Genomic DNA, 57,671 nt, shown 5'->3' on the forward strand with positions numbered 1-57,671 from the left:
GCAATTGTAGAAATCGGAGATAAAATAAAGGCAGATATTATAGAAATTTGATTTTGACGTATTGACAAGGATATTTTTATCTGTTATAATCATATAATGTTAGCAGAAAGGGTCACAGTGTGACAGTGAATTGTGTCAGCGAGAAAGGATTTATGAGTCCTTGCGGGTGTAGCTCAATGGTAGAGTACTGGCTTCCCAAGCCAGTTACGAGGGTTCGATTCCCTTCACCCGCTCCAAATGTTAATTTTGCACCTATAGCTCAGGTGGATAGAGCAACGGACTTCTAATCCGTGTGCCGGGGGTTCGAATCCTCCTAGGTGCACCATTTTTTTGTTGTGGTGGGTATAGCCTAGCTGGTTAGGGCGCCAGATTGTGGCTCTGGAGGCCATGGGTTCGAATCCCATTACCCACCCCAAGATAATTATAATAATAAAAATGACTCATTAGCTCAGGTGGTAGAGCACCTGACTTTTAATCAGGGTGTCCGGAGTTCGAGTCTCCGATGGGTCACTACTTTTATGCGGGAATGGCGGAATTGGCAGACGCGCTAGACTTAGGATCTAGTGTCATTGACGTGGGGGTTCAAGTCCTCTTTCCCGCACCAAACAATTGCAGATTATATTGCGGGGGAACTATATGGGCTGCGGTCCACATGAGTTGAGAAGGTTAAAACCTGACCCTTTGAACCTGTCAGTTAATACTGGCGAAGGGAAGCAAATTGTTACATGAAATGATTAAGGTGCTTTTCTTATAGAAGGAGGCACTTTTTTATTATATAAAACCGAATATGTTGCGGGGGGACTAAGCGGGCTGAAGTCCGTATTAAGTTGAGAAGGTTAAAACCTGACCCTTTGAACCTGTTAGTTAATACTGACGTAGGGAAGCGGAATTTGATAAGAAAGATGTTTGCTGAAATCGGTGAACGTCTTTTTTTATGACTCCTACCGCAACGACGGACTAAAGAAAGGAGTCTATTCAGAATGAATTATAAAACACAGATGGAAGCGGCCAGAAAAGGTATTGTCACAAAGGAACTTTCGCGAGTTGCTAAAGATGAAGGTTTTACAGAGCAGGAACTTTTAGCTCTTGTAGCATCGGGTCGGATTGTGATTCCGGCGAACATCCGCCATAAATCGCTACACCCTTACGGGATCGGCGAAGGTCTGCGGACGAAAGTCAACGTTAATCTCGGTATATCAGGTGATTGCGCAGATTATCATGCGGAAATGGAGAAGGTAAGGCTGGCAGAGAAATTCGGTGCGGAATCAATTATGGATTTGAGTAATTATGGAAAGACACGGGAATTCCGTAAAAAATTGATTGAAATTTCTCTGGCGATGATCGGTACCGTCCCTATTTACGATGCCATTGGGTATCTCGAAAAAGATCTGAAGGAAATCACAGCACAGGATTTTCTGAGAGTCATACGTTCCCATGCGGAGGAAGGGGTGGATTTTATGACCATTCATGCGGGTATCAACCGTCGGGTCATGGAAATTTTCCTGCGCGAAAGGCGGCAGATGAATATTGTTTCACGCGGTGGTTCTCTGATTTTTGCGTGGATGAAGATGACGGGGAATGAAAACCCTTTTTATGAGTATTATGACGAACTGCTCGATATCCTGCGGGAACACGACGTAACCGTTAGCCTTGGCGACGCGCTCCGCCCTGGAAGTATTGCGGATTCGACGGATGCTTCTCAGATTGCCGAGCTCACGGAAATAGGAAATTTGACAGAACGTGCCTGGAAGCAGGATGTGCAGGTTTTGGTTGAAGGTCCGGGCCACATGGCTATGGATGAAATTGCGGCCAACATGAAGATTGAAAAACGGATTTGCCACGGCGCACCTTTTTATGTGTTGGGGCCCCTTGTCACCGATATAGCGCCCGGCTATGACCATATTACGTCGGCTATCGGCGGGGCCATCGCGGCGGCAAACGGTGCAGATTTTTTGTGCTACGTGACCCCAGCAGAACATTTGCGCCTTCCAGACCTCAGTGATGTTAAAGAGGGAATTATTGCTTCCAAAATTGCAGCACATGCGGCGGATATTGCCAAGGGCGTGAAGAATGCACGGATGGCGGATTTCCAGATCAGTGAAGCTCGTCGGAAACTGGAATGGGAGGATATTTTTAAACTCTCTCTGGACGGAGAGAAGGCGAAAGAATATTACGAAAGCATTCCGCCGGAAGACCGGCATAGTTGTTCCATGTGCGGCAAAATGTGTGCAGTACGCACCATGAACCGAATACTGGACGGACTGGATACGAAGCTGAGATGATATCATTAGACTTGATTTGGGGAATACCAGTGGAAGGAGGAATATAAAAATGATTAGTAAGGAAGATATTAAAAACCGAATGATTCAAGCAGTTGAAACCGTAAAGCGGACAAATCCTATGGCAGGATCCATCACGAATTCAGTAACTATTAATTTTGTGGCTAATGCTCAGCTCGCTGTCGGAGGGTCCGCCGCTATGGTTTACCTGCCTGATGAGGGAGAATTTTTGGCGGAAGCCGGCGGCGCCACCTATATAAATGTCGGTACTCTCTTGCCGATTTATGAGCAGACTCTGCCATGTACAGTCAAAGCCCTGTATGATGCTGGAAAACCATGGGTTCTGGATCCGGTCGCAATCGGAATCGGATTACTTAGGACTCAACTGTTACGGCAGTTTAAGGAGTATAAACCAAATGTAATCAGAGGGAATGCTTCGGAAATTATTGCGTTGGCCGGTTTATGGGGATTAGAGGGCGGTACAGCTCAATCCAATGTCCGCGGCGTTGATTCTACGGATTCGGTAACCGACGCAGAGATTGCTGCTGTTGCACTGGCGAAGTGGACAGGCGGGGCTGTGGCCGTATCCGGTAAAACGGATTTGATAACGGATGGTTCCATTGCAGCCTTTTCCTATGGAGGATCTTACTTTATGGAGAAAATTACCGGGTCAGGTTGTTCATTGGGTGGCGTCGTCGCAGTATATGCAACATCTGCTTCACCATTTATTGCAGCACTTACTGCCACTGCGGCGTACAATTTGGCGGCGAGCCGTGCTGAAAGTAAAGCGGATGGTCCAGGAAGTTTTCAGATTGCGTTCATCGACGAATTATATAAAGCCACTGCGGCTGATATTGCAAATAACCCATTTGAAATTAAGGAGGTTTAATCGATGAATGTACTGATTGCAGTAGCCATTGCACCATGCGGTGTAGGTAATGAGCTCGCGCCGGAAGTAGCCGAAGTCGTGAAAGTGATTCGTGAATCGGGTTTACCTAATCGCACAACTTCCATGTTTACGGAAATTGAAGGTGAGTGGGATGAAGTGATGAAGGTCATAAAAGATGCGACATTTGTACTCGCAGGCAAAGGTATCCGCACAGAAGTCGTTCTGAAGGCCGATATACGCCCAGGCTGTACAAACATGATAAATACAAAAGTTGATAAAATAAACGGTATTTTGGGAGGTAAAAATGAGCATTAGAGAAAAATTAGACATTTCAGCATATCTGGTAGTGGGACCGGAGAACACAAAAGGTCGAGACGTTGCAGAAATTATTAAAGATGCAGTAGAGGTTGGGTTCTCCTGTGTACAAATTCGTTCAAAGATTGCTTCGGCACGTGAACTGATTGAATTAACCCGTCAGGCTTCTAATGTAATTGCGCAAGCCGGTAAATCGGACAAAGTTGCACTGCTCGTGGACGACCGCCTTGACGTTGTACTGGCAGCGAGAAAGCAGGGGATAAAAGTGGATGGAATCCATGTCGGACAATCGGATATCCCGGTGGAAGTCTGCCGGGAATATTTAGGCGGCAATTCCATCGTTGGTCTATCAGCCAGAACACATGAATTATTTGAGTATATTAAAACTGCAGATGTCAGTCAAATCGACTATTTTGGTGCTGGACCGTTGCATGAAACAAAAACAAAACCGGACTGTGGGCTTGATTTAGATGGGAAAGTAATTACCAGAAGTTTTGACGATATTGCGGAACTTGCCAGACTCAGCCCGATTCCGGTTGTAGTGGGCGGAGGTGTCAAGCTTGCCGATATACCTGAGCTTGCTGGAACCGGAATCGACGGTTTCTTTGTGGTGTCTGCGGTGTGTGGAGCCGATAACCCTAAGTCAGAAGCTGCCAAGCTGGTTGAGACTTGGAATTCCGAAAGGTTTAAATTGAGCAGATAACATATAAAAAAACAAACCTATTTTTATGTTATTAAAAGTAGGTTTGTTTTTTTATGTCTACAAATTTTTATTTTATATGGGATTTTATTGAGGATCGGTTTCGTTGACGTATGATGGTCCTTCCTATATATAGATAAAAAACTAATTGCAAAATACATATCACCGGAGGAGGCTGCTTTGTGTTTCTGTCATTTTGAATGGGCAAAGAGCGGAGATTTATTTTTTTATAGATTTATGATATGCTAATATAGGAAAAACAGGATTATTATGCAGTTTTTGTTCGATAAACATATTTCGATTATTTATATAATGAGGAGATGAAAGAGATGAAAAATTATGTATTTGGATTTTCACTAACAGGCCTTATATTGTATGTATTGCAATTGTTCCCCAACATTATATGGATGCTCATACCGCCGGCTAACAATGTGCTTGTGAAGAATTCTTCACTGTATCCAATATTTAATATTATAGAGCAGGTTTTTGGAATCATGACAGTTGCTCTATTGATTTTGATATTAAATAAAAAGGGTGAGAAAAACAGTGGCATTTATATTGGATTGGCGATTATATTTTTGGCAGGGTATTATATCTCATGGATTTTTTACTATCAGGGGGTAGTATCTCCTTGGCTTCTTATCATAGGGCTTGCCGCCATGCCGCCTTTGTATTTTTTATTTGTTGGACTCTGGATGAAAAATTACATTGTCATACTTCCATGTATTATTTTTGAAATTGCACATATTGCAATCACATGTTCTAATTATTTAAATCTGTACAGATAATAATGGCAATTATATTTATGTTACGGTGGAAAGATACTACGAACAAAAGGGAAAATAAAAATTTTTGTGGTTAATGTTGACAATAATATATTTAAATCATATAATATTTAATATAAATATGATTTAAAAAACATATAAATTTAATGAGGAGGATTATTGTGCTCGAAGAAGAGTTTAAAGATGAAATATGGGATATTCTTCACGTTGTTAAGGTTGGAGCAGAGAAAGTACTGCATCCTATTGTGCAACCTGAAGGACTAACGGTGATCCAGACATATGTCCTTTTTGCTGTCCAAAAATATGAAATTATAACTGTAGGAAATTTATCAAAAATTTTTGAAATCAATCAGGGAAATGTTTCTACCACATGTAAAAAGCTTGAAAGATTAGGATTTATATATCGAGTTCGGCAGAGTGAAGATGAACGTATAGTTTCTTTATCTTTGACAGAGCATGGAAGACAAGCACTGAAAAATATAAGAGAAAGAGCAAAAAAATATGATCCTATTTTACGAACCATACCAAAGGAAAAATTCCAAGTGATTTTAAATGGTTTTTCTGAGCTTAATGAACTTTTTAAACTTTTAGGTACTGTTGAGGTGAAATGATGTTTTTATGTAGTATGAAATATAAATCAAAGATTTGAGGGGGCGAGAAATGAAAAGAAATCTGAAAGCAAAAGTAAAAGAAGCATTGTTATCTGTGCTACCTATAACTATAATTGTTCTTTTTTTAAGTATTACAATTATTCCTATGCCAGTTGGTACCACATTGTTGTTTTTATCCGGTGCTGTATTGCTTATTATTGGAATGGGATTTTTTTCATTGGGTGCAGATATGGCTATGATTCCAATGGGTGATGGCCTTGGAATTGAACTGGGTAAATCTCAAAAAATTTTTCTTATGACAATAGTTAGCTTTATTCTGGGTTTTTTAATTACTGTTGCCGAACCTGATTTACAGGTTTTAGCTCACCAGGTTCCTTCCATTCCTGATAATGTACTGATCTTTACAATAGCCTTTGGCGTGGGAATCTTTTTAGCGATTGCGGTATTACGCACATTTTATAAAATTAGTTTCTCATATATGCTTATCTTTTTTTATTCTCTTGTTTTTATTCTATCGATATTTGTGCCTAAAGATTTTATTGCTATGGCTTTTGATAGCGGTGGAGTTACTACGGGCCCGATTACCGTTCCTTTTATTATGACATTTGGAGTGGGAATGGCTTCAATACGAAGTTATAGAGATTCACAGGACGATAGTTTCGGCATGGTTGCTCTTTGTAGCATCGGACCAATTTTAGCTGTCCTTATCTTAGGTATATGTTATAATCCAACCACTACCGATTATACATCTGCTGTAATTCCTGATGTTTTTACAATGCAAGATGTAGCACGGCAGTTCTTGATTGGTATTCCTATATACTTCAGAGAAGTCTCAATTGCCCTTTTTCCTATCATTTTGTTCTTTGCTGTTTTTCAATTAATTTCCAGAAGATATAAGAAACGTCAGTTGATAAAAATTGGAGTAGGACTGATTTATACCCTTGTTGGTCTGGTTTTATTTTTGACCGGAGTAAATGTAGGATTCTTGCCTGCAGGTCATTACATAGGTTCGGAGATTGCTGCATCTGCATATAAATTGCTGCTGATTCCTTTAGGAATGATAATAGGATATTTTATTGTATCGGCAGAACCGGCTGTACATGTTCTTAATAAACAAGTTGAGATGGTTTCACAGGGAACGATTTCCCAAAAGCTAATGCAACGAAGTCTATCTATAGGAACGTCTATTTCCTTAGCTTTTGCTATGATTAGGGTATTGAGCGGTATATCCATTTTCTGGTTTTTGGTTCCTGGTTATTTCATTGCCATAATATTGACTTTTTGGGTACCAAAAATATTTACGGGAATTGCCTTTGATAGTGGAGGCGTTGCCAGCGGGCCTATGACTGCTACTTTTTTACTTCCTTTTGCCATAGGAGTATGTAAAAGCCTTGGAGGTAACATTATGACAGATGCTTTTGGTATTGTAGCCATGGTTGCTATGACTCCTCTCATTACTATTCAGGTTATGGGCCTTATATATAAAATTAAAATGGAATCATATGATGAGACAAAAAGTGTCGCTATATTAGATACTGAGGATAGCATAATAGACTATGAGGAGGAGTAAAAATATGAATAGAGATGTAAGTAAGGGGATTGTTAAACTTGTCGTGACAATTGTTGATCGTGGTAATGGACAAAAGATTACTGAAATTTGTAATAGAGAACAGCTTCATTTTCATTTTATTTGCTTTGGATGTGGTACAGCGGATTCGGAGATGTTGGATTATTTGGGAATAGGTGAGACTGAAAAAGATGTTGTCATAAGCATGGTACCGGATTCTAAAATACCATTGTTGCTTTCAACTCTTTTAGAAGAGATGCAATTGAAAAGTCCCGGTAAAGGCATATCTTTTACGATGCCGATATCAGGAATTGGTAGCTTGATTTCGAAATTGTTAATGCGGGAAGAACGTATAAAAATAGAAAGTGAAGTGAGAAAAATGGAATGTAATGTAAAATATGCGCTTGTTATAATTGTCGTTAATCGCGGATACAGCGATGTAGTTATGACTGCCGCTAAATCTGTCGGAGTAACTGGAGGGACTATGCTTGATGCGAGAGGGATAGGATATGAGGAAGCAGAAAAGTTTTTAGGAATTTCTATACAATCTGAGAAAAATATTTTAGCTATTCTTTGCAGTCAAAAAGATAAGCATACTATTATGGAAACGATTAATCAAGTTGCCGGTATGAGAACAGAAGCTGGAGGAATTGTGCTTTCTTTGCCTGTAGACAATATAATAGGAATTAATGGCCTTGAGTAATGAATAAACTGAAATCCCATGTAATAGTAAGTTTTAATATCCCCTTTTGTATGTTGATAAGAAATGTGATATAGATGCTCCTTCTATTTGTTGATGATATAAAACTTTTGTGAAAGAAAAAAAGCCGCAATTTACTATCTGTGAGTTGCGGCTTTTTGTTATTGCGTTATTTATTATGACGAGTTTTAACAAAATCTTTAAGAACGAATATATTATAATAGATATACGCATTTGATAATTAATAAGGAGGATTGAACAGTTATGTCAACTAACTGTGATGATTTTATAAAGGTAAAAATTCCCAAAAGTAATTATTGTCATTGGCAATACTATAAGAAATGCTGCTGTAAAGGTCCAACAGGAGCGACCGGCCCAACAGGCCCGACTGGGCCAACGGGACCTGGAGCTGGTAGTACAGGAGCAACAGGAGCAACGGGACCAGTGGGAGCAACAGGAGCAACGGGGCCAGTAGGAGCAACAGGATCAACAGGGGCAACAGGAGCAACAGGATCAACAGGGGCAACAGGAGCGACGGGAGCAACAGGAGCAACGGGAGCGACGGGGGCAACTGGAACAACGGGAGCGACAGGAGCAACGGGTCCAATTGGGGCAACAGGAGCAACGGGTCCAATTGGAGCGACAGGTCCAACAGGAGCAACGGGACCGATAGGTCCAACGGGAAATGATAGTGGAGGCGCCATTATTCCTTTTGCTTCAGGATTTCCTATTTCATTGGAAAGCATAGCCGGAGGGCTTGCAGGAGTACCTACTTTTTTAGGATTCGGGTCATTTGGAAATGGTTTTGGTCCTTTGAGTCCTACAATTGATCTAAGTGGTGCCATAGGGCAGGAAGTAAATTATGCATTTTCTATACCTCGGGATGGATTCATTACATCTGTCGCTGCTTTTTATAGTTCAGCGCTGGGATTAGATATTCCTGGTTCGACGATTACCATTCATGCACAGGTTTATACTTCTATTGTTCCAAATAATGTTTTTAATGCTGTTGCAGGAACTGAGGTGATCTTATCTCCTTCTTTAGGGCCAAATGTTTCTGTTGGAGATATCAGCAGCGGCATAGTTGATGGACTGATGATCCCTGTAACTGCAGAGACTCGATTAATTTTAGTATTCTTTATGACTGCAGAAGGAGAAATACTTGAAAATTTAGTGTTAGGGTATGCAAGCGGAGGGATAGGAATACTATAAACAAAATTACTAAAACAAGTAAATAAAACTTGCCTTATTCAAGTAATGGCAAGTTTTATTTTATTAACTATAAAATAGTTTATAATAGAAGACGATTTCTGACATTACCAATTCATCTTTTGTTGTTTTTTAAGCTGTTTCACTACAATTTAAGTAACGAATGGTATGGACAACAATTTTAATCCATATAATGTGGTTCACGATCTTTCTTTTAAATAATTTTTTTGCTGTAAGTGGGGTTATCTGGATATTTCGGTATCTAAATATATTCTTGACCCTGTTACCCCACGCTGTCCCTGATATTTGCCTCTGTACGGATTAAGAGCATCCTTGTCTAATTGTGCGAAGACCAATTGTCCAATACGGCGTCCGTATTTCAACTCAATTGCACACTTATTGGCATTAAAAAGCTCTAAGGTTATTTCTCCTTCAAAACCGGGGTCAACCCATCCGGCATTTTGAATAAACAATCCCAATCTTCCGATAGAGCTTCTCCCTTCAACAAATGCAGTCATATTATTAGGCAGACGAATATATTCCATGGTTGTTGCTAAAACAAACTGTCCGGGGAGAAGTAAATATTTTTCGGTCTGAATTATCTTATACTGTATTTCTTTTTCTAACTGGAGGATGCCGTCACAGTTGTCTTCTACTATTCCAAATGTGTTTCCTAATCGTATATCAATGCTTGCGGGTTGAATTTGTTGTTCCTCAATCGGAGAAATGTAAAGTTCGCCTGATGCGAGTTGTTTTTTTAAGGTGAAATCGGATATTATCATTATTTCAATACTCCTTTCAGGTATAGGGCCTACTGATATTATGATTTTTTGATCACTATATCACATTTTCAATTATGAATAAATAAATAAATATATATATAACCTCCCATCGACAGGAAACTATATATTTATATGTCATTAGTACAAAATAGATACATTTACAACTTGCCTGATGATTATCAAACAGGGCATGTTTCGTAAACTTCACGTTATGCTTATAATCTTTTAGATTTTGGTTTATAGCAGCTCTGCCATAATATCCCGGCGTGTCTTTTCATAAAATACCACGCGCCACTCCACATCCTCTGTTGGCTCAAAATGCAGCGCAGAGCAGGCGACCCGGAGGTTACCCTGATTGCCATTTCCGAGAACGATAGCGGCAGTCGCGTCCGCACTGCCGATGATACCGATGCAGCAAACATCACCGGTTGCCTGCGGTAGCCTTGGATCGGCGTGCTTTTGCCGGGGCCGGTCGCCCGGCGCGCAATCCACGACCGTAAAGGCTTGATCCGGGAGGTCGGGCGAGAGTATGTAGCTCATCATGGTAAGGTGCCTTGGAAATTCCAGATTTTCCAGATCGGGGCCGTTGAAATGCTCGGAGGGCAGTTCCCGCCGTTCATATTTCCGCACGGTCAGCGTGTGCTTTTTACCCGTGGATGGGTGTGTAAACTCAATTTGCTCACCGGGCAGCGATGCCACAAAGTGCGGCCCCGGTATAGCGACAGGCTCTTGCATTAATATTACACCGAGTGTTTTGATTTGCGGCTTTCGCTTCGTCTTCCAAGGGAACGCACAGCGCCAGATGGCATAACCTTGATCGGGATCAAACCCATAATGCAGCATGACGCTCCACTCCTCAAGGCCGTTGCCCTCCGGCAAGCAGGGGTTCCAGCAGATGCCGCAGCCGTGCGAGCTTGAAAGCTTGGTTCCGTTCAGCACAACCTTCGGATTTATATTGACGGTCAGCGGATTCTCCGCATCAATCTGCATCCGCTGTTCATCGGTAAAGCTGCTTCCATCATTATCAGCAGAGAGCTTCCATTGACACATAAAGGCACGGATACGCTCCGGCGGAACCAGTAGACAAAAATCCACGACCAAGCCCTTGCTACAAGTGTAAATCGCCGGAACAGTCCAGACTCCATCATCCCAGACAAATTGCCTGTTTATGGGAATCTCTTTCCCGGCCTTTTTGCGGCCGTGATGCCCCGAGAAGTCTCCGTCAAAGTAAACCTTCCATTCCGGTATGGGGGGTTCGACGGAAATAATGTCATAGTAATCCTCCGTGTATGGGATGCAGCGGTCATCAAACCCATCCTGCAAGGTTTTGATGTAGGCAAATGGCTGCTCCATAGGTGTAAGGGAAAGCTTTTCCCGGAGGATATGAAGTACTGCCGATTGCTCGTCCGCAGGGACGTTTTCCTGCAGGAATTTATCAAACTGCTCCTGCTCCCAACTCCACGCTTGCTCCAGCGCCGCAGTATGGCCGCAAGCCAGCAAAAGCCTCAGAAAGTCCTTGAAATTTCGTGCCAGCGGATGCACATAGCTGCCGGGGGCGTTCATTGGGCTGACTGCAAATACCATCTCTCCAAAGCCGCGCACAAAGCAAAAATGAATGCCGTCAATACCGTCCCAGCCGATTATCCTCGCACCCTTTGGCGTGCAGAAATAGTTATTTTCACTCTCGCTATGCTCTAAACCAATCAGGGAACCGTCAATATTTAGTTTCAGATATTCTTGATAAATCATTTCCATTACCGCCTCTCATTCTACTCCTACGTATTTTTTAATTAATTGAAATTTACTGCGATTTAGGATTACATAATCGAAACTTCCCATTACTATAATAACCTGAAGTTGAAACATACCTTTTAAATATAGCATAAAATCAGGCTAAACAGATACAATTTTGCATCTATTTAGCCTGATAACCATGGTGCGCCCTGAGGGATTCGAACCCCCGACCAACTGATTCGAAGTCAGTGACTCTATCCACTGAGCTAAGGGCGCAAATATTTCTAATTTCATTATAATATTTTTTGCATGACTCGTCAATTTAGAACTACAAATTAAATTCCATTATTTTTACTACTACTCCATTTATTTTATCGAGTTTTTCTTTTAATTCCTTTATTTTTTCATCTTTTCCTAATATTAAGTCCAAAATTATGATACCTATAGGACTACAAGTTTCACTTTTTGATTCTACATCATGAACTCCTATTCTGGTCTTTATGTAGCAGCCATACTCAGTCAACAATCTCTGTACCTCTAATGCCTCTTCTTCTCTATCTCCCAGTTGAATTCCCATAATAGTTTTTTTCATATTTATAACCACTCCTTTCATTTTGCTTAAAACAAAACATCTATGAAATATATTATCTTAAGCAATTATTTTTTTTATTTATTTTTGTAAAATTAACATAGTTAGCTATAAATTACATAAAGAAATGAATAAAATATACAAAATTTTTTAGAGTTAAAATGTAAAAATTTATTAGTTTTATTATAACAATTTTATCACAAAATATGAATTATTAAAATACTTTTGATAAATTGTAAAATTCGAAGATTTGTATACTAAATCTTCGGACTTTTCCTTTGTCAGCAACAGGAAAATGATATAATATAAAACAGATAAATAGATCAAATTGCAGGCATATCGGGAAGGGGGCAATTGGTATGAAGATATCAGAGTTCAACATAGCCCGTGATCTGAACAGAGTATTAAAATTGTTAAAAGGCGAAGATGAAATTTCAGAGTGCTTCCGAAACGCAGCAGAATCCGATCATGCATCCATATATATTGCTGAAGAGATTCCGAGACATAGGTAGCAGATATGGTTATATAAAATTCAATAAAACTGACAGCAGGCCAAAGGCACCAAAAGGCTATTCAAATGAGAAAGAAATTATGGAAGCGTTCCGCCTTCATGGTATGCTGGAAGAAGAAATGACTCTGTGACGGACTGTTGAGGAACCTACATCTAAACCGAGCAATTGACACATTCTAAAACATTGTACGAATGGTTTGAATCCCATTGGTTTAAGTCGTTTGTACAATGTTTTGGGTTTTATCTAAAGAAGTTGATTTTATTTAACCAACATCCTTGTCTTTATGATAAAATGCTAAAAACAGTTCGAATTATTGATATTTTACGGTGGTGCAACTGTTGGTTGACAAAAAAGAAAGGGCAATTGGTGGAATGGCAACCAGTACTTTTGTTAAAATGACATTACTATAAAGAAGGGAGTGTCAGTTATGAATATAGCAGACAGAATACAATATTTGCGAAAAACAAAAGGTCTTTCACAAGAAGAACTTGCTGAAAAAGTCGGAGTTTCTCGTCAGGCAGTATCAAAGTGGGAAAGTGAACAAAGCATTCCGGATATTGATAAAGTGATAATTATGAGTGAATTCTTTGATGTCACAACGGATTATATTCTTAAGGGAATAGAGACTGAAAAACAGACTGATAAAAAGGCAGTAAATGCAAATGTATTTGTGATTGTTGGAACGGTTTTGAATTTTATTGGACTGCTTGTGGCTAGCGCAGTTTGGTATGAGGAACAAGTGCCGATGGCTGTTGTTATTGGACTTGTTTTTATGGCACTTGGATGTATGGTATTTGGAATAGGCTTATATGGATCTGCCCAGAATACTAAGATGAACGCAAAGCGTAATTTTTGGATGATAAATATCTGGATTATAATATTTATTCCATTGTCATTTGTTTATAATATTTTATTTACAGGTTCAACAGCTCCATACCCACTACTATCAAATCCTTTGATTGCGTTTCCGATTTTTTGGTTAGTTTATTTTACAATTAGTTTAACAGTGGTGTTTACTCAGATAAAAATTAATAGGAGAAAATGAGTATAACAAAAAGTCTTCTATCTGGTATTTAGATCGAGCAAATGAGACAGGATAGAGTCAGAATATCAGCACATAAAGGGTGTTGAGAGTTCTGGCTTTTTTGTTGTACTCTAATATAGAGTATAAAATAGGGCAGGAAGGTTCATTATTTAAATAATAAAACAACCCAGAGGAGAATATAAATAGATTATACTTATAAAAAAATTAAATAATGTTTTTTAAAATGTTTTTGGAAAGAACAATATGTAAATTAGTATGAAGGTATTTGTATCATATAAGAAATAGTAAAAATTTACATATTGTTTATATAAGCAGTTTTACTCAAAAAAGGGGGGAAAAATGTGTATAATGACTTTTTGACAGCAGAGACTTTAGCAACATTTGTTGGGTTAGTAGCAGCAGTAACAATTATTGTCCAGTTTACAAAGAGTATAGTAAAGAAAAAATTTGATGATTCATACGTAAGATTATATAATTTTATAATTTCTCTTATACTTACCTTTGTATTTGCCAGATCCGGTTCTGGATTGGGAGGTATAGTATTAACAGTAATAAATGCCATTCTTATTTCGGTAGCAAGTGCGGGAACCTATGAAATTGTATCAGACCCAAAAGCAGAAAAGGTAAAGATGAGCAAAGGATAATAAAAGAAAGTGAACAAAGGAATATTGAATTATTAGGTAACAGCATAGCCATTTTGGCTATGCTGTTTTGTAGTTGTATCTGGCTAAGCCCTTATTTTATCCAGTATATTGTATTTTTTTAATTTATAATATAAGGTTTGTCTGGGAATACCTAATGCTTTAGCTGTTTGAACTATATTATATTTTTTCATCTTGATTGTTTTGATAAGAATATTTTTTTCATATTCATCTACCAACTGAGAAAGGGGTTTGTTGTCTGAACTGATTAGGTTATTTTTATTTGTATTTGAATATAAAATATATTCAGGAATATGTGATGCCTTTATATATTCTCCTTCGACTAAATTGAATGCACTTTCCAGACAATTTTTCAGTTCCCTTACATTTCCCGGCCAATCATATTCCATAAAGAGAAATTTTACATCTGATTCCAAATCCTTAACATTTTTATTGAATATATGATTAAAGTGTTTGATGAAGTGTTGACAAAGCAATTCTATGTCCTCTTTTCTTTCTCTTAAAGGAAATATTTCCATGCTTACTACGCTTATTCTGTAGAACAGGTCCTGACGAAACTTATTAGACTTTACTAATTTAGATAGTTTTTCATTAGTGGACGATATAATTCTTACATCTATATTTATTTCTTTGTTATCTCCTACTCTTCTTATAGCCCTATTTTCAATTGTTCTTAATAATTTTGATTGCATACTTTGGGGCATTGAATTTATTTCATCCAAATATATTGTACCTCCATTGGCGATTTCAAATAAACCTGCTCTGTTTTCAGAACCGGTAAAACTTCCTTTGACTGACCCGAATAGTATACTTTCTATAAGGGTAGACGGTATTGCGGCACAATTTTGAGTTACAAAAGGTTTCGATGCTCTGTTACTGCAGTTATGAATAGAGTGAGCTATTATTTCCTTTCCAGTTCCTGTTTCTCCGTAGATGAGAATAGTAGAATCGTTTTTCGAAATTTTTTTCATATTTTCAATAGCAGCTTTCATTTGACTATTACCAGTAATAAAATTGTCAAAATTGTATTTTGCGCTGTAATTTAAATACATTTTTTTCTTTTTGGGAGAATCTTTTTCCGGGGAAATATTTGTGGATATTTCTATTGCCCCGATTATTCCCTTGCCGTTTATAAGAGGAAATGCTGAATTTATTGATGAAACTGTGACTTTGTCATCTATTTTAATAAACTGAAACTGGTTTATCAGAGGTTCACCAGAATCTATGACTTTAAATATGGTACTATTTTCTTTAGTTAGCCAAGGATATAATTCAAATATTGATTTTCCGATATTATCCTGATTTCCCGATTCATTATATATGTCGTTAAAATTATTGTAATACATTATTTTACCTGATTCATCGGTTACAATTATTAGGTCTGTATTTTTTAGTGAATTTTTCATATCATCTAAAAATTTTTCGTACATTTTTTCACTCCCAAGTGACCAATTATTATACATATTGTATTATTATATATAATAACATTAAAAATTAAATAGTCAACTAATTTTAAGCATTTTTCCCGTTAATTTTGTAATGGAATGTGGAAACTATTGTTATGGTCAAAAATTATGTCAGATAATTGTACATATTGTTGTTATTAATAAAGGATATATTGCTGAAATACCCAAAACCATATTTGGCATTATAATTGCTAATAAATAATGAAGAGATCTCAATTAAGTTATGAAACCGTTATTATAATAGTTTAAAAACTGTAATTATTTTGATGAATTAAAATTAAGATATGGGAGGAAAACATATGGGCGATAATGGTATAAATAAAAAAGAGAAAGTGGAATTAAAAAAAGAAATAGGGATTGCAGGAGCCGTTTCAATAATTGTGGGGAATATGATAGGTTCAGGCATATATATGACACCTCAGACATTAGCATCGGCATCTAACCCTAAATCAACTATGATAGCTTGGGTTATAACTGCCGTCGGTTCAATACTGGTAGCACTGGTTTTTGCAAGGTTAGGGGAGAAATATCCTGTTAACGGAGGGCCTGTTGTTTATACAAGAGATGCATTTGGAGATTTTGCGGCATTTTTAACTGTGTGGACTTATTGGATTGGAGCATGGATTTGTGATGCAGCCGTAATAACGGGATTTTTAAGTTATTTGTCATTTTTTATACCCATATTAAATCAAAGCAGATTATTGGCATTTTTGGCATCTACTTTAACTTTATGGCTTTTTACCGGCATTAATATAAAAGGTTCAAAGGAAGTAGGAATTGTAGCAGTAATAACTACGGTCTGTAAGATCGTTCCTCTGCTTATATTTATAATAATTGCAGCAATGCATTTTGAACCATCCAATCTATCTACGGTATCAAGTGAAGCTCTTCGCGGGACCAATACAGTTTCTGTTGCTGTGGGAATTACATTATGGGCATTTTTAGGTCTTGATTCTGTTAGTGTTGCAGCAGGAGATATTAAAAATCCGAAGAAAAATGTTAAGAAAGCAACTATTTTAGGTATTATAGGAACTTCAATAATATATATGGGAATTAATTTCTTTGCTATGGGTGCGGTTTCTCAAGGATATCTTGCAAAATCGACGGCTCCTCTTGCTGATGTTATAAATAAGGCAACAGGTTCTTCCTGGGGAGGCGGTTTTGTGGCAATAGGAGCAATAATAGCAACTCTCGGAGCTACGTCAGGATGGATTTTGATAACGGCAAGGGTAGCGTTGTCTGCCGGAGAAGATAATTTATTTCCTGAAGTATTTGGGAAGATAAGCCCTAAAACTCATACGCCGATCAACGCATTAGTAATTAGCGCAATAGCTGCTAATATATTGTTGTTGTTAAACTTTGTAGGAAGTCTTCAGATGGCATACAATTTTATGGTTCTGATAGGAACTTTGGCCTTTCTTCCTGCTTATGCTTTTAGTGCTGTAGGAGAAATAGTGCTTTTGGCAAAGAAATCAGATAAATTTAATTTCGGGATATTCTTAAAAAACAGTTTTATGTCATTGATTGCTTTCATATATGTACTTTATGCAATATACGGAATAGGAGCTAATGCAGTTATGTGGGGCTTTATTTTGATGCTTGCCGGAATTCCTTTCTTTGTATATATGAAAGTCCAAAAAATAAACGAAGCAGATAAAAATTAAGTTAATTATTATTCTATATTTATAGAATTTAAATTATAAAAATCATCTAAGGAGGAAAATATTATGGACAAGAAGAAGAGAAATAAATTTGGAATATTGGGATTGAATTATGACACAGAGGCAGGTTTGGGATGGCCGGGAGCAAGATATGCGCCTGATCAAATAAGAGAATCATTAAAATGGATTTTGAACAGAATAAGAGATAATGAGTTGTTTGATACTGAAAACAATAGACTTATAGATATGTCCAAAGTGGAAATCAAAGATTTCGGAAATCTTTCAAAAATAAGCAGGTATAACCATGAGAAGAGTATGAACGAAACAAAGTTAGAAGTAGATAAGGTTTTTGATCAAGGCTATGTTCCCATACTTTTGGGAGGAGATCATTCCGTAGCTTGGCCGGGAATAAAATCTTTGTACGATCATACTAAAGGAAATATGGGTCTGATTCATTTAGATACTCATCTTGACTTAGTGGAAGATTCTCCGATACAAGGAAAGTATTCGGGAAGCAGCGAGATAAGAAGGACAGCCGAATTGGAGAGAGTCAAAGGGGAAAATATAGTTCAAGTGGGAATCAGAGGTTATAACTATGCAGAACATTACCATTTTATAAAAGACAATAATATCAACGTAATTAATCCCGAATTATTTTTTACTAAAGGAGCAAAATATGTAGCACAAAAATCATTGGAATTGGCTTCAAAGGGAGTTGAAAAGATATACTTTACTTTGGATATAGATGTACTTGATTCAGCCTTTGCGCCTGGTTCGGGAGCTAATGAACCCGGAGGAATCAGCACTTATCAGTTGTTTAAGTTCGTAAAAGAAGTTGCTCCATATGTGGATGCCATTGATATAGTTGAAGTCAATCCTATGACTGATTATCGAAATATGACAAGTACTGTGGCTTCTAAAATAATAATGGATTTTATTGTAGCTAACTATTATGCGCTAATTGAATAAAAAGAAAATCGTTGTAAAATATGCTTAAAATGCCTGAAAGAATGTTTTTTAACATTCTTTCAGGCATTTTTTGGCGACAAACTATGCCAATCCCAATAATCGAATTGTATTGGCAACCAGGAAGCAGACGATAATTCCTGTCACCGTTGGAATGGCAAAGCCAAGGACGGTCCATTTTGCACTCTGGGTTTCTTTCTGAATTGTAAGACATGTCGTACCGCAGGGCCAGTGCAGCAGGGAGAATAGCATGACGCACACGGCGGTAAGCCAAGTCCAGCCGTGAGCGACAAAAAGAGCGTGGAGTTGCGCAAGGTTTTGGTAATCCGTCAGAGTGCCTGTTGCCATATAGCTCATGATGATAATCGGCACCACGATTTCATTTGCGGGAAATCCTAGGATGAATGCCATCAGAATGTAACCGTCAAGCCCCAGAAGTCTGGCGAACGGGTCCAGAAATCCTGCGCACTGTGCGAGAAGACTCATGCCTCCGACATGAAGATTAGCAAGAAGCCAAATTAGCAGACCGGCCGGTGCAGCGACGACAACAGCCCGGCGCAACACGAACAACGTCCGATCGAAGATGGAACGCACAATCACGCGGCCAATCTGCGGACGGCGGTATGGGGGAAGTTCCAGATTAAAGGAGGACGGCATTCCTTTTAAAATTGTTTTAGAAAGTAGTTTGGAAATCAGCATAGTCATGAAGACCCCGAAAATGATTACTGCAGTCAAAGTCACGGCAGATACGGCGGACTGGAATGGACCAGCCACTGCTGCTGCAAAAAACATTGTGATAACGGCGATCAGGGTTGGAAACCTTCCATTGCAGGGAACGAAGTTGTTGGTCAGGATTGCAATCAGGCGTTCCCTTGGGGAATCGATAATACGGCATCCGATCACGCCGCAGGCGTTGCAGCCGAAGCCCATGCACATGGTCAGGGACTGTTTTCCGTGAGCGCCTGCCTTGCGGAAGAAATTGTCGAGATTGAAGGCGACACGCGGCAGATATCCCAAATCCTCCAATAAAGTAAATAAAGGAAAAAAGATTGCCATAGGCGGCAGCATGACGGAAACAACCCAAGCCAAGGTACGGTAGACTCCTTCAACCAGCAGACCCGTGACCCATTCGGGAGCGGAAATCCAATGAAAGAACTCCATCAGCCGATCCTGTACCCAAAACAACCCATCGGCAATCAAGGCGGATGGTACATTTGCCCCTACGATCGTAATCCAGAAGATTCCGAGGAGCATCAGAATCATGATGGGAATACCAGTTGCCTTTGATGTCAGTATCTTATCGATTTTTCGGTCCCGTTCGAAGTACTCCTCCTTTTCATAGACGACTGTTTCCCGGCTGATGTTCTCACAGAGATCGATGATTCGGGTGACGACCCGGTCGCGAAAGGAGTTGCCGGGAATTTCTGATTGTTCCAGAAATTTTGTTGCCTCCAGTAAGCGGGCAGCAACAGCTTCATCCGACAGAAGGTCTTTTCCCAGATAATTCTGCATGGATTCCAGCAGGCTCTTGTCGCCGTCCAGTAGTTTGAGCGAGACCCACCGGCCGTTCAGTTTTCCGTCCAGCGCTTGCTCCACGGCGGGCTGCAGGATGGAAATCACCTGTTCTATTTCCTTGCCGTAAGTAATTTTTAACGGCTCTGTTTGGAGACCGTCCCGTGTTACGGCTTTGACTGCGTCCATCAGGCTTTCGAGTCCTTTTCCGTTCCGTGCGCTTGTGCCGACAACGGGGATTCTTAATTTTTGGGATAGCGTACCGATATCGATTCGTATTTTTTTCTTTTCCGCTTCGTCCAGTAGATTGACGCACAGTACGACGCGTCTGGAGATTTCCATGGCCTGAAGGACCAGATTCAAATTGCGTTCCAGGCAGGTTGCGTCTGCCACGACCACAACGGCGTCCGGATCTCCGAAGCAGATAAAATCACGCGCGATTTCTTCCTCTTCGGAATTTGCCATCAGGGAATAGGTTCCCGGAATATCCACCAGAATGAAATTAGTGTCCTTATAGCGGTATTTTCCCTGAGCATTGGCCACGGTCTTGCCGGGCCAGTTCCCCGTATGCTGGTTCATTCCGGTTAAACTATTAAAAACCGTACTTTTTCCTACATTAGGATTTCCGGCCAATGCTATCACTTTATCGTCTTCTGTTTCTTTTTTAATTTGTAATATACCACTGCTGTTGCAGCTCAATACTTCTGCCCCAGTGGATTCACTTGATAGTCCCATAAAATTTCCTCCTAAACTATTGTATTTGAATTATGTTGTTACCATGATTTTGGAAGAAACATCTGATCGCAAAGCAATTACAGCGCCGCGGATCAAATAGGCCACTGGATTACCAGACGGACTTTTATAAAGGGGTTCTATTTCTGTTCCCTTAATTATTCCAAGATCCAACATACGCCTTCTTGTTGTACCATCTGACGTTAACATAGTGACATTTGCTTTTGTGCCAATCGGAAGTTGATCCAAAGAAATTTCCTTATTATTCAAAGTAAAAACCCCCTTTAAATTTATATAAAGTAAATTGTTTTAATATATAGATTTTATTATCACACTGTATTACTTAATTAAGAAATACTATTAAAAAAAGAGTCTTGTAATATACTATTGTGTATGCATTTGTTACGTATTTTCTATATCATCTACATCGATATGACATGCAGCTTTGTAACTTAACTGTATTTGCCTATCCTCAAGGTCAATAGTAATTGGCCCTTCATAAGGTCCTATAGATACAATAGTAAAATGACTCCCGATTTTGATACCTAAATCCTGTAAATAATCCAAGAGTTCCTTTTCTTCCGTTACCCTCCGAATAGTAGAACTTTCTCCAACAGTCATCTGACTTAGTTTTCGAAGGGGTATTATTTTAATTTCACCGTCAGGATGTGGTATGAAGAAACCGTGAGGACAGTAATCAGGATGATTTAAGAACTCATCAAGCCGCTGCGCCAGTCGTGGAGATGTCACGTGCTCTAAAAGTTCCGCATCCTCATGGGTTTCGCTCCATGAGTAGCCTAAATACTGCATTAGAAATACTTCCCACAGCCTATGGCTTCTAAGAAGCAATACTGATTGTTTCATTCCGTACTCTGTCAGACGGATGCCATGATATGGTTCATATTCAATAAAGCCATCCTTTTGTAGTTTCACCAGCATTTCACTGACAGAGGCAGGAGATACATGTAATACGTCCGCAATTTGTTTATTTCCGATAAGGTTGCCGTTTCCACCTAATTTACAAATTTCTTTTAAATAATCTTCTTTGTTTGGTGTCATTATATCCTCCTATTTTTAGGTATACCTAATTTATTTTTATTATATACCTAATTTGCGATTATTGCAACCTCTTTTTGTTAGGACTGGCTAAATATTTTTCCTTAAGCTAATATATGGTTCTTAATTTAAAAATGTTACGAATATATTGTAATAATTTTAAAGTAAAGGACTGATTCTATGAGTGATAAGATGAACTCTGAATTCCGGACTTCGAGGGGATACCAAATTTTAAACCGACAGGAAAAAAAGCTTACTTCGGCAATGGAAGATTATCTTGAAATGATCTATAGACTTTGTCTTAAGAATGGCTATACTCGAGTGGGTAGGTTATCTGAATTACTTCATGTGAGACCATCTTCTGCATCTAAAATGATTTCTAAATTGGCGGATATGGATTGTATTAAATATGAACGTCATGAAATCATTCTTCTGACAGATTCAGGTAAAAAAATTGGGTCTTATCTTCTTTGCAGACATAATATTGTGGAAGAGTTTTTACAATTAATCGGAAGTAATAACGTACTTGAGGAAACTGAATTGATCGAACATTCCTTAAGCCCTTCTACTGTTGAGAATTTAAATACTTTTTTAGAGTTTTTTAAATCTGATCTTTATGCAGACAAAAATTTTCGCGATTTTAAGAAAAGCAAGGAAAGGATGAATACTTAACTCAGTATGTCAAGAAAGAAATTTAATGTATAAAAAACAACAGATCGGACTTATTATTAGTCTAATCTGTTGCTTATAGTTTAGCATCTATTGTTAAACATTGGCCCGCAAAATAATATTATGAGTAGAAGAAAGAAAAACAACAGAGAATCATTATTACAACCACTACCGCCAAACAAACCTCCCAATATTCCATTATTTTGATTTTCAACCATAGGAACACCTCCTTTACAGGTTTAAGATTTATTCTTCATTATAGATTATGTAGATAACAAAAATGTGTTACTGTTAATAAAAAAGTTTTGTATCGAAGAATTAAGAAATTAAAGGAAATGAAATTTTCCCATGGGTTATAAAAAATTAATGTGACAGAGGTATGAATTCTGTCACATTAGTGAAATCCAATGTTTCCTATTTTCTTACAGTAATTTATTACTTTATTTAAAATTTGTATTCCGACTGTAATTCCGAAACACATAAATATCAGAAGTATTAACCTTTCCGTATTTAACGGAAGAATAGTGTGTGTATCCAATAGTATTCCCCTGATTGCATCAAAACCATAGGTCAAAGGGAGAGCAAAGGATATGGCCATTAAATATTTTGGAAGAACGGTTATAGGAAAGTTCTGGCCGGATAATGTAGTTAACAGATAATTACTTATATCAATTATATTATTGGCATTATTTGTAATTAGAACTAATGAAGCTATACCAAATCCCAGACCGTATAATGCTATTAAAAACGGAATAAGAGTTATTATAGATGATAGTATTCCTCTGCCTATATTAAATCCAAACAAAATCCATATTAAAAAAGCGGTAGTGACAGAATTTATAGTTGTGATTACCAATGAAAATAGAGATCTTCCTATAAGTTGTATCCATATGGGGATTGGGGTAAGCCAATTTGATTCAATCACTCCCGTATCCATTTCCTCTTTGAGGGAGAATCCCATTCCCCACATCACGGAACTTATAAAACTCCCTATTATGCTGCCTATTACTATATATGCCATATAATCATTTGTACCTGCATACTGTTCAAATCCTATATTTTTACCGCCTATTTGAAATGATTTAGCAAGAAAATAAACGGGAGCGATCCATATGACAGGTTCTAATATGCTGAATATTGCGTTTATAGGATATCTGAAGAAAATTTTCATATCCCTTTTAATAATTGCTCCTATTGAAATTAAGTATAACTTTAAATTTTTCATTTTCATACTCCTTCCTTTATCTGTTTAATATTGACCTAAGGAACCTAATTCCTTTACTTTTTTCTGCGTATAGTTAAATGCTAAAATACCTGCAAACATCAGTATTATTCCGGAGATTACCAGAAATATCAAATCATTTTTTATATAGGACAGATTTTTCCCTTCCGCAATTACCTTTCTTAAGGCATTGATACTATAAGTAACCGGGATGACATTTGAGATATTTTTCATCCAGCCGGGAAGAACGGTTAAAGGATAACTGATACCGCAAAAAACCATTACTATGCCTCTTACAAGAAATACCATGGAATTTGCTTCTTTTGCCCACATCACCAGGCTTGCAAATATGAATCCCAGTCCGTAAATAGAAGGAATTGAAATTAGAAATACAAGTAAAGCCAAAAAAGGATTTCCAACTATCTCAAATCCGTATATGATTTTAAATTCTATTAAAGATACTGCTATAAAAACTGCATTCATCAGTAACTGAAAAAGGGAATATCCAAAGAGTAAACTTATTTTTGATATGGGACATAACCAATTGGATTCCAATGTTCCTTCCACCTGTTCGGTTCTTAGACTTGTTCCTAAGCTCCACAGCATTAAGTTCACCCACATCCACATAGTTGTTCCTATTAACATATAAGTAACATAATCATTAGTTCCTGCCAGTGCTTTAAAAGAAGCTAATGATTCTGAATTTGTTCCGGCAAGGGCTTTGGCCGTAAACAAATAAATAAACGGAAAAATTATAGGCCATATAATTAGAGAAATAAACCAAGAAGGATATCTTAACATTATGGTGACTCTTCTTTTAAAAATGACTAACATGGCAGTGATATTTGAAGGTTTTTTATAATCCTTATTGACTTTAGGCTTAAGATTGACAGTTTCCATTTTAATTCCCCCTATTCTCTTAATGATTTTCCTGTAAGGTTGATAAATACGTCTTCCAATGTAGGTTCTTCTGATCTGAAATTACTTATTTTAATATTGGAAGCAGTAATGGTGGAGATAATATTGCTTACGGTGTTTGAACCGTTAGTGATATGAATCTTAACTTCATATTCTCGAGCATTATCATTAAATTTTGAATTTACACTTTTAACAAAAGGAATTTCTTTGACTTTATGGGCAATTCCTTCATCCCAATTATTTAATTCCACAGTTACCGTATTTGTTTTATTTAGACCTTCTTTTAAATTTTGAGGAATATTCAAAGCAATTATTTTTCCGTGATCTATTATTGCAATTCTATCACTAAGTAAGTCCGCCTCTTCCATATAATGAGTTGTGAGGAGTATTGTTCTTCCTTCTTTTTTTATTTCCAGTATGACTTCTCTTAAATTTCTTGCAGATTGAGGGTCTAACCCGGAGGTCGGCTCGTCCAATATGATTATTTCCGGTTCCGAAATCAATGCTTTAGCGAGAGCAATTCTCTGTTTCATTCCGGTTGAATATTTTTCCACAGTTTCATCAGCTCTTTTATAAAGACTAAATCTTTTTAGCAGATAGTCCGTTTTATCTTTGGCTACTTGCCCTGTTATACCGTTCATAGCGGCGAAATAAAGAAGATTTTCTCTGCCTGTGAGTTTCCAATATACACTTCTTTCTCCGGCAAGAACTGTTCCCAAATTTTTCAATACATCAATAGGATTTTTAACGGCATCAATTCCATTTACCATTACTGTTCCGGAAGTGGGGCGGAGCAGAGTAGAAATCATTTTTATAGTAGTTGTCTTTCCTGCCCCGTTAGGGCCTAAGAATCCGAATATTTCACCTTTATTTACGTTAAAATTTATGCCGTCAACTGCTGTGAATATTTTTTTCTCCCTATTTTTTATCTTTGCAAAAAATCCTTTTTTCTTTTTGACTACAAAATTCTTTTTTAAATTTATTACTTCTATAGCATAACTGCTCATAAAAGCACCTCCTTAGAAAAATTATGAGTATGTATTATTGCTGTTATTAAGATAATAGTATATTATTTTAGAAATGTCAATATAAATATTAATAATTTTAATTTTTATATTAAAATTATTAATCAATTAATTTAAATTAATAAGAAATATATAAAAAAGGACCATATTAAAGCATTGACATACTTAAGGTCAAGTATAGATAAAAAAAATTAGAAACAAAAACTGTTGACATAAGGTGTATATTAGTGTACTATTTAAATAGTACACTAATATACACCTTATTCAGGGGGTGAAAAAATGGAATTTAAAGATGATTTGCCCATATATGTTCAAATAATGAGTTTAATTAAGAAAAGAATAATTTCCGGAGAGTTAAATGGAGGTGACAAGATGCCATCTGTAAGGGAATTTTCAACTGAACTGAAAGTAAACCCTAATACCGTACAAAGAGCGTATCAGGAGTTGGAAAGAGAAAATTTGGTTTTTACCCAAAGAGGAATGGGAACTTTTGTTTCAAAAGACGAAGAAATAATTATGAAATTAAAAAAAAACATGGCAGACGAAATAGTTGACGGTTTTATAAATGATATGAAGTTTTTAGGGTATAGTTCAAATGAAATAATTAATTTAATTACTATAAAAATAAAGAAGGAGGAGTAGAATATGGAAAGTATTGTAAAAATAAAAGGCCTTTCTAAATCCTATTTTAATAAAAAGGCATTGGATAATATAAATTTAGATATAGAAGAGGGGAAAATAATAGGTATATTGGGGCCTAACGGAAGCGGAAAGACTACATTATTGAAGATTATCAGTGGGATATTGAGACAATCCAAAGGAGAAATATTTATAGAAGGGCAAAAGCCGGGACCTTATACTAAATCCGTCGTATCTTATCTTCCGGACAGAAATTATCTTTATAAATGGATGAAAATAAAGGATGCAATAGAATTTTTTAAGGATTTTTACAAGGATTTTGATGAGAAAAGAGCTGATGAGCTGTTAGATTTCATGAAACTTGATAAAGAAATGAAATTGACTTCTCTTTCAAAAGGAATGGTTGAAAAATTGAATTTGACTTTGGTGTTGTCAAGGAAAGCCAAATTATATGTTCTTGACGAACCTATAGCGGGAGTTGACCCTGTCGCAAGGGATAAAATACTTGACAGCATAATTAACAGCTATGATGAAAACAGTTCAATGATTGTAACAACCCATCTGGTAAGGGATATTGAAAAGATATTTAACAGGGTAATATTTTTAAAATCCGGAAAAATCGAGCTTTCAGGAGATGTGGAGGAATTAAGGGAAAAAAATCAAAGTTCAATAGATGAATTATATAAAAAGGTATTTGAAGAATAGGAGGAATTATTATGGGAAGATATATGAAATATGAAATTAAAGGTAGCTATAAATTTATTTTAGGGGTTATTGCCATATTTTTAATATTAAATACGATTTCTTATATTAAAATTTCAAGTGATTATATACGATTTATTGCTTATATGATATTATTCGGAACATCCTTGGCGGCATTTCTGTATATAGTGGGTTCATTTAAAAATGAACTTTATGAGGATAGAGGGTATTTGACCTTTACTTTGCCCTTAACGGGAAGGGAAATACTTGGAAGTAAACTGATAGTTGCCATGATGTGGTTTGCTATACTCGGAACAATTGTATTTTTACACAATCTTTTCATGATGAGCTGGATAAGCAGAGTAAGCTTAAGTGAAATTTTAGAGTATTTTTCATCTGTGGATATAAATATAATAAAAATGTTTTTATATTGTATGATGCTTTTGATAATAGGGGTGATAATCACTTTACTGTTAATATATTTCTCTATGGCTTTAAGCAGGGTGTCATTAAAGAATAAAAAAATAGGTGGAATATGGTTTGTAGTATTTTTAGTTTTAAGCATTGTGTTCTTTTATTTTTTAGCAAAGATAACTTCATGGATACCTTACAGTATTGATATGAGTACATTTAAAATAGTTGTTCCGCTGAATGGTTCAATATTCAATTTAAATATTGCAGGATTTATATATACTATTGCTGTAGGAGTAGGTGATTTTTTGACTACAGGATATATAATAGACAATAAAATAGATCTGTAAGATTTTAATAATAATCTTTAAAATATTCCCTACCAATAAAAAGTAGGGAATATTTTTATTCTAAGGGTATTAAAATTACATAAATATGATAGTATAAATGTATGAAGGAAGGGATTATATGAATAGAAAATTAAAATTTGTTTTTCTGATATTTTTTGTATTGCTTATTAGTTTTATATTCATAATTCTGTATAGCGAGAAAAAAAATATGGATGAATTGAGGACAGAATATCCTAATATTTCAGAAAAGGCCTATTCTTATAGAAATACTAATTTGAAGATTTGGGGATTGAGTTTATTTTTGAAATTTCTTATTCCCATATTATTTTTGACTACGGGATTTTCTTCTTATATACAAAGATACGCTAAAGGTAACGGACGAGGGCTGTTCTTAACTGCTGCCATATATATATTGATATTTTCCATAGTAGATTTTATCATAGATATTCCGTTGAATTATTATGGCAATTTTGTTATACAACATAGATATGGTCTTTCGGCCCAGGGCATATACAGATGGCTTGAGATGGAATTAAAGGGATTTGGATTGAATTTAATAATTTCTATAATAGTAGGATGGTTCCCCTTTTATTTAATAAAGATGAGTCCTTCAAGATGGTGGCTGTATTTGGGAATAATTGCAATACCAATATTTATATTTGTCAATATTATATCTCCTATGTACATAGATCCTATATTTAACAAATATACTGAATTGAAGGATAAAGAGCTGGAAGCCGATATAAAAGAGCTTTTAGAAAAAGCGGGAATAGAAAATGCTCAAATATATGAGGTGGATAAGAGCAAGGATACAAATACCATGAATGCTTATATGACAGGTATTTTAAAATCCAAGAGAATAGTTTTGTGGGATACTACTATTAATAAGCTTACTCGGCAAGAAACAGTAAATGTTACTGCTCACGAAATGGGTCATTATGTAAATAACCATATAATAAAAAGTACTATAGTGGGAGGTATATCCACCATACTGTTATTGTTCTTGGTGAATAAGACATCCCTTTGGATTTTAAAAAATTCAAGAGGAATATTTGGATTTAAAAATTTATATGAGGTAGCTGCTATTCCTTTGCTGATTCTTTGTTTGAATTTCTATTTGTTTTTGTCTTCTCCTGTTTCAAACTGGTATTCAAGAAAGATGGAATGGGAAGCCGATAAATACGAATTAGATATTACAAAGAACAAGGAAGCTACCGTATCTTCTCTTGAAAAAATATATGAAGAAAGTTTATCCATACCGAGACCAAGCAATATATATAAGATCTGGTATTATAGTCATCCATCCTTAGAGGAAAGAGTTAAATTTGCAGAAAACTATAAATTTGAGAATAAGCTCCCATAAAAATTCCCTAATTTAAAAATAGGGAATTCTTTGTAATTTATATATAGTTTAAATACTCTTTAAGTCTCTCATTTTGACTGGATTTCCTGATTTTTTTTAATGCATTTTCCTCAATTTGCCGTATTCTTTCCCTTGTAAGGTTAAATTTTCTCCCTATTGCTTCTAAAGTCATGGGTTTTTCACCTTTCAATCCAAACCGAAGTTTTAATACCTCTCTTTCTCTTAAAGAAAGGGAGTTTAAAATTTCGTAGATGTCTTCCTTCAAATGCTTATTTAAAATGATTTCTTCTATAGTAATTTTTTTATCAGGAATAAAATCCTGGAGTTCAATGAATATATCGTCGCTGTCTATGTGAATAACTGTATTTAAAGAGACAGGATTATAATAATATGTTTTGTAAAAGTTAATATGTTCATATTCTCTTTCTGTAATATTTATTTTTTCACATAATATTTTGGAACTAATATCGGAGTCATATTTAAGGTAACTGTTTTCTTCTTTACTAACTTGATTCATTTTTTCATATATATGAGCAGGAAGTCTTATTAAATAACCGTCATTCATTATGGCTCTGCTTATTTGCTGTGAAATCCAATAGTAAACGTAAGTGGAAAAATTTGTATTTTTAGAAATGTCAAACTTTTCTATACCTTTTATCATTCCTATAATTCCTTCCTGAATCAGATCTTCAAAGGTAAAAGAAGTATATAGATTTACTTTTTTCCTGGCAGCAGTATATACAAGACCTATATTATTTATAATGAGTTCATTTCTTGCATTGATATCATTATTCATCTTGTATAGAAGAATGAGTTCTTCATTGGATTTTATGGATTTTTTTTCTTTTTTCATTTTCATCACCTATTAAATATATTATTCTCTAAATAGTGAATAAATCCTTTAATTATTGAAAAAATATTGATTTTTTTATGGGTTGTTGTACAATGTTATGTAACAAATGTAAAGTAAGAAGAATAAATATAATTTAATGATCAGATAAAAAATTTTTTTGATAAACGAAGGGTATAAATTTAAAATAGAAAATATTTTTAATATATCTGATTAAAATATAGGAATAGGGAGGATTTTTATGGTATCTAAATTTTTAGTTTCACATTTTATTAAGGATTATAATAATACTACTGATGAGAAAATAAGAGAAAGGTACGGTTATCTTGGAGGAATAGTTGGAATTCTTATCAACTCCCTATTGTTTTTAATAAAACTTTTTACAGGTATTACAACAAAAAGTATATCTATAATTGCAGACGGATTTAATAACCTTTCCGATTTAATTTCTTCAATTATTACAATGGTAGGATTTAAATTAGCAGGTAAGCCTGCAGACGAAGAGCACCCTTTTGGACATGGCAGAGTGGAATATTTGTCTGCTCTTATAGTATCCGTTATAGTGATATTGGTAGGACTCCAATTTATAAAGGTATCTTTTAACAGAATAGTTAACCCTAAACCTGTCATATTTAATATGGTTGCATTTATTTTGATTTTAATATCAATATTTGCCAAAATATGGCTCAGTCAATTTAATAAATATTTGGGGAAATCAATAAATTCCAATGCATTGGTAGCAAGTTCATTAGATGCAAGGGGAGATGTTTTTACATCCTTTTGTGTTGCAATATCGTTGATTTTATCTAAATGGACATCTTTTCCTATTGATGGGTATATAGGAATTCTGATTTCTTTGTTCATAGTATATTCGGGATTTTCTCTTATTAAAGACACGCTCAACCCTCTATTGGGAGAACCGCCGGATCCTCAACTTGTAGAGAAAATAAAAAAAGGAGTTCTAAAATATGAATATATAAGCGGTGTTCATGATTTGATTATTCATAATTATGGTCCGGGAAAATGTATGGCATCTATCCATGCGGAGATTCCCCAGGATATTTCGGTTGTTACAATTCATGAAGTTATAGATAAAGCCGAGCGGGAACTTTCCAGTGAACTTAACATTTACCTGGTTATTCATATGGATCCTATAGATACGGACTGCAAATTTACGAAGACAGTAAAAATGGAAGTGGAAAACATTATCAGTGAAATTCCGGAAGTTAAATCAATGCATGATTTTAGAATTACGGGAGAAGGGGAAAATAGAATAGTTATATTTGATTTGATAATAGAAGGCAAGGGAAATTTTAAACAGGATGATGAAAAAATATTAAAAGAGAAAATTAATTTTGAAATTCAAAAACTTCATCCTAACTATACTACAGTTATAACTTTAGATAAAAGTTTTACGGTGTTATAATATTTTTTAATATTGTTGAACATTATATTATCTTGTTATATTATATGGCTAAGAGGAGGTGTTTTTTTGTTAAGACTGGAAAATGTGACAAAGACTTATAGCAAGAACAGTATAAAAGCTGTAGATAATATTAATCTTGAGATAGAAAAGGGAGAAGTATTTGGATTTCTTGGGCCTAATGGAGCAGGAAAAACTACAACTATTAAGATGATAGTCGGGCTTTTAAAGCCGGATAATGGGAAAATAACAGTCAATGGTATAGATGTATGGCAAAATCCTATAGAAGCTAAAAAGCTTATGAGTTATGTTCCTGATGATCCCGAACTATATAATAAGCTAAAGGGAATAGAATATTTGAATTTTGTCGGAGATATTTACGAAATTTCCAAAGAGGAAAGAATTGAAAGGATAGAGAAATATTTGGACATATTTGAGTTAAAAGGAGCAATAAAAGATACGATAGGGAGTTATTCTCATGGAATGAAACAGAAACTCGCATTGATATCCGCATTGATTCATGAACCGGAAATACTTATATTGGATGAGCCTATGGTGGGCTTGGATCCCAAGTCAGCATTTAATCTTAAAGAGATAATGAGGGATATGTGTAATAAAGGGAAAACAGTGTTTTTTTCAACTCATATATTGGAAGTAGCAGAAAAGATTTGCGACAGGATCGGAATTATAAAGGAAGGAAATATTATAGCTTTGGGGACAATGGAAGAACTGAGGCACCATTCGGCTAAAGAAGAATCCCTTGAAGAAATATTTTTGGAGCTGACAGAATGATGGATAAATTGATATCTTTGTTAAAAACGGATTTAAATATTACCTTTGGATTATCCTCACTAAAATATGATTTAAAAAACAGGAAGGATAAATGGAAGATAGGGCTTGTAATTCTTTTTATTGTTTCCGTAGTTCCGGCTTACGGTATTTTTATAAAATTTTTACTTAACTTATATGAAGGATATAAAATTGTCGGAATAGAGAGAGCTTTTATTCTTTCGGGTTTTTTAATTACCCAGATATTGATATTTTTATTTGGAATAATATTTGTAATGTCCAAATATTATTTTTCCAATGATTTGAATATACTTCTTCCCTTGCCTTTAAAAGCCGGTACTATAGTTGGAGCTAAATTTTTATCCATGGTTGTTAATGAATATATCGTATCCTTCCCAATAATAATTCCTTATATGGTAATATATGGGCTTAAAAGCCAAGTTAATTTTATTTATTGGATATATGCTTTATTTCTTATATTGCTGCTTCCGTTTATTCCTTTAGCATTGGATTCTGTGATAGTGATGTTCTTCATGAGATGGACCAATATCAAAGGTAAAAAGGACTTTATGAGAATAATAGGGTATGTCCTGATGATGGTGTTGATATTGTTTTTTCAATTTAAGCTTCAAAATATGGGAAATGATTTGTTGGCACAAGGCAATACCGATGCTATTATGAAATATATAGATCAAAAAAATGATTTAATACGTAATTTGGGAATGTCCTTTCCACCAAGTTCATGGGCAACATTGGCATTAACCGAAAGCAATAAAATTTTGGGATTTGTTTATTTGATTGTTTTCGGAGGAGCATCTGTTGGAGGCTTTTTATTGGTCAGTGCTTTGAGTGAAAAATTGTTTTTCAAGGGATTAATGGGGAACTTTGAGGAAAAGGGAAGAGGCAGTAATGTAACGGAAGAAGAAATAAAGAAGGGATTTTCAAAGATAAGGCCTCAATATATGGCGGTATTTTCAAAAGAAATGAAAACACTTGTAAGAACTCCCATATACCTCTTTAATTCCATCGGCGGAGTTATAATAGTCCCTATAATTCTTGTAATGACTACCGCGATGGATAATGGAAACTCGTTAAAGGTATTAACGGTCTATGCACAAAAATTTTCTCATTATATAACATTGTTTGGAACGGGGCTTATAGTTTTTTTGGGGATTGCCAATAGCGTAGGGGCTACTACTTTTTCACGAGAAGGGAAAAACCTTTGGATAATAAGATCCGCTCCTTCAAAATACAGTGATCAAATAATTGGCAGATTGTTATCTTCTTTGATGGTACAGGCAATTGGTATTATATGTTTAATTGTAGTTTTGCCGTTTTTAATCAAAATTAATTTGGAAAACATAATAGGGATTATTGCATTAGGGATGCTGGGAAGTATTCCGGTTACTCTTTTGGGAATGATTGTTGATATATTAAGGCCTCTTCTTGACTGGGATAATCCCCAGAAGGCCATGAAAGAAAATTTAAATGTGTTAATAGGCATGGGAATAGGAGCGTTATATATTTTAATAGTGGGTTTTTTAGTATATTTATTATTAAAGATAGATTTGAATATTTATTTAATATATCTTTTGATGGGCTTAATATTTTGTTTATCATCTTATTTTTTATTTAAAATTCTCACTAAATTAGTTGAAAGACAATTTATTAATTTAGAATAAAAGAAAAAGGTTGATAGAAAATTATAAAACTATCAACCTTTTATATCTATAACCCATAAGAAAATCATATTTTCCTTAACTTATTTATGTTTCAATAGGAGCTTTTTATTTGTGAGATTTTTTATAGTTTTCCTTAGCCTTTTCTATCATTGAAAAAGCTTCTTTTTTCCCTGCCCATCCGTTTATTTGAACTTCCTTTTTTTCTAAGTCCTTATAATGAGAGAAAAAGTGTTCGATTTCTTTTTTCAGGTGGCCATTTACGTCGTCTATAGTTTGAACATTTTCATATCTTGGGTCCCCTACAGGTACGGCAATTATTTTTTCGTCTCCTTCCCCTTGATCTATCATGAGAAGCATTCCGATAACTCTGCTTTCAATGGTACACCCCGGGAATGTGGGATAAGCCGTAAGAACCATTATATCAAGAGGATCTCCGTCATCTCCGAGAGTTTCAGGAATAAATCCGTATTCTGTCGGATAAAACATCGGAGAGTATAATGTTCTGTCTAAGAAAAATTCTCCTTTCTCCTTGTCATATTCATATTTGTTACTGCTCCCTCTCGGGATTTCAATAAAAGCTTTTACTGTATTTTCCATTTTAATTCACCTCTATTTAAATATTTAAAGTTTCTCTGCTCTTAATCGAGTGTTCCTTTCTTCTTCATCGGCAGGTTCATCCAACACTATATGGTGAGGGGTAGGCCGCCTATTTTCTCCTACAAAAACAAATGTTATAAATCCGTCTGAAAGAATATCGGAAGAATTATTTCTGGTTATTTTACAATAGACTGTGAAACTTGTCCGTTTGGCTCTGGCTATGTAAACTTCCATATTGATTACATTTCCCAGATCCGCGGGATGGGAAAAGGTAAGCCCGTGAATGTTTACACATAATATGCTTTCAGGTTTTTCTGTTTTTTTCGCGGCACATATAAAGCATGCTTCAACGAACCATTCTGCCATTCTTCCGGCAAACAGAGTACCGTGATGGTTTAAATCCTCAGATTTCACTAGATGAGCTACTTTAATTCTTTCCATAAATATTTTACCTCCCTTAAAATTAAAAGGTAATGAATTATACAACTTATTATAACACATTATCGTTAAGTCAAACTCTTTTTGTTTTCCATTTCCCGTTTTTGTATAATAATATGATTATGAGCATTTCCGATATATCCGTTACCATAAAACTTATCCATAAAAAAATTATAGGAAGTTGAAGCAAATTTGTAACTATAAAAAGCATGGGAACCTGAACCAGCCATCTGGATATAAAGCTTGAAATAAGATAAGGGATATTATAGCCTGAACCGGAAAAGGCCGAACTTATCCCCATAGATATTCCGCCGAATATTAAAGAAGGTATAATTATTCTTATCATCAATATCCCTATTTCTATTACATTTTTATCCGATATAAACAGTTTCATAATGTTTTCCGGAAATATTATGGCAACTACAGATACTAAAATCATCATTATTAAATTAAATTTAACAGAAAATTTTACGGTTTCTTCAGCTTTTTCCACACATTCCCCGCCGAGACATTGACCTATAATAGTACTTGAACTTATAGCTATCCCTGAGACAGGCATGAAACAAAAATTTAAAAGTTTTGCTCCTATTCCCATAGCGGCAACTGCATCAGTTCCATATAAAGATGCAAATTTAAGGGCGAGGACTCCGGCAAAATTTCGTGAGAAAATTTGAAGACCTGATGGAATTCCTATGGCTAACAATTTTTTATCGATATTCCAATCCAATTTAAATAAACCCTTAACTGAAATTTTAAGCTTTTTTTTACCCTTCAAAAGAATATAAAAGCCTAAAAGAAAAGCAATCGAAGTAGAAATAACGGTAGCAACGGCTGCTCCAAATACTCCCATATTTAATCCGGGTATTGAAGTTCCGGGAACAGTTTTAAACATGAGAAAAGGATCAAGTATTATATTTGTAACTGCTCCGACAATCATTATATACATTGGAGTTTTAGAATCTCCCAAGCACCTTAAAGCAGTATTTACAGAATAAGATGAGAAAGTTATGGGAAGAAAAAATATTCTTATATATCCAAAGTCCAATGCCGCCTTTATAACTATGTCGTCTTTGGTAAAATAGGAAAGTAGAGGTTTCAGGGATATTATCATTATACCTGCTGCTATGAATGCCACCAATGCTTTAAAGGTCAATGTTTGTTCTACAATTTTCTGAGTCTTTTTTTTGTTTCCCATTCCATAGCTTTGAGAAATAAGAGAAATGGAACTTGTCCCAATTATTTCATTCAATACTGTTACAAGTAAGAAAATTGTAGAGAATATAGTTATTCCCGCTACTGCAGAAGAGGATATTCTGCCTACCCACATCATATCTATGATATCATAAACATATTGTAGGAAATACCCTATCATTGTAGGAAAGGACAGCTTAAGCAAATTTTTTTTCAAGTCTCCCTCTAAAAGTTCACCGTTCTCCATATTTATACACCTCTTCGTGAAAATTTAGGCTTTCTAAATATACATCATAATATATTAGTAATGTTTTTACAATAGATTGAATGGATTTAACGCTGTATATAAAAATTAAAAATTTTTAATCTTTATATATAGAAAAAGTATGTAATATTAGTATAGAATAATAGTTAAGTATATGATAAGGAGGATTTATAATAGATGAAAATATTTATAAGTGCAGATATTGAAGGGACTACAGGAATTGCCCATTGGAGTGAAACGGAGAAGTCAGAGAAGGATTATCAATATTTTCAGGAACAGATGAACAGAGAAGTAAGAGCTGCCTGTGAAGGAGCTATAGAATCGGGGGCAAATGAGATATGGATAAAGGATGCTCATGATTCGGGAAGAAATATTGAACCGAATAAGATGCCGAGAAATGCAGACTTGAAAATCATAAGAGGCTGGTCCGGACATCCTCTTTCTATGATACAGGAACTAAATGAAACGTTTGATGCTATAATATTTACCGGATATCATTCCTGGGGGGGTTCGGACGGCAATCCTCTTGCTCATACCATGAACACCTCTTCCGTAAACATGATTAAAATAAACGGAGAATATTGCAGTGAATTTATGCTCCACGGTTATGGAGCTGCATATTTGAAGGTACCTGTGGCATTTTTGAGTGGAGATAAGGAATTATGCAGAGAAGTTAACAGAATAAATGAAAACATAGCAACTGTCGGAGTGAATGAAGGAGTTGGAAATTCATCCATCAGTATTCATCCGGACATGGCCGTTGAATTGATAAAGAAAGGAGTAAGCAAGTCCCTTAAAAAGGATTTGAGTAAGAATATTATTCAGCTTCCCGATAAATTTAAATTAGAGGTAGACTATACTACTCACGGGAAAGCTTATAAATCAAGTTTTTATCCGGGAGCAAGACTTGTTTCACCTAAAAAGGTAGTATTTGAAACTGAGGATTATTTTGAAATTATGAGAGCTGCAATGTTTATACTTTAGTACTTGTTTAGACTGTCTAAATATTGTACAATATAATACGTACATATTTAAATGGCAAAGGAGATTATTATGGCTGCGGAAATTGAAAGGGAAGAAAACAAAAGGATACGAAACAGAATACTTGCTATGATCATCCCTATCACTATTGAAAATATTCTCCAGATGATGACTGGTTTTGTTTCCATGGCAATGATAGGAAGAATAGATGCTATAGCAGTAGGGGCTTTGGGAATAAGCAATAGAATTACTCAAATAATATGGGCGCTGTTTAAGGGAATAGCTACAGGGGTAACAGTATTTGTTGCTCAGGCCTATGGTTCCAATAATGCCGAGAAGATAAAAAAGGTTGCAATGCAAGCTTTGCTGGCATCTGTAATTTTAGTGATGATACTTCAGCAGATTATATTCTGGAATGCTTCAAGTATTTTAAAAATTTTTAATCCTAGAGACGTCCTTCTCCAGAATGGAACAATGTATTTAAAAATTGTATCTTGGGGACTTCCCTTTATTACAATAGTATTGATTGTAGCGGGAATTCTTCAAGGTATGGGAAATACCAAAACTCCTATGAAAATAGCTCTTATCATGAATGTAATGAATATATTTTTCAGTTATATTTTGATATTTGGGAAATTTGGAATTAGTCCTCTTAAATTGAAGGGAGCGGCCATTTCTATTGTGTTAGCTCAAATTATTGCTGCTTTTTTAGGAATTTGGGTATTGTTTGGGAAAGATGGAATTTTATCTAATCATTTTAATAAAAAGTCTTTTAAATTAGATAAAGAGGAAATCATTTCGATATACAAAGTAGGATTACCTACTTCTTTTGAGTCGATATTTTGGCAGATAGCTGCCATTATAATTACAAAGGCTATACTTACTTACGGAGAATCGGCTTTAGCAGCTTATCAATTAGGTCTTCAGGCAGAATCGATTTCCTATATGCCTGCAGCAGGATTTTCCGTAGCGGCTACTACTTTTATAGGTCAGACCTTGGGCTCGGGGGAAAAAGATTTGGGAAGAAAATATTTAAAACAGTTGGTAATAGGAACATCAATTATCACTATATTTACGGGAGGTACTTTAACGTTTTTCCCTCAGCTGATAATGAGACTTCTTACAAATAATAAAGAGCTTATCAGTATTGGAATCGGATATTTGATAGCTATGGGAGTTGTCCAAATTCCTCAAAACATAGCAGGAGTATTAAACGGTGCTTTGAGAGGGGCAGGTTTTACAAGAGTACCCATGATTGTAGCAGGAGTCGGATTGTGGCTTATTAGAGTACCTTCAAGTCTGTTGGCGGCTTATTATTTTAAAACAAGTCTTTCCGTTATTTGGATTATTATAGGTGTGGATATGTTCTTTAGATTTTTATTAAGTTTTATAATATATAAAACAAAAGATATTTATAATATGGATTTAATTATAAATAAGTAATAAACAACCTCAAACAGTTCTACGGTTTGGGGTTATTTTTGTGATATAATATTTTTAAGAATTGGATTGGGAGGTATGTAAAATGTTGACATTGATAGAAGGTATTAAATTGCTTCCTATGGGAAGTTCTAAGAAAATTATTAATGATACGAATATTTATATTCAGAATGATAAAATTGTTCATATCGGAGATTTAAAAAGAGAAATGAATCCTGACAGAATAATAGATGGGAAAAATAAATTAGCTATGCCCGGCCTTATAAATGCACATACTCATATATCCATGTCTCTTATGAGAAATTTTGCAGATGATTTACCCCTTCAAGAATGGCTGACTCAGAAGATATGGCCTGTAGAAGCTCATCTTACAGCAGAAGATGTATATTGGGGTGCAATGTTAAGTATTGTGGAAATGATTCAATCAGGGACTACCTGCTTTGCAGATATGTATTTCTTTATGGATGAAGTGGGAAAGGCAATAGAGGAAAGCGGAATAAGAGGGATGATTTCAAGAGGGATTACGGAAGAAGATGATGAAGAAAAAAACGAGGAAAAGATAAAGGATACAAGAAATCTTTATAATAGTTGGAACGGTAAAGCCGACGGAAGGATAAAAGTATTTGTGGCACCTCACGCACCTTATACCTGCGGTGTGGGATTTTTGGAGAAAGCCTTGAATTTGGCAAAAGAACTAAATACGGCAATACATATTCATCTTTCGGAGACAAAAAGAGAAGTGGACGACAGTTTAAGAATATATGGAAAATCTCCAATAAAACACGTATACGATATAGGTTTATTTGATGTGCCTACATTGGCTGCCCATTGCGTTCATGTTTCCCCAGAGGATATAGAAATCCTTAAAGAGAAGAATGTCAACGTAGTAAATAATCCCGGAAGTAATCTGAAGCTGGCAAGCGGATTTGCTCCGGTAGTTGACATGCTTAAGGCCGGTGTTAATGTGGCTTTGGGAACAGACGGATCTTCCAGTAACAATAATCTTAATATGTTTGAGGAAATTAATTTGGCTGCTATTGTGAATAAGGGAATCACGGGAATTGCCACGGCAGTACCGGCGATAAAGGCAGTTGAAATGGCGACTGTAAATGGTGCTAAATCATTATTGTGGGAAAATGAAATAGGGACTATAGAAGTTGGGAAAAAGGCCGATATAATACTTATAGATACGAACAAACCCCATCTTTATCCCATGCATGATATCATATCTTCTCTTGCCTATACAGTACAAGGATCAGATGTGGATACAGTGATAGTAAACGGAAAGGTTATAATGGAGAAAAGAGAAATGAAAACTATGGATGTAGAAAAGATAAAATATAATGCGGAGAAATCTGCCGAGAGTTTAATAAAGAGATAGAAGATTGATAAAGATAGCAGAGTATTTCTACTGTCTTTATTAATAAATTGAGAATAATTTATTAAATATTGACTACTGTACATTTGATGGAGAGATAAGTCGATTTTTAATTTAAAGAAGGAATATATGGAATATCGGTGTTTTTACATGCTGATGTTACTATATAGTATTTTCTAATATATTAAAATGGTGGTGATAAAATTGCTTGATGTTTTAACTCAAATAAAAAATGCTGAAGATATTGCCGATGAAATTGAAACAGATGCCCAGCTCAAGACAAAAAAGCTGATTAAACTTACAGGAGAAAAAGCAGATATAGAAATGCAAAATGCAGTAAAGAAGGCTAAATCCATAGAAGAAGATATAATAAAAAGTAAAGAAGCTGAGGGAAGGAAAGAAGCTGAAATCATACTAAAATCGGCAGAAGAGGAATGTAAGAAAATTAAAGAAATACAAGATGACAAGATTGAAAAAGCAGTATCTCTTGTAATTGAGAGGATAGTGAACGGCTATGGCAATAGTTAAAATGAAAAAGATAATAATAGCAGCACCGGAAGAAGATAAGGCAAGTGTATTGAGTTCAATTCAGTCTAAAAATTGTATCGAGATTGTAGATTTAAAAAGCAATGTAGGGATTGAAGAATTGGATTATTCTAAAGGCGGTAATACTGTAAGCCAAAAAGAAATTGATTTAAATAATATAAAGTTTACGTATGATTTCCTTAAGCAGTACAATAAGGAAAAACATGGGATTTTGGACAAAAAAGAAATATTAACTGAAAAAGAGTTTAAAGAGTTAGGTAGGTTTTTAAAGTGGAAAAATGTATATTTACAATGTAAAGAAATAAGAGAAAAGCTGGAATCAGATAAAAATGAAATCTCCAAATTATCATCCTTGGCAGAACAATATGTTCCGTGGACAAACTTAGATGTAAAAGAGGAAGAACTTAGAAACCTGACAAGGATATCTTATTTTTGGGGAAGCGTATCAAAAAAATTTGAAAGTCAGATGTATGATGACTTAAAAACAGAATTTACTGATATATATATTGAAAAGATTTCAGAAAAAGGTCAAAATATAAATTTACTTTTATTAGGATACATAGACGATAAAAAAGATATCTCCGAAATACTCAAAAAATATGGATTTGCATATAACAATATGGATTTTAGTGATACACCTAAAAATAAAATTAAAAAATTAAATGAAGATATTCGACGTCTTAAAAATGAACATGAGAATATGAAAATAAGAGCTGAAAAGCTATCAGAGAACATTAAATATATAGAAAAGGTATATGATTATTTTACCAGCGAATTAGATAAAGAAAAAATTTTGTCGAAACTTTTAGAAACTAAAAAGACTTTTATGCTTGAAGGCTGGACTCCCGCTGATAAATCGGAAGAGATAAAATCATTTCTGAAATCCAAGTATGAATATATATATATTGAATTGAAGGATGTTTCAGAAGGCGACAATCCGCCTATAAAGCTGAAGAACAATTTTTTAGTTGAACCTTTTGAGATCATTACTTCATTATATGCCCTTCCTGTTTTTACTGAAATTGATCCTACTCCTGTTATTACACCTTTTTATATGGTGTTCTTTGGGATGATGATGGCGGATATAGGATATGGACTTGTCATGATTGCTGCATCATTATTCATGTTGAAATTCATGGATATGGAAGAAGGAATGAAAAAAATAGTAAAGTTAATATTTTACTGCGGATTTCCTACGATTTTATTTGGATTTTTATATGGAAGTTTTTTTGGAGGAATAATCGATTTGAAGCCGTTATGGGTTAGTCCAGTTGCCAACACGATGGATGTTTTGGTGGTTTCTCTTATTATGGGAATAATTCATATTTTTGCAGGCTTAGGAGTTAAAGCTTATATGCTTATTAGAGATAAAAAATATAAGGATGCATTTTATGATGTCTTCGCTTGGTATGGACTGATAATAGGCCTTATATGTATATTTTTGAAGGTAGGAGGCAATTTTTCAAAAATATTATCAGGGGTAAGTGCTTTAGTTCTTTTGCTGACTCAGGGCAGAGATAATAAGTCTATAGTAGGAAAATTTTTCGGCGGATTATATGGACTTTACGGTATAACCGGATACTTAGGAGATACCCTCTCTTATTCGAGGCTTTTAGCCTTAGGGCTTTCCTCAGGCCTTATAGGATGGGCTTTTAATATTCTTGTTGAAATGGTCGGAGGTAAAGGATTTATTTCCATGATATTTGCAGTATTAATATTTATAGCAGGCCATACTTTTAACCTTTTAATAGGTGGTTTGGGAACATTCGTACACACCTGTAGGCTTCAGTATCTGGAGTTCTTCGGAAAATTTTATGAAGGCGGAGGAAAGGCCTTCGAACCTTTAAGATTTAATACCAAATATATAAGAATTAAAACAGAATAATAACAAGGAGGAATTGTAATGAGTTCATTTGTAAGTTTTTTTCAAGAATTTGGAGGATTATTATTAGCATTATTGGCAGCAGTTTTATCGGCATTAATGGCTGGAATAGGTTCAGCTCGAGGCGTGGGGATTGTAGGGCAAGCTTCTGCGGGACTGGTTGCGGAAGAACCGGAAAAGTTTGCCAAAAGTCTTATACTTCAAGTTATACCAGGTACCCAAGGATTTTATGGATTTATTACGGCATTGATTATTATTTCAAGAATAGGACTTTTATCAGGAGGTGTAAAGCCTATAACTGTTGTTCAAGGTCTTTCACTTCTTTTGGCGGCGTTTCCCGTAATATTTGTTGAATACAAATCAGCTATTGATCAAGCAAATACAGCAGCTGCAGGAATAGAAATACTTGCTAAAAGGCCTGAAAAGTTTTTTAATGCGGTTATATATGCCGTAATGGTTGAAACTTATGCGGTGCTTGCACTTATAGTATCTGTACTTATGATAGTTAATATAAATCTGTAAGGAGATATATAATATGGCTGAAATTGATAGCTTGAAAAATAGAATATTGAAGGAAAGCAAGGATAAGGCTGAGGCTAAGGAAAGGGAAGCAGAAGCTCAAGTTCGGGAAATGCTGAAAGAATCGGAAGAAAAAATACAGGTTATATTAAATGACGGAAAAATTAAAGGAGAAAAAGAAGGAGATGCATTAAAAAATAGAATAATTTCAAAAGCACACATGGACTACAAAAATATGATTCTTGAAGCGAAGCAGGAAGCCTTAGAGAAGATTTTTGAACTTGTTTTACAGAGAATTAAAGAAATGAATAAGGAAGATTATACTCATTTTTTGGAAAGACTTCTTATACATAATACGGAGACAGGAACAGAAGAGGTTATATTGTCCAAAAATGATGAAGAAGGAATAGATGCGGAACTGCTGAATAAGGTAAATAAAGAGCTTATTTCTCAGGGAAAAGAAGGAAAATTGATACTGAAAGGTTATAGAGATAGTATAAGTTCAGGGTTTATTCTTCAAAGAGACGGTATAGAAATTAACTGCTCTCCAAAGTCACAGCTCAGATTATTAAGGGACAACCTTGAAGAAGAATTAGTGGATATTCTTTTTAAATAAGTATACCTCTTAAGGAGGATTGTATAATGGATAATAGTATTTTTATTAATAGTATCAGCCATATGAGAGTTCTGGAAGCAAGGATGTTCAGCAAAGCAAAGCTTGATTCCTTAGTAGATTCAGAGGACTTTTCAGACTGTGTAAGGATGCTTCAGAATTCTTATTATGGGAAATATGTAAATATGATTTCTTATGAGAAAGGGTTAAAGTTAGCTGTTGAAGATTTCTATAAGGATATGTATAAGCTTTTTCCTTTAAGAGAAGTAGTGGATATAATGGCTGTAAAATATGACAATCACAATCTAAAGGCAATTATAAAGGGAGAAATTTATAAAAAAGATTTTCGGGATATGATTATTGATGCTGGGAGCATTCCTGTGGATGTTTTAATGAATGGAATAAAAAAGAGAAATTTTGCTGATATACCGGAAACAATTTCATTGATGATAGAAAGAATATTTGACAGTTATAATCATAAAAAAAATCCTCAGGATATTGATATGGAAATAGATAAAGAAATTTATAAATACATGTTTCAAATAGCTGAAAAAAGTGAGATGCCGTATCTTTTTGATTTTACTAAATGTTCGATAGATTTATCTAATATAAGAATGTTTATTAGAATAAAGGCCCAAGGGAAAGGAGAGGAATTTTTAAAGAGAGCTTTTATATATGGAGGAAAATTGAATTTAGATCTGTTTGTATCCTACATAAATGAGCCGCTAGTTAGATTTTCAGATAAGATCATGTATACTCCATATGGAAAATGGTCTGAAGGATGTATAAAAAAATATATCGAAACTAAAGACTTGTCATTAATAGATAAGTTCAGTGATGACTTCATGACTAATTATTTAAAGAAAGCAAAGCTGATAAGCTTTGGGCCGGAACCAATTATTGCATATATATTTGCAAAGGAAAATGAAATTAAGGCTGTGAGAATAATTTTAACAGGTAAAAAGAACGGTGTAGACCCGGATATTATAAAAGAAAGGCTGCGTGAAAGATATTATGTATAAGATAGGTGTCGTAGGCGAAAAGGATATAGTAACGGCTTTTCTTGCTCTTGGGATTACGATAAAGCCTGTGGAAAATTCCGGGGAAGCGGTAAAAGCTGTGAATAATATGGCGAAAGATGGATACGGACTGATATTTGTAACTGAAACTATGGCACAGAATATGAAAGAGACTATAGAAAGGTATAAAAGCGAGATGCTCCCTGGAATTATTCTTATACCAGGAGTTCAAGGAAGCCTTGGAATAGGTCTTGAGGCAATAAAAGACAATGTAGAAAAAGCAGTAGGAGTTGATATTTTAACAAAGAAAGAAGGTTGATGATTTGAGTAATGGAAGGGTTGTTAAAATTTCAGGGCCTCTGGTTATAGCAGAGGGAATGGATGGATCGAAGATGTTCGATGTTGTCAGAGTAGGGAAGGCAAAATTAATTGGTGAGATAATAGAGATGAGGGGAGATAAAGCATCCATACAAGTATATGAGGAAACTTCCGGTTTAAAACCGGGAGAAGACGTTGTATCCTCCGGTTATCCCCTTAGTGCAGAATTAGGGCCCGGCCTTATTGAAGGAATATTTGACGGGATACAAAGACCTCTTAGAGATATAGCTGAGATAGCAGGGAGTTTTATTTCAAGGGGAATAGATGTAGTATCCCTTGACAGAAATAAAAAATGGCATTTTCATCCTGTAAAAAAGCCGGGAGACCATGTGGTGCCGGGAGATGTTATAGGAACGGTACAGGAAACTTCAATAGTGGAGCATAAGATAATGATTCCCTATGGGATAGAAGGAGAGTTAGTTGAGATAAACGAAGGAGATTATACAATTATAGAGCCTGTCGGTAAGATCAGAGTTAAAAGCGGAGAAATAAAGGATGTTATAATGCTGCAGAAATGGCCTGTAAGGAAGGGAAGACCATATAAAAGCAAACTTGCACCTGAGGAGCCTATGATTACGGGACAGAGAATAATAGATACATTTTTTCCTGTAGCAAAGGGAGGAACTGCCTGCGTTCCGGGACCTTTCGGAAGCGGAAAAACCGTTGTTCAGCATCAGCTGGCGAAATGGGCAGATGCGGAAATAGTTGTTTATGTAGGCTGCGGTGAGAGGGGCAACGAGATGACGGATGTTCTGATGGAATTTCCGCAGCTTAAAGATCCTAAATCCGGAGAAGCATTGATGAAAAGGACGGTACTTATTGCCAATACTTCCAATATGCCTGTTGCTGCCCGTGAAGCTTCAATATATACGGCTATTACTATAGCTGAATATTTTAGAGATATGGGGTATTCTGTTGCTCTTATGGCAGATTCTACATCAAGATGGGCTGAGGCCCTTCGTGAGATGTCGGGGCGTCTTGAAGAGATGCCAGGTGAAGAAGGTTATCCTGCTTATTTGTCGTCGAGACTTGCCGAGTTTTATGAAAGAGCAGGTAAGGTTATATGTCTTGGAGATGATGACAGAAAGGGAGCATTGACTGTTGTGGGAGCAGTGTCTCCTCCTGGAGGAGATTTGTCTGAACCGGTAGTTCAAGCAACTCTGAAAATAGTTAAAGTGTTTTGGGGACTTGATTCTAATCTTGCCTATAAAAGACATTTTCCGGCTATAAATTGGCTTTTAAGCTATTCACTTTATCTTGATAAAATTGGTGAGTGCATAGAAAAATCAGGAGCCGAAGGATGGATGAAATTAACAAGGGATGCAATGAAGGTTCTTCATGAGGAATCGGAGCTAAATGAAATTGTTAGATTAGTCGGAATAGATTCACTGTCACAAGAGGATAAACATACTTTAGAATCGTCAAGATCTTTGAGAGAAGATTATCTTCATCAAAATGCCTTTGATGATATAGACACTTATACATCTATTAAAAAACAGTATAAAATATTAAAGCTGATAATGGACTTTTATTCTCTCGGACAAAAAGCTATCAAAAATGGAGTTCCTTTCGATAAAATTGCTTCTTTACCCATTAGAAATGAAATATCCAGAGCAAAATATATTCCAGAGAATAATATTGAAAAAATTGATGAAATGGATTTATCCCTCAGACAGGAAATAGAAGATTTGATGGAGGGGAGAGTATAAAATGGTTAAGGAATATAAAACAATAAAAGAAGTTGCAGGACCTTTGATGATTGTGGATATGGTAGAAGATGCGGCCTATGATGAGTTAGTTGAAATTGAAACCCAGTCGGGAGAAGTGAGAAGAGGACGAGTTCTTGAAATAAATGGGAATAAAGCATTGATTCAGCTTTTTGAAAGTTCCATGGGAATAAATTTAAAGAACAGTAAAGTGAGATTTCTGGGTAAATCTCTTGAACTTGGGGTTTCCACTGATATGCTCGGAAGAATATTTGACGGCTTAGGCAGACCAAAGGATGGAGGGCCTAAAATAATCCCTGATAAAAGAGTGGATGTTGAGGGAGAACCTATAAATCCGGTTTCAAGAGATTATCCTTCGGAATTTATACAAACGGGAATATCTGCAATAGATGGACTAAATACATTGGTAAGAGGACAAAAACTTCCCATATTTTCAGGTTCTGGGCTTCCTCATTCAAGACTTGCCGCTCAGATAGCAAGACAGGCAAAAGTTTTGGGATCTGAGAGTGAATTTGCTGTTGTATTTGCAGCTATGGGAATAACATTTGAGGAAGCAAACTTTTTTATGGAAGATTTTAAGAAAACGGGAGCTATAAACAGGGCGGTTTTGTTTGTAAACCTTGCCGATGATCCTCCGATTGAAAGAATTGCAACTCCGAGAATGGCACTTACATGTGCAGAATATTTAGCATATGAAAAGGATATGCATGTTTTAGTTATAATGACAGATATGACAAATTATGCAGAGGCTTTAAGAGAAATTTCCGCAGCCAGAAAAGAGGTACCGGGAAGAAGAGGCTATCCTGGGTATCTATATACAGATCTTTCTACTTTGTATGAAAGGGCAGGAAGAATAATCGGGAAAAAAGGCTCAATAACTCAGATACCTATTCTTACGATGCCGGAAGATGACATAACCCATCCTATTCCGGATCTTACGGGGTATATAACGGAAGGACAGATAATATTAAGCCGTGAGCTTTACAGAAAGGGAATTATACCTCCGGTTAATGTTCTTCCGTCTCTTTCGAGGCTGAAAGATAAGGGTATAGGTAAAGGGAAAACAAGGGAGGACCATGCAGATACTATGAACCAATTATTTGCAGCTTATGCTCAAGGAAAGCAGTCTAAGGAGTTGGCTATAGTATTGGGAGAATCGGCTTTGTCTGATATGGATAAGATATATGCTAAATTTGCCGATGAATTTGAAAATAGATATGTTTCTCAGGGAGAATATGAGGAAAGAAGTATAGAAGAGACTTTAAACCTTGGATGGGAACTTCTCGGAATGATTCCTGTTTCAGAACTAAAGAGAATAAAAGATGAATATATAGAGAAGTATCTCCGAAAGGATGAAAAAGAATGAGATTGAATGTAAATCCGACAAGAATGGAACTTACTAACCTTAAAAAAAGGCTTAATGTAGCAGAGAAAGGCCATAAACTCTTGAAGGATAAACAAGACGAGCTTATGAAAAAATTTATTGATATGATCAGGCTGAACAATGACCTTAGAGTAAAGGTTGAAAATGAACTTTCTCAATCTTTGAAGGATTTCATGATGGCAAAAGCTGTTATGGGAACAGAAGTTCTTGAGGAATCCATAATGATTCCTATTGAAGAAATAAGCCTTGACATATCTAAGAAAAATATAATGGGTGTTAGTGTTCCTGAAATGAATTTTGTAAAAAAAGGTAAAGACAATTTTAGTATTTATCCCTATGGTTTTGTTCAGACTACCGGAGAACTGGATATGGCAATAAAAAAATTTTATGATATCCTTCCCTCTTTACTTCGATTGGCCGAAATAGAGAAATCATGCCAGCTTATGGCAGATGAAATCGAAAAGACAAGAAGAAGAGTCAACGCATTGGAATATATAATGATACCCCAATTAGAAGAAACTATAAAATATATAACTATGAAGTTGGAAGAAAATGAAAGAGGAAACATCGTAAGGCTTATGAAAGTTAAATTAATAATAGAAAATGAATAGTACTGAAGGTAATTAAAAAGTAACTTTTGCTTTTTATTTAATATGGCGGAAGTTACTTTTTTTAGGTTGATATCGTATTGAGATGAAGTTTATTTGTGATATAATGGTTATAGTATGAGAATATTTTTATTCTTTGGGAGGAAAGAGGATTATGTTAAAGGCTATAATTGGTGGTACGGGAGTATATGATATAGGGGATAAAATGAGTGAAAAAGCTGTGTGGACTGAATATGGTGAAGTTTTGATAGATGTAGTGGAAGTTCAGGATGAGGAAATAGCTTTTTTAGCAAGGCATGGTAAAAATCATTCTGTTCCTCCTCACTTGATAAATTACAGGGCAAATATGAAGGCACTGAAAAAGGTCGGAGTAAAATATGTATATTCGACGGCAGCCGTAGGTTCAATGAATGAGAAATATAAACCGGGCAGCATAGTAGTAATTAAAGATTTTATGGATTTTACAAAATCGAGGCCCTCTACTTTTTATGAAGGCAAAGAAAAAGGAGTAGTTCATGTCGATATGAGGGAACCCTACTGTAGAAATTTAATAAAACTTTTTTATGAGGAAGCAAAGAAAGAAAATCTTCCTATTGCTGGAGAAGGAGTTTATGTATGTACTGAAGGTCCGAGATTTGAAACCGTTAGTGAGATTAAAATGTATAAGTCCTTAGGAGGAGATGTAGTAGGTATGACTAATGTTCCGGAAGTAGTTTTGGCAAAGGAATTAGGAATGTGCTATAGTACTGTAGGGATTGTAACAAATTGGTGCAGCGGAATAGATAATCACGATACGGCAATCCATGATATTTCTCAGGCAATAGGAGATAAGAAGGAAAAAATAACAAAGATATTTACAGAAATATTTAAAAGAGAATTGGATCAGGAAAACTGTAAATGTAATAAATCTTTTATTAGATTAAAATAGGTTTTCTCATCGGTTACAAAAAATAAATTTAAAATATTTTTTGTTGAAAACATTATCCTCTGAAATATCACCTTGACTTTTTCATGGTAAAGAGATAAAATTAAAAAATATTTATTGAAATATGAATAAGGAGGATCAGCATGAAAGAGTTGAAGGGTGAAAAAGAAAATCAGATTGAAAATATCAGAAGAATTATTAAAGAAAAAGAGATCAGATTTATAGTTCTTCAAATTACAGATATTTTTGGAAAATCTAAAAAAGTCACTTTACCTTCCAGTCAATTGGATAAAATACTTGCTAATGAAGTCATGTTTGACGGTTCATCAATTGAAGGTTTTACCAGAATAGAAGAATCAGACATGTACTTATATCCTGATTTATCCACCTTTGTGGTACTTCCTTGGAAAACTCATGGAGGAGAAAATACTGCCCGTATAATATGTGATGTATATACTCCTCAGGGAGAACCATTTGTTGGCTGCCCAAGGCACGTTCTTAAGTCAGCTTTGAAAAAAGCAGAAGATATGGGATATGATTTTTATGTAGGACCTGAACCGGAATTTTATATATTTGGCTTGGATGAAGACGGAAATCCTATATTAGATAGTAATGATAAGGCAGGATATTTTGACATCGCCCCGTTAGATGAGGGAGAAGAAGTAAGGGAAGCTATAGTTCTTACTTTAGAAGGATTAGGCTTTGAAGTGGAAGCTTCTCATCATGAAGTAGGGCCGGGACAGCAAGAAATTGATTTTAAATATGCTGATGCCTTAACTACTGCAGACAGAATTACTACATTCAGATATGTGGTTAAAAAGGTAGCAGATGATTTAGGGCTCTTTGCCACCTTTATGCCGAAACCTGTGACAGGAATTGCGGGTTCGGGAATGCATTTAAATATGTCACTTTTTAAAAACGGAGAAAATATATTTTATGATAAAAATACAGAAGATCACATCAGTCAAGAGGCCCTCTATTTTTTAGGAGGAATTCTCAAACATGTTAAAGGATATCTGGCTATAACAAACCCTTTAATTAATTCTTACAAAAGGTTGGTTTCAGGATTTGAAGCTCCCGTCTATATAGCTTGGTCTGAAAGAAACAGGAGTCCTTTGGTTAGAATACCCGCAAAAAGAGGTTTGTCTACGAGATTTGAACTTAGATGTCCTGACCCTTCCTGTAATCCATACTTAGCTTTAGCAGCTGTTCTTACTGCTGGCCTTGACGGAATAAAGAATAAAATTGTTCCCCCTGCACCTATTAATGAAAATATCTATTCAATGAGTTCGAAGGAAAGAGAAGAAAAAGGAATAAAGTGCTTACCCAAAAATATTCTTGAAGCAATAGATGAGTTTTCAAAAGATGAATTAATAAAAGATGCATTGGGAGCGCATATAACTAATAAATATATTTCCGCTAAATTAAAGGAATGGGAAGAATACAGACAGATAGTTCAGCCTTATGAGATTAAGGAATACCTTAAGGAATATTAATTAGCCCCTGATTGCCAAATTTTTAATAGATAAAAAATTAAGATAAGAATTAATTCTTATCTTAATTTTTTTTGTTTTAATGTTATTTCATATAGTATTACTGTTGCTGCAATAGCCACATTTAATGAATCACAGTCTCCGAACATGGGAATGGAAACGGAAGTATGATTTGTGCTGTACCATTCTTCCGATATACCGTATTTTTCGCTTCCCATTACTACTGCTATTCTTCCAGTGTAATCCGATTCGTAAAAATTTAAATTTCCTTTAGTATCTGTAAGGATTATCTTAAAATTATTTTTATTGAGCCATTTTATGGTTTCGTCGAAATTCGAGTCGATAACCGGTACCTTAAAAAAACTGCCCATACTGCTTCGTATAAGCTTAGGATGATTTAGCCGAATTTTTCTGTTAGTAAAAATTACTCCGTCTACATCGGTAGCATCTGCCGATCTTATTATAGTTCCTACGTTTCCCTGTATTTCCAATCCATCAAGGATGACCAAAGTGCTGTTATTTTTTAATGGAATGTCTTCTAAACTTTTAATGGGTAAATAACATACTGCAATGAGACCTTGAGAATTTACCTTTTCACTTATAGCTTCAAATACTTTCTTTGAAATTGCAAATATTTTTTGAGTACTTTCGGCATAGCTGTTAACTAATTCTTGGGCTTCTATGGTATATATTTCTTCAATGGATATTAAAAAATATTTTATTTTAATATTATATTTTTCAACCATGTTTAATTCCCATATTCCTTCTACAACACCTAATTTTTCGGGATTTGGTTTTGTGTTTTTATTCAGAGCCCTTATAATATTTATTATTCTATTGTTTTTGCCTATGAATTGAATTTTATTTCCGTATCTTTCTTTAAATATATTTTCTTTTTCTTCCAAAGTATAAGATTTTAAATCTGTAAAATGGTTCATATCATTTTCCTTTCATTAATATTTTTATATTCCATAGGAAAATCATAATTTCCTTAATATATTAATGCTTCAATAGAGGCCTTTTTTATGAGACTAAATTCCTATTTTTTTGATTTAATAAAAATTGTTTTTTGAATAAAATTCTTATATTCAGCTATAAAGGCATTTTTAAACCCTATTTAATAATATCATACATTCCGTAAAAATTTAACATCTAAAATACTTTTTAATTAATAGCCCTGTTTATAGTATAATTAAATTAAGGGGGTATGGAAATGATTTTAAAACAAATAAATATAGATGATGATATAATGGTAAAAAATAAAATTCCAATATTAATTGAAGATAAAAATTGGATTAAGCTATTCGAAGACGTAGATTGTATAGATATTCAAAAATTAAAAAAGAAACTTGAAGAGTCTTTAGAATCTGAAAGAAATTTATTTAAAGAAATAGATGATCTTCAATATAGAAAATCACAGATCATGAAGAAGATCCTTGAAGTGTCTAATGCGGTTAATAATAAAGAAGAATTTGAAGAAGTTGATAAATTGGATGATTATAAGGAAGAGATTTTATCAATTAATGAAAGGGCAGATGAATTATCTCTTGATTCCGAAGCGATTTCTAAAGAAATTGAGGAGATAAATTTTCAGCTTTTGAAATCTACAATAGAATATGGATATAATATTTTAAAACAGGAAAAAGAAAGATTTAATTTTTTAGTAGAGGAAATAGATAGAATGAGAGAAGAAACTAAAACCCTTATAAATGAAAAGTATGATCATGAAGAAAGAATAAATGGCATATATATATTTCTGCATAATATGTTGGGAAATGACGAAATAGAAAAATTAGATAAAAGAATATTAGATAGAGAGGGTTAATATGCTTATTAAAGTTATATTTTTGATACTATTGTTATTAGGAGTTTTAGAAATATTTTTTGGATTTTTTACGATGATAATTGAAAGATATATTCGAAAGAAAAAATTAGATGATAAATCAAAAGGAAAAATAAAGTTATTTTTTGTTTTAATATTTTTTATAGGAGTTATATATTTTCTGTTTCAGTTTGTTATAGTTATGGCTAATTTATTAGGAATAAATTTAGGCAAAAGATTTACCGACATATTCAGATAAAGGAGATATTAATTATGATCGTGAATGTTGGTACCGATATTGTAAAGGTGGAAAGAATAAAAAATATATTAGAAAGATATGATGAAAAATTTTTAAATAGGATTTTTACTAAAGAGGAAATAGAATATATCAGATACAAGAATAAAAGTTTTACTACTGTAAGCGGAATGTTTGCCGGAAAAGAAGCTGTATTAAAGGTCTTAGGCATAGGAATGGGAAAAATTTCATGGAAGGATATAGAAATAATTCATGATAAGAAAGGTAAACCGTCAGTCAGATTGAGAGGAAAGGGATATTCTATCTTTAGTGGAAAAACTATAGACAATATTCATATCAGCATAAGTCATGAGAAAGATTATGCTATAGCCTATGCTGTAGGAGAAAGAAATTCCTGCGGCGATGAAATTGTTGTTGATGAAAATATGATTTCTATATTACCTAAGAGAAAGAAAGATTCCTATAAAGGAAATTACGGAAGAGTAGGAGTGATAGGAGGAAGTTTGAAATATACCGGAGCTCCTTTTCTTTGCAGCAAATCTTCTTTAAAGACCGGAAGCGGATTGGTATATTCTATAGTTCCCAAATCAATAAGAGACATTCTTTCCGTTAAATTTACGGAAGAAATAGTAATTTCTGTTGAAGATGATAAAAAAGGATTTTTTAATTTGTCTTCAATGGATGAAATGTTAAATCAAATAAGTGAAATGGATGCTTTGGCTTTGGGACCGGGCATTGATCGAGACGAGGAAACAAAGGAAATGGTATTTGAAGTACTGAAAAACTTTAAAGGCCCTATAGTACTGGATGCAGATGGACTTTACTTTCTATCCTTTGATTTGGATGTTCTTTATGAAAGAAAAGGACCGACCGTTATTACACCCCATATGGGAGAATTTTCAAGGCTTATTAAACTCTCTCCGGAGGATATAAAACTTAACAAAATTAAGTATTCTAAAAATTTTTCTGCAAAATATAATGTAATAACTGTTCTTAAAGGGGTAAATACTATTGTTGCAAGTCCGCAAGGAAATGTTTATGTGAACAGAACAGGAAATCCGGGCATGGCTACAGCAGGAAGCGGAGATGTCTTGACGGGCATAATATTGAGTTTGTTAGGGCAAGGTATTGATGAGTTTCATAGTAGCATGTTGGGGGTATATGTTCATGGACTTTCGGGAGATCTTGCCAAATTATCAAAGGGAGAATACGGCATGACCGCAGGAGACATAATGAATAGTATACCTTCGATATTAAATATTATGGAAAAAAGGTTGGGATAATTTTAATGAAAAAATTATTTGTTGGTAGTATAATTATATTGATACTTTTACTACTTTTATTTAAGATACCAACAGATAAAGATAATTTGTATGAATTACAGAAGACCATCAATAATTTTGAAAATTACTCGACGATTTCAAACATTACAATAATGAATCAAAATAAGAAATCTACATATAAAATAGAAGAAACGTTTGTAAAACCGGATAAATTTAAATTGAAAATTATTGAGCCAAAAGAAACAAAAGGGTGTATAATTATATATAATGGAAATAGGCTTTTTCTAAATCAGCCTATTATAGGTCAGTCTATTTCTATTGATAAAGTGGATAGCCTGGATAAAGAACTTTTTATGGGAGATTTTTTTAGAAACTTAAACCTTTTGGAAGAATCACATATTACCCAGGAAACCATTGAGGATGAAAAGTATATAGTAATTAAAATTCCTATGATTAATAAGAGCGACTTGAGGTATTACCAAAAGGTATGGTTTAACATAAAGGATTTTACTCCTTATAAGCTGAATTTGCTGGATAAACATGATAATGTAAGCGTAGAGATACTATATGAGAATTTTTGTTATGATACTGTAATTGAAGAAGAATTTTGAGGAGGGAATCGTAAGATGAAAGAATTAGAAGAAACAAGGCCTGTATGGGCGGAGATAAATCTTGATAATTTAGCCCATAATATTAAAGAGGTGAGAAGATTAACTAAAAAAGGAACTATGGTTACTGCTGTAGTAAAGGCAAACGCTTATGGTCATGGGGCCGTTGAAGCTTCAGAGGTATTTTTAAATAACGGAGCAGACAGATTGGCTGTTGCAACTTTATCAGAAGGTATAGAATTAAGAAAAGCAGGGATAAAAGCTCCCATCCTTATATTGGGATATACTCCGGGTTCTCAAAATCATACGGCAATTGAATGGGATATTATACAAACGGTTTATAGTTATAAGGATGCAGAGAATATTTCTAAGGAAGCCAAAAAACTTGGGGAAAATGCCGTAATCCATATAAAAATTGATTCCGGTATGGGTAGAATCGGATTTCTTCCCAATGATGAAAGTGTTAAAGAGATAGAAAAAATATCTCATTTGCCTTATATTACAATGGAAGGAATATTTACTCATTTTGCAAAGGCAGACGAAAAGGATAAAAGCTCTGCAAGGGAACAATACAAAAAATTTAATTGGGTGATGGAAGAACTTGAGAAAAAGAAGATAAACATTCCCATAAAGCACGTATCCAATAGTGCTGCTATAATAGATCTGCCGGAATATAATCTTGATATGGTAAGAGCAGGAATAATTATATACGGTTTATCTCCGTCTAAAGAAGTAAACTTAAATAAAATTGATCTTAAACCTGCATTGACCTTAAAAGCCAAAATATCAAATGTAAAAACAGTCCCTGAAGGAACAGGAATAAGCTATGGGCAAATATTTGTGACAAAAAGAGAAAGTAAAATTGCTACTGTACCAATAGGATATGCCGATGGCTTTACAAGACTTTTAACAAATAAAGGAGAGGTTGGGATTAAAGGTAAAAGAGCTCCTATAGTAGGGAAGATATGCATGGACCAATGTATGATAGATGTAACGGATATAGATGATGTAAAAGTAGGGGACGAAGTGATACTATTTGGAGATGGGAGAGACAATTCTCCTCATACTGATGAAATAGCGGAGAAACTCGGCACTATAAATTATGAAATAGTGTGTATGGTAGGAAGACGTGTTCCCAGAGTATATATAAAAGATGGAGAAATAGTAAATATTGTAGATTATTTATTGGAATAATATAAATATATGGCTTACCGTTGACATGGCGAAGATAAAATAATATACTTATTTTAAGTGTATCTTGCGAGGGGATTATTTTGTAAGGCTTCAAAGCTTGGGGGTGCGATTAATAAATATGGCTGGGACTAAAAAAATTATGATAAGTTTACCTGATAGCTTATTGGAAGAAGTAGATTTTATAGTATCAATTGAAAAAAAGAATAGAAGTGAATTTGTACGAGAGGCTATGAAACTGTACATTAGGGAAAAAAGCAAAGTGGAAATAGAAGAGAAGTTAAAGAACGGATACAAAGAAATGAGTAAGATTAATTTGTCCATAGCTGAAATAGGTATGGAACAGGATATGAGAGAATTGTATGTTTACGAAGCAAAATTAACAGGGTGTGAACAATGGTGATTATAAAAAGAGGAGATATTTTTTATGCGGACTTAAGTCCGGTTATAGGTTCCGAACAAGGAGGGGTTCGGCCTGTTTTAGTAGTTCAAAATGATATTGGGAATAGATATAGCCCTACAATTATTATAGCTGCGATTACATCTCAAATAAATAAGGCTAAATTGCCTACACATGTGGAAATTAATGCGGAATATGGTCTTCCAAGAGATTCTGTAGTACTTTTAGAACAAATAAGAACTATAGATAAAAAAAGGCTTAGAGAAAAAATTGGAAGGTTCAGCGATGAAATGATGGTTAAGGTTGATGAGTGCATAAAAATAAGTTTAGGGTTAGTGGACCTTTGAAATAAGCATGAAAAAAAACATGCTTATTTTTTGATGTAATTTTTTGTTTTACATAATAGAAATGTATAGTATAATCAATAGAAGGAGGAATTTTTTTATGGAAAGAAAAACAAAAATAGATATATTTTTGTTAAGTGTATTGATATTAGCATTAGTGTTAGTATCTTTGGGGACAAGAAGTTTTTCGGAGCCGGGAACAGAAGAAGATCCGTTGGTTTCTCAAACATATGTAGAAAAGAGGATAGATCAGCTCAGATATTATATAGATGAAAAGGTATCAGGAAAGAATAAGTTAGAAATAGTAGAAGTAGAAGAAGGTCAATCAATAATAGGTAGTTCGGGGACAGAAATAATACTTAGAGGTGGAAAGGGTAAAGTTATAGCTGGGCAACTGGGAGGAATTTGTGATGTTACCGACGGAAAAGATCTTCAAATGGATGAAAACGTGCCTGCAAATCATATGATTCTTATACCAAGAGACGATGGGAGAGGAATATATGCAGCAGACAAATTGATTCTTATGGTTATGGGAGAATATGAAATCAAATAGATGAGAAGAGGGATT

General features: G+C 34.9%; 60 protein-coding genes, 6 tRNA genes and 2 riboswitches. Of the genes, 49 read left to right on the forward strand and 17 right to left on the reverse strand.

Going from position 1 to position 57,671, the window contains the following annotated elements; all coding sequences use genetic code 11:
* Positions 1-162: 162 nt before the first annotated feature.
* From PP176A_RS09605 to PP176A_RS09670, 14 genes are all read left to right on the forward strand, one after another.
* A tRNA-Gly gene (locus tag PP176A_RS09605) sits at positions 163-236 on the forward strand.
* Positions 237-248: 12 nt separating this feature from the next.
* Positions 249-325: transfer RNA gene (locus PP176A_RS09610), tRNA-Arg, on the forward strand.
* 13 nt (positions 326-338) lie between these two features.
* A tRNA-His gene (locus tag PP176A_RS09615) sits at positions 339-415 on the forward strand.
* A 22-nt stretch (positions 416-437) separates the two neighbouring features.
* A tRNA-Lys gene (locus PP176A_RS09620) sits at positions 438-510 on the forward strand.
* Between the two features lie 10 nt (positions 511-520).
* Positions 521-604 (forward strand) — tRNA-Leu (locus PP176A_RS09625).
* Positions 605-615: 11 nt separating this feature from the next.
* Positions 616-730: riboswitch (TPP riboswitch) on the forward strand.
* A 54-nt stretch (positions 731-784) separates the two neighbouring features.
* A riboswitch (TPP riboswitch) is annotated at positions 785-900 on the forward strand.
* 80 nt (positions 901-980) lie between these two features.
* Positions 981-2,282, forward strand: a complete 1,302-nt coding sequence (thiC, locus tag PP176A_RS09630) for a phosphomethylpyrimidine synthase ThiC (protein ID WP_071140262.1) — start codon at positions 981-983, stop codon at positions 2,280-2,282.
* A 49-nt stretch (positions 2,283-2,331) separates the two neighbouring features.
* The gene (gene thiM / locus PP176A_RS09635) at positions 2,332-3,168 is read left to right on the forward strand and encodes a hydroxyethylthiazole kinase (RefSeq protein ID WP_071140263.1); all 837 of its coding nucleotides are present in this window, start codon (positions 2,332-2,334) and stop codon (positions 3,166-3,168) included.
* A 3-nt stretch (positions 3,169-3,171) separates the two neighbouring features.
* Positions 3,172-3,483 carry a thiamine-binding protein gene (locus PP176A_RS09640; RefSeq protein WP_071140264.1) on the forward strand — a complete coding sequence of 104 codons (312 nt, stop codon included), beginning with the start codon at positions 3,172-3,174 and terminating at the stop codon, positions 3,481-3,483.
* On the forward strand, positions 3,473-4,186 hold the full coding sequence (locus PP176A_RS09645; RefSeq protein WP_071140265.1) for a thiamine phosphate synthase: 714 nt from the start codon (positions 3,473-3,475) through the stop codon (positions 4,184-4,186). The genes PP176A_RS09640 and PP176A_RS09645 overlap by 11 nt, the downstream gene beginning before the upstream one ends.
* Positions 4,187-4,512: 326 nt before the next feature.
* On the forward strand, positions 4,513-4,971 hold the full coding sequence (locus PP176A_RS09650) for a hypothetical protein (protein WP_071140266.1): 459 nt from the start codon (positions 4,513-4,515) through the stop codon (positions 4,969-4,971).
* Between the two features lie 158 nt (positions 4,972-5,129).
* A complete protein-coding gene (locus tag PP176A_RS09655; protein WP_071140267.1) occupies positions 5,130-5,579 on the forward strand; it encodes a MarR family winged helix-turn-helix transcriptional regulator in 450 nt (149 codons plus the stop codon).
* Between the two features lie 49 nt (positions 5,580-5,628).
* Positions 5,629-7,149 carry a DUF1538 domain-containing protein gene (locus PP176A_RS09660; RefSeq protein ID WP_071140268.1) on the forward strand — a complete coding sequence of 507 codons (1,521 nt, stop codon included), beginning with the start codon at positions 5,629-5,631 and terminating at the stop codon, positions 7,147-7,149.
* Between the two features lie 4 nt (positions 7,150-7,153).
* Positions 7,154-7,849: a P-II family nitrogen regulator gene (locus PP176A_RS09665; RefSeq protein ID WP_071140269.1), complete on the forward strand. Its 696-nt coding sequence runs from the start codon at positions 7,154-7,156 to the stop codon at positions 7,847-7,849.
* Positions 7,850-8,110: 261 nt separating this feature from the next.
* Positions 8,111-9,058, forward strand: coding sequence for an exosporium glycoprotein BclB-related protein (locus PP176A_RS09670; protein ID WP_071140270.1), 948 nt, complete (start codon positions 8,111-8,113; stop codon positions 9,056-9,058).
* 239 nt (positions 9,059-9,297) lie between these two features.
* Here PP176A_RS09670 and dcd read toward each other — a convergent pair whose 3' ends face one another.
* The 4 genes from dcd to PP176A_RS09690 all read right to left on the reverse strand — a co-directional run bounded on the left by dcd (position 9,298) and on the right by PP176A_RS09690 (position 12,163).
* Positions 9,298-9,837 (reverse strand): dCTP deaminase, encoded by a 540-nt coding sequence (gene dcd, locus PP176A_RS09675; protein ID WP_071140271.1) that lies wholly within the window; start codon positions 9,835-9,837, stop codon positions 9,298-9,300.
* A gap of 237 nt (positions 9,838-10,074) precedes the next feature.
* A complete protein-coding gene (locus tag PP176A_RS09680; protein WP_071140272.1) occupies positions 10,075-11,592 on the reverse strand; it encodes a hypothetical protein in 1,518 nt (505 codons plus the stop codon).
* Between the two features lie 179 nt (positions 11,593-11,771).
* Positions 11,772-11,847: transfer RNA gene (locus PP176A_RS09685), tRNA-Arg, on the reverse strand.
* Between the two features lie 52 nt (positions 11,848-11,899).
* A complete protein-coding gene (locus PP176A_RS09690; RefSeq protein ID WP_200796117.1) occupies positions 11,900-12,163 on the reverse strand; it encodes a hypothetical protein in 264 nt (87 codons plus the stop codon).
* A gap of 356 nt (positions 12,164-12,519) precedes the next feature.
* Here PP176A_RS09690 and PP176A_RS16235 point away from each other — a divergent pair, with 356 nt between their 5' ends.
* The 3 genes from PP176A_RS16235 (at position 12,520) to PP176A_RS09700 (ending at position 14,361) form a co-directional block, all read left to right on the forward strand.
* The gene (locus PP176A_RS16235; protein ID WP_159429057.1) at positions 12,520-12,672 is read left to right on the forward strand and encodes a hypothetical protein; all 153 of its coding nucleotides are present in this window, start codon (positions 12,520-12,522) and stop codon (positions 12,670-12,672) included.
* A 427-nt stretch (positions 12,673-13,099) separates the two neighbouring features.
* Entirely contained in the window at positions 13,100-13,717 is a 618-nt protein-coding gene (locus PP176A_RS16525; RefSeq protein WP_071140274.1) for a helix-turn-helix domain-containing protein, read from the forward strand.
* Between the two features lie 341 nt (positions 13,718-14,058).
* A complete protein-coding gene (locus PP176A_RS09700; protein ID WP_071140275.1) occupies positions 14,059-14,361 on the forward strand; it encodes a hypothetical protein in 303 nt (100 codons plus the stop codon).
* 83 nt (positions 14,362-14,444) lie between these two features.
* Here PP176A_RS09700 and PP176A_RS09705 read toward each other — a convergent pair whose 3' ends face one another.
* A complete protein-coding gene (locus tag PP176A_RS09705) occupies positions 14,445-15,809 on the reverse strand; it encodes a sigma-54 interaction domain-containing protein (protein ID WP_071140276.1) in 1,365 nt (454 codons plus the stop codon).
* Positions 15,810-16,144: 335 nt separating this feature from the next.
* Between PP176A_RS09705 and PP176A_RS09710 the strand changes: the two genes are divergently transcribed.
* Both PP176A_RS09710 and PP176A_RS09715 read left to right on the forward strand, forming a co-directional pair.
* Positions 16,145-17,509: an amino acid permease gene (locus PP176A_RS09710; RefSeq protein ID WP_071140277.1), complete on the forward strand. Its 1,365-nt coding sequence runs from the start codon at positions 16,145-16,147 to the stop codon at positions 17,507-17,509.
* Positions 17,510-17,572: 63 nt separating this feature from the next.
* Positions 17,573-18,475, forward strand: a complete 903-nt coding sequence (locus PP176A_RS09715; protein WP_071140278.1) for an agmatinase family protein — start codon at positions 17,573-17,575, stop codon at positions 18,473-18,475.
* Positions 18,476-18,556: 81 nt separating this feature from the next.
* On the opposite strand, the gene feoB is transcribed toward PP176A_RS09715, so the two are convergent.
* From feoB to PP176A_RS09730, 3 genes are all read right to left on the reverse strand, one after another.
* A complete protein-coding gene (gene feoB / locus PP176A_RS09720) occupies positions 18,557-20,719 on the reverse strand; it encodes a ferrous iron transport protein B (protein ID WP_071140279.1) in 2,163 nt (720 codons plus the stop codon).
* A gap of 30 nt (positions 20,720-20,749) precedes the next feature.
* On the reverse strand, positions 20,750-20,986 hold the full coding sequence (locus tag PP176A_RS09725) for a FeoA family protein (RefSeq protein WP_071140280.1): 237 nt from the start codon (positions 20,984-20,986) through the stop codon (positions 20,750-20,752).
* 132 nt (positions 20,987-21,118) lie between these two features.
* Positions 21,119-21,775, reverse strand: a complete 657-nt coding sequence (locus tag PP176A_RS09730) for a metal-dependent transcriptional regulator (RefSeq protein ID WP_071140281.1) — start codon at positions 21,773-21,775, stop codon at positions 21,119-21,121.
* Between the two features lie 177 nt (positions 21,776-21,952).
* On the opposite strand from PP176A_RS09730, the gene PP176A_RS09735 reads away from it, so the two are divergent.
* Complete coding sequence (locus PP176A_RS09735) at positions 21,953-22,444, forward strand: metal-dependent transcriptional regulator (protein WP_071140282.1); 492 nt, start codon at positions 21,953-21,955, stop codon at positions 22,442-22,444.
* Between the two features lie 80 nt (positions 22,445-22,524).
* Here PP176A_RS09735 and PP176A_RS16630 read toward each other — a convergent pair whose 3' ends face one another.
* The 4 genes from PP176A_RS16630 to PP176A_RS09750 form a co-directional block, all read right to left on the reverse strand.
* Positions 22,525-22,659 carry a hypothetical protein gene (locus PP176A_RS16630; RefSeq protein WP_255401677.1) on the reverse strand — a complete coding sequence of 45 codons (135 nt, stop codon included), beginning with the start codon at positions 22,657-22,659 and terminating at the stop codon, positions 22,525-22,527.
* 176 nt (positions 22,660-22,835) lie between these two features.
* The gene (locus tag PP176A_RS09740) at positions 22,836-23,666 is read right to left on the reverse strand and encodes an ABC transporter permease (RefSeq protein ID WP_159429058.1); all 831 of its coding nucleotides are present in this window, start codon (positions 23,664-23,666) and stop codon (positions 22,836-22,838) included.
* Positions 23,667-23,690: 24 nt separating this feature from the next.
* A complete protein-coding gene (locus PP176A_RS09745) occupies positions 23,691-24,563 on the reverse strand; it encodes an ABC transporter permease (protein ID WP_083381895.1) in 873 nt (290 codons plus the stop codon).
* 11 nt (positions 24,564-24,574) lie between these two features.
* Entirely contained in the window at positions 24,575-25,588 is a 1,014-nt protein-coding gene (locus PP176A_RS09750) for an ATP-binding cassette domain-containing protein (protein ID WP_071140283.1), read from the reverse strand.
* A gap of 297 nt (positions 25,589-25,885) precedes the next feature.
* Between PP176A_RS09750 and PP176A_RS09755 the strand changes: the two genes are divergently transcribed.
* The 4 genes from PP176A_RS09755 (at position 25,886) to PP176A_RS09770 (ending at position 29,071) form a co-directional block, all read left to right on the forward strand.
* Positions 25,886-26,248, forward strand: coding sequence for a GntR family transcriptional regulator (locus PP176A_RS09755; RefSeq protein ID WP_071140284.1), 363 nt, complete (start codon positions 25,886-25,888; stop codon positions 26,246-26,248).
* A 3-nt stretch (positions 26,249-26,251) separates the two neighbouring features.
* Positions 26,252-26,950 carry an ABC transporter ATP-binding protein gene (locus PP176A_RS09760; RefSeq protein ID WP_071140285.1) on the forward strand — a complete coding sequence of 233 codons (699 nt, stop codon included), beginning with the start codon at positions 26,252-26,254 and terminating at the stop codon, positions 26,948-26,950.
* An 11-nt stretch (positions 26,951-26,961) separates the two neighbouring features.
* Positions 26,962-27,708: a hypothetical protein gene (locus PP176A_RS09765; RefSeq protein ID WP_071140286.1), complete on the forward strand. Its 747-nt coding sequence runs from the start codon at positions 26,962-26,964 to the stop codon at positions 27,706-27,708.
* A gap of 118 nt (positions 27,709-27,826) precedes the next feature.
* The gene (locus PP176A_RS09770; RefSeq protein WP_071140287.1) at positions 27,827-29,071 is read left to right on the forward strand and encodes a M48 family metallopeptidase; all 1,245 of its coding nucleotides are present in this window, start codon (positions 27,827-27,829) and stop codon (positions 29,069-29,071) included.
* Positions 29,072-29,108: 37 nt separating this feature from the next.
* On the opposite strand, the gene PP176A_RS09775 is transcribed toward PP176A_RS09770, so the two are convergent.
* The gene (locus tag PP176A_RS09775) at positions 29,109-29,924 is read right to left on the reverse strand and encodes a sigma-70 family RNA polymerase sigma factor (protein WP_159429059.1); all 816 of its coding nucleotides are present in this window, start codon (positions 29,922-29,924) and stop codon (positions 29,109-29,111) included.
* 238 nt (positions 29,925-30,162) lie between these two features.
* Here PP176A_RS09775 and PP176A_RS09780 point away from each other — a divergent pair, with 238 nt between their 5' ends.
* The 3 genes from PP176A_RS09780 to PP176A_RS09790 all read left to right on the forward strand — a co-directional run bounded on the left by PP176A_RS09780 (position 30,163) and on the right by PP176A_RS09790 (position 33,815).
* Positions 30,163-31,347: a cation diffusion facilitator family transporter gene (locus tag PP176A_RS09780; RefSeq protein ID WP_071140289.1), complete on the forward strand. Its 1,185-nt coding sequence runs from the start codon at positions 30,163-30,165 to the stop codon at positions 31,345-31,347.
* Between the two features lie 66 nt (positions 31,348-31,413).
* A complete protein-coding gene (locus tag PP176A_RS09785) occupies positions 31,414-32,136 on the forward strand; it encodes an ABC transporter ATP-binding protein (RefSeq protein WP_071140290.1) in 723 nt (240 codons plus the stop codon).
* Positions 32,133-33,815, forward strand: coding sequence for a putative ABC transporter permease subunit (locus tag PP176A_RS09790; RefSeq protein ID WP_071140291.1), 1,683 nt, complete (start codon positions 32,133-32,135; stop codon positions 33,813-33,815). Before PP176A_RS09785 ends, PP176A_RS09790 begins: the two co-directional genes overlap by 4 nt.
* A 105-nt stretch (positions 33,816-33,920) precedes the next feature.
* Here PP176A_RS09790 and PP176A_RS09795 read toward each other — a convergent pair whose 3' ends face one another.
* The 3 genes from PP176A_RS09795 to PP176A_RS09805 all read right to left on the reverse strand — a co-directional run bounded on the left by PP176A_RS09795 (position 33,921) and on the right by PP176A_RS09805 (position 36,288).
* Positions 33,921-34,412: an inorganic diphosphatase gene (locus PP176A_RS09795; RefSeq protein WP_071140292.1), complete on the reverse strand. Its 492-nt coding sequence runs from the start codon at positions 34,410-34,412 to the stop codon at positions 33,921-33,923.
* A 24-nt stretch (positions 34,413-34,436) separates the two neighbouring features.
* Positions 34,437-34,853 carry an acyl-CoA thioesterase gene (locus tag PP176A_RS09800; RefSeq protein ID WP_071140293.1) on the reverse strand — a complete coding sequence of 139 codons (417 nt, stop codon included), beginning with the start codon at positions 34,851-34,853 and terminating at the stop codon, positions 34,437-34,439.
* A 70-nt stretch (positions 34,854-34,923) separates the two neighbouring features.
* Complete coding sequence (locus PP176A_RS09805) at positions 34,924-36,288, reverse strand: MATE family efflux transporter (RefSeq protein ID WP_071140294.1); 1,365 nt, start codon at positions 36,286-36,288, stop codon at positions 34,924-34,926.
* A gap of 195 nt (positions 36,289-36,483) precedes the next feature.
* Between PP176A_RS09805 and PP176A_RS09810 the strand changes: the two genes are divergently transcribed.
* From PP176A_RS09810 to glnA, 14 genes are all read left to right on the forward strand, one after another.
* Complete coding sequence (locus PP176A_RS09810; RefSeq protein WP_071140295.1) at positions 36,484-37,290, forward strand: M55 family metallopeptidase; 807 nt, start codon at positions 36,484-36,486, stop codon at positions 37,288-37,290.
* 69 nt (positions 37,291-37,359) lie between these two features.
* Positions 37,360-38,730 (forward strand): MATE family efflux transporter, encoded by a 1,371-nt coding sequence (locus tag PP176A_RS09815; RefSeq protein WP_071140296.1) that lies wholly within the window; start codon positions 37,360-37,362, stop codon positions 38,728-38,730.
* Between the two features lie 82 nt (positions 38,731-38,812).
* The gene (locus tag PP176A_RS09820) at positions 38,813-40,108 is read left to right on the forward strand and encodes an amidohydrolase (protein ID WP_071140297.1); all 1,296 of its coding nucleotides are present in this window, start codon (positions 38,813-38,815) and stop codon (positions 40,106-40,108) included.
* 201 nt (positions 40,109-40,309) lie between these two features.
* On the forward strand, positions 40,310-40,633 hold the full coding sequence (locus PP176A_RS09825) for a hypothetical protein (RefSeq protein ID WP_083381898.1): 324 nt from the start codon (positions 40,310-40,312) through the stop codon (positions 40,631-40,633).
* Entirely contained in the window at positions 40,620-42,536 is a 1,917-nt protein-coding gene (locus PP176A_RS09830) for a V-type ATP synthase subunit I (protein WP_071140299.1), read from the forward strand. Before PP176A_RS09825 ends, PP176A_RS09830 begins: the two co-directional genes overlap by 14 nt.
* Positions 42,537-42,554: 18 nt before the next feature.
* Complete coding sequence (locus PP176A_RS09835; protein ID WP_071140300.1) at positions 42,555-43,055, forward strand: V-type ATP synthase subunit K; 501 nt, start codon at positions 42,555-42,557, stop codon at positions 43,053-43,055.
* Positions 43,056-43,068: 13 nt separating this feature from the next.
* On the forward strand, positions 43,069-43,668 hold the full coding sequence (locus tag PP176A_RS09840) for a V-type ATP synthase subunit E (RefSeq protein ID WP_071140301.1): 600 nt from the start codon (positions 43,069-43,071) through the stop codon (positions 43,666-43,668).
* A 26-nt stretch (positions 43,669-43,694) separates the two neighbouring features.
* Positions 43,695-44,687 carry a V-type ATP synthase subunit C gene (locus PP176A_RS09845; protein WP_071140302.1) on the forward strand — a complete coding sequence of 331 codons (993 nt, stop codon included), beginning with the start codon at positions 43,695-43,697 and terminating at the stop codon, positions 44,685-44,687.
* On the forward strand, positions 44,680-45,003 hold the full coding sequence (locus PP176A_RS09850) for a V-type ATP synthase subunit F (protein ID WP_071140358.1): 324 nt from the start codon (positions 44,680-44,682) through the stop codon (positions 45,001-45,003). The genes PP176A_RS09845 and PP176A_RS09850 overlap by 8 nt, the downstream gene beginning before the upstream one ends.
* A gap of 4 nt (positions 45,004-45,007) precedes the next feature.
* On the forward strand, positions 45,008-46,771 hold the full coding sequence (locus PP176A_RS09855) for a V-type ATP synthase subunit A (RefSeq protein WP_071140303.1): 1,764 nt from the start codon (positions 45,008-45,010) through the stop codon (positions 46,769-46,771).
* Position 46,772: 1 nt separating this feature from the next.
* On the forward strand, positions 46,773-48,155 hold the full coding sequence (locus tag PP176A_RS09860) for a V-type ATP synthase subunit B (protein ID WP_071140304.1): 1,383 nt from the start codon (positions 46,773-46,775) through the stop codon (positions 48,153-48,155).
* Complete coding sequence (locus PP176A_RS09865) at positions 48,152-48,784, forward strand: V-type ATP synthase subunit D (RefSeq protein WP_071140305.1); 633 nt, start codon at positions 48,152-48,154, stop codon at positions 48,782-48,784. Before PP176A_RS09860 ends, PP176A_RS09865 begins: the two co-directional genes overlap by 4 nt.
* A 151-nt stretch (positions 48,785-48,935) precedes the next feature.
* Positions 48,936-49,709 carry an S-methyl-5'-thioinosine phosphorylase gene (locus PP176A_RS09870; protein ID WP_071140306.1) on the forward strand — a complete coding sequence of 258 codons (774 nt, stop codon included), beginning with the start codon at positions 48,936-48,938 and terminating at the stop codon, positions 49,707-49,709.
* Between the two features lie 140 nt (positions 49,710-49,849).
* On the forward strand, positions 49,850-51,202 hold the full coding sequence (gene glnA, locus PP176A_RS09875) for a type I glutamate--ammonia ligase (protein ID WP_071140307.1): 1,353 nt from the start codon (positions 49,850-49,852) through the stop codon (positions 51,200-51,202).
* A 56-nt stretch (positions 51,203-51,258) separates the two neighbouring features.
* On the opposite strand, the gene PP176A_RS09880 is transcribed toward glnA, so the two are convergent.
* Positions 51,259-52,137: a TrmH family RNA methyltransferase gene (locus PP176A_RS09880; RefSeq protein WP_071140308.1), complete on the reverse strand. Its 879-nt coding sequence runs from the start codon at positions 52,135-52,137 to the stop codon at positions 51,259-51,261.
* 275 nt (positions 52,138-52,412) lie between these two features.
* Here PP176A_RS09880 and PP176A_RS09885 point away from each other — a divergent pair, with 275 nt between their 5' ends.
* The 8 genes from PP176A_RS09885 to PP176A_RS09920 all read left to right on the forward strand — a co-directional run bounded on the left by PP176A_RS09885 (position 52,413) and on the right by PP176A_RS09920 (position 57,656).
* Complete coding sequence (locus PP176A_RS09885) at positions 52,413-53,024, forward strand: hypothetical protein (RefSeq protein ID WP_071140309.1); 612 nt, start codon at positions 52,413-52,415, stop codon at positions 53,022-53,024.
* A gap of 1 nt (position 53,025) precedes the next feature.
* Positions 53,026-53,280: a hypothetical protein gene (locus PP176A_RS09890; protein ID WP_071140310.1), complete on the forward strand. Its 255-nt coding sequence runs from the start codon at positions 53,026-53,028 to the stop codon at positions 53,278-53,280.
* 14 nt (positions 53,281-53,294) lie between these two features.
* On the forward strand, positions 53,295-54,560 hold the full coding sequence (locus PP176A_RS09895; RefSeq protein ID WP_071140311.1) for an NAD(P)H-hydrate dehydratase: 1,266 nt from the start codon (positions 53,295-53,297) through the stop codon (positions 54,558-54,560).
* A gap of 5 nt (positions 54,561-54,565) precedes the next feature.
* The gene (locus PP176A_RS09900) at positions 54,566-55,171 is read left to right on the forward strand and encodes a LolA family protein (RefSeq protein WP_071140312.1); all 606 of its coding nucleotides are present in this window, start codon (positions 54,566-54,568) and stop codon (positions 55,169-55,171) included.
* Between the two features lie 15 nt (positions 55,172-55,186).
* On the forward strand, positions 55,187-56,362 hold the full coding sequence (alr, locus tag PP176A_RS09905) for an alanine racemase (RefSeq protein WP_071140313.1): 1,176 nt from the start codon (positions 55,187-55,189) through the stop codon (positions 56,360-56,362).
* 118 nt (positions 56,363-56,480) lie between these two features.
* Positions 56,481-56,762: a CopG family ribbon-helix-helix protein gene (locus PP176A_RS09910; protein ID WP_071140314.1), complete on the forward strand. Its 282-nt coding sequence runs from the start codon at positions 56,481-56,483 to the stop codon at positions 56,760-56,762.
* A complete protein-coding gene (locus tag PP176A_RS09915) occupies positions 56,759-57,106 on the forward strand; it encodes a type II toxin-antitoxin system PemK/MazF family toxin (RefSeq protein WP_071140359.1) in 348 nt (115 codons plus the stop codon). Before PP176A_RS09910 ends, PP176A_RS09915 begins: the two co-directional genes overlap by 4 nt.
* Positions 57,107-57,203: 97 nt before the next feature.
* Entirely contained in the window at positions 57,204-57,656 is a 453-nt protein-coding gene (locus tag PP176A_RS09920; protein ID WP_071140315.1) for a hypothetical protein, read from the forward strand.
* The last annotated feature ends 15 nt before the right edge of the window (positions 57,657-57,671 follow it).

Source organism: Sporanaerobacter sp. PP17-6a, from assembly GCF_900095615.1.
GTDB lineage: Bacteria > Bacillota > Clostridia > Tissierellales > Acidilutibacteraceae > Acidilutibacter > Acidilutibacter cellobiosedens.

Bases quoted from the DNA above. Each gene is read 5' to 3' on its own strand.
- thiC (WP_071140262.1), top strand. From the start codon at position 981: ATGAATTATAAAACACAGATGGAAGCGGCCAGAAAAGGTATTGTCACA.
- thiM (WP_071140263.1), top strand. From the start codon at position 2,332: ATGATTAGTAAGGAAGATATTAAAAACCGAATGATTCAAGCAGTTGAA.
- PP176A_RS09640 (WP_071140264.1), top strand. From the start codon at position 3,172: ATGAATGTACTGATTGCAGTAGCCATTGCACCATGCGGTGTAGGTAAT.
- PP176A_RS09645 (WP_071140265.1), top strand. From the start codon at position 3,473: ATGAGCATTAGAGAAAAATTAGACATTTCAGCATATCTGGTAGTGGGA.
- PP176A_RS09650 (WP_071140266.1), top strand. From the start codon at position 4,513: ATGAAAAATTATGTATTTGGATTTTCACTAACAGGCCTTATATTGTAT.
- PP176A_RS09660 (WP_071140268.1), top strand. From the start codon at position 5,629: ATGAAAAGAAATCTGAAAGCAAAAGTAAAAGAAGCATTGTTATCTGTG.
- PP176A_RS09665 (WP_071140269.1), top strand. From the start codon at position 7,154: ATGAATAGAGATGTAAGTAAGGGGATTGTTAAACTTGTCGTGACAATT.
- PP176A_RS09670 (WP_071140270.1), top strand. From the start codon at position 8,111: ATGTCAACTAACTGTGATGATTTTATAAAGGTAAAAATTCCCAAAAGT.
- dcd (WP_071140271.1), bottom strand. From the start codon at position 9,837: ATGATAATATCCGATTTCACCTTAAAAAAACAACTCGCATCAGGCGAA.
- PP176A_RS09680 (WP_071140272.1), bottom strand. From the start codon at position 11,592: ATGGAAATGATTTATCAAGAATATCTGAAACTAAATATTGACGGTTCC.
- PP176A_RS09690 (WP_200796117.1), bottom strand. From the start codon at position 12,163: ATGAAAAAAACTATTATGGGAATTCAACTGGGAGATAGAGAAGAAGAG.
- PP176A_RS16235 (WP_159429057.1), top strand. From the start codon at position 12,520: ATGAAGATATCAGAGTTCAACATAGCCCGTGATCTGAACAGAGTATTA.
- PP176A_RS16525 (WP_071140274.1), top strand. From the start codon at position 13,100: ATGAATATAGCAGACAGAATACAATATTTGCGAAAAACAAAAGGTCTT.
- PP176A_RS09705 (WP_071140276.1), bottom strand. From the start codon at position 15,809: ATGTACGAAAAATTTTTAGATGATATGAAAAATTCACTAAAAAATACA.
- PP176A_RS09710 (WP_071140277.1), top strand. From the start codon at position 16,145: ATGGGCGATAATGGTATAAATAAAAAAGAGAAAGTGGAATTAAAAAAA.
- PP176A_RS09715 (WP_071140278.1), top strand. From the start codon at position 17,573: ATGGACAAGAAGAAGAGAAATAAATTTGGAATATTGGGATTGAATTAT.
- feoB (WP_071140279.1), bottom strand. From the start codon at position 20,719: ATGGGACTATCAAGTGAATCCACTGGGGCAGAAGTATTGAGCTGCAAC.
- PP176A_RS09730 (WP_071140281.1), bottom strand. From the start codon at position 21,775: ATGACACCAAACAAAGAAGATTATTTAAAAGAAATTTGTAAATTAGGT.
- PP176A_RS09735 (WP_071140282.1), top strand. From the start codon at position 21,953: ATGAGTGATAAGATGAACTCTGAATTCCGGACTTCGAGGGGATACCAA.
- PP176A_RS16630 (WP_255401677.1), bottom strand. From the start codon at position 22,659: ATGGTTGAAAATCAAAATAATGGAATATTGGGAGGTTTGTTTGGCGGT.
- PP176A_RS09740 (WP_159429058.1), bottom strand. From the start codon at position 23,666: ATGAAAAATTTAAAGTTATACTTAATTTCAATAGGAGCAATTATTAAA.
- PP176A_RS09745 (WP_083381895.1), bottom strand. From the start codon at position 24,563: ATGGAAACTGTCAATCTTAAGCCTAAAGTCAATAAGGATTATAAAAAA.
- PP176A_RS09750 (WP_071140283.1), bottom strand. From the start codon at position 25,588: ATGAGCAGTTATGCTATAGAAGTAATAAATTTAAAAAAGAATTTTGTA.
- PP176A_RS09755 (WP_071140284.1), top strand. From the start codon at position 25,886: ATGGAATTTAAAGATGATTTGCCCATATATGTTCAAATAATGAGTTTA.
- PP176A_RS09760 (WP_071140285.1), top strand. From the start codon at position 26,252: ATGGAAAGTATTGTAAAAATAAAAGGCCTTTCTAAATCCTATTTTAAT.
- PP176A_RS09765 (WP_071140286.1), top strand. From the start codon at position 26,962: ATGGGAAGATATATGAAATATGAAATTAAAGGTAGCTATAAATTTATT.
- PP176A_RS09770 (WP_071140287.1), top strand. From the start codon at position 27,827: ATGAATAGAAAATTAAAATTTGTTTTTCTGATATTTTTTGTATTGCTT.
- PP176A_RS09775 (WP_159429059.1), bottom strand. From the start codon at position 29,924: ATGAAAAAAGAAAAAAAATCCATAAAATCCAATGAAGAACTCATTCTT.
- PP176A_RS09780 (WP_071140289.1), top strand. From the start codon at position 30,163: ATGGTATCTAAATTTTTAGTTTCACATTTTATTAAGGATTATAATAAT.
- PP176A_RS09790 (WP_071140291.1), top strand. From the start codon at position 32,133: ATGATGGATAAATTGATATCTTTGTTAAAAACGGATTTAAATATTACC.
- PP176A_RS09795 (WP_071140292.1), bottom strand. From the start codon at position 34,412: ATGGAAAATACAGTAAAAGCTTTTATTGAAATCCCGAGAGGGAGCAGT.
- PP176A_RS09800 (WP_071140293.1), bottom strand. From the start codon at position 34,853: ATGGAAAGAATTAAAGTAGCTCATCTAGTGAAATCTGAGGATTTAAAC.
- PP176A_RS09805 (WP_071140294.1), bottom strand. From the start codon at position 36,288: ATGGAGAACGGTGAACTTTTAGAGGGAGACTTGAAAAAAAATTTGCTT.
- PP176A_RS09810 (WP_071140295.1), top strand. From the start codon at position 36,484: ATGAAAATATTTATAAGTGCAGATATTGAAGGGACTACAGGAATTGCC.
- PP176A_RS09815 (WP_071140296.1), top strand. From the start codon at position 37,360: ATGGCTGCGGAAATTGAAAGGGAAGAAAACAAAAGGATACGAAACAGA.
- PP176A_RS09820 (WP_071140297.1), top strand. From the start codon at position 38,813: ATGTTGACATTGATAGAAGGTATTAAATTGCTTCCTATGGGAAGTTCT.
- PP176A_RS09830 (WP_071140299.1), top strand. From the start codon at position 40,620: ATGGCAATAGTTAAAATGAAAAAGATAATAATAGCAGCACCGGAAGAA.
- PP176A_RS09835 (WP_071140300.1), top strand. From the start codon at position 42,555: ATGAGTTCATTTGTAAGTTTTTTTCAAGAATTTGGAGGATTATTATTA.
- PP176A_RS09840 (WP_071140301.1), top strand. From the start codon at position 43,069: ATGGCTGAAATTGATAGCTTGAAAAATAGAATATTGAAGGAAAGCAAG.
- PP176A_RS09845 (WP_071140302.1), top strand. From the start codon at position 43,695: ATGGATAATAGTATTTTTATTAATAGTATCAGCCATATGAGAGTTCTG.
- PP176A_RS09850 (WP_071140358.1), top strand. From the start codon at position 44,680: ATGTATAAGATAGGTGTCGTAGGCGAAAAGGATATAGTAACGGCTTTT.
- PP176A_RS09860 (WP_071140304.1), top strand. From the start codon at position 46,773: ATGGTTAAGGAATATAAAACAATAAAAGAAGTTGCAGGACCTTTGATG.
- PP176A_RS09865 (WP_071140305.1), top strand. From the start codon at position 48,152: ATGAGATTGAATGTAAATCCGACAAGAATGGAACTTACTAACCTTAAA.
- PP176A_RS09870 (WP_071140306.1), top strand. From the start codon at position 48,936: ATGTTAAAGGCTATAATTGGTGGTACGGGAGTATATGATATAGGGGAT.
- glnA (WP_071140307.1), top strand. From the start codon at position 49,850: ATGAAAGAGTTGAAGGGTGAAAAAGAAAATCAGATTGAAAATATCAGA.
- PP176A_RS09880 (WP_071140308.1), bottom strand. From the start codon at position 52,137: ATGAACCATTTTACAGATTTAAAATCTTATACTTTGGAAGAAAAAGAA.
- PP176A_RS09885 (WP_071140309.1), top strand. From the start codon at position 52,413: ATGATTTTAAAACAAATAAATATAGATGATGATATAATGGTAAAAAAT.
- PP176A_RS09890 (WP_071140310.1), top strand. From the start codon at position 53,026: ATGCTTATTAAAGTTATATTTTTGATACTATTGTTATTAGGAGTTTTA.
- PP176A_RS09895 (WP_071140311.1), top strand. From the start codon at position 53,295: ATGATCGTGAATGTTGGTACCGATATTGTAAAGGTGGAAAGAATAAAA.
- PP176A_RS09900 (WP_071140312.1), top strand. From the start codon at position 54,566: ATGAAAAAATTATTTGTTGGTAGTATAATTATATTGATACTTTTACTA.
- alr (WP_071140313.1), top strand. From the start codon at position 55,187: ATGAAAGAATTAGAAGAAACAAGGCCTGTATGGGCGGAGATAAATCTT.
- PP176A_RS09910 (WP_071140314.1), top strand. From the start codon at position 56,481: ATGGCTGGGACTAAAAAAATTATGATAAGTTTACCTGATAGCTTATTG.
- PP176A_RS09920 (WP_071140315.1), top strand. From the start codon at position 57,204: ATGGAAAGAAAAACAAAAATAGATATATTTTTGTTAAGTGTATTGATA.